Genomic DNA, 57671 nt, shown 5'->3' with positions numbered 1-57671 from the left:
TACCTTGACTATATTGTTCTTGTCACGTTGCCAATTAATAGGCAAGAAAACACACTTCTCCTTAGGCTTTTCGCCATACAGTCTGTCTTTTGCTGAAAGACAAACAAGACGACGATGGCCCTCTACGTCCAGTTCTGACTCAGTGACAATGTAAACCAAGGAAGACCTTAACCAAACGGGGAATTCAAACAGATACACCGTGTTGGTGATTTTGTTATGGCACGGCACACTCCGCTTAGATGGCTTTGTGAGGGTCTCTTTTTGCTCAGCGTTGGGAGTGTTTTTTTGTTGCCAGTACCAAGTCGATAAGGCGTCTAGAGCGAGACTTCGATAAGCATTACTTTCCACTTCGTCTGTCGTCAATGGTGGGCTCGGCATATCATTCGCTCTATCAGCACTTAGCTGTCTTAACGTCGCTAGGCGAGAGACGACTAGAGCCGTACGATTAAGCCCTAAAACGTCTATAGTGGTTTGGCCTCGGCTTAGCTGGACTGGTTGTGGTTGGTTATCTAACCAGGCTTGATAATCCTGCTCTACTTTGGGGTCCGTCAACAATTCGTCTTCGACATCAAATTGGTGAGGAATCGCATTCGGCTGTTGCCAAAGCCGCTTTTCAACTTGCTCTGGCGTTAAACCTTGTCTGTCTAAATAAAACGCACACACGGTGTCATAGGCGAACGCTTGGCCATTTTGTGGGTTAAAGCGAATGTAGTCCCTTGGCTGTTCTTGATAAGGATTGATCAACAAGGGTTGTTCCTGTACCAAGGGGATGTCTGGATAACGCTTTTCTTTGACAGGAAACAAACCTGCCTTATGTTTTTCATCACAGGCTGGGCAGACATAGAGGAGATTGTCCTGCTGATACGCCAAGGCATAGTAAGGCGAGCATTGACTTTTTATCTGTTCATTTGCAACGCTGTCTAAGAGCTGTACTGGCCGATAGTGGCTCATGTTGCCACAGGCGGTGTCCATCAAAAAACTCTCGCACAGGCTACAGCAGCCGAAACTCAGTTGCTCAAAGTGATTTTTTATTAGAGGACTGGCAAACAGGGCGGGGTCAAATGCCGCGTAGGTAAAACCAATCAGTAGTTCATCGTTATCAGAAGACGTGGGATTGCCTTGGCGTTGTGTCATCACAACCAGGTGATCGACTAGCTCAGAGGCATAACCTTCTTTTTTTAGTCGTACTCTGTCCTGCTGGGTCAAGGTATGATACTTAGGGGCAATTTGCAGTCGAGTAATGATTTCCGTCATTTGCTGTTGCGCTGTCATTTGCTTTATTTCAAGATCTGGGTCTACTTGTATTGCGGAATACATTAGTGATCGCATGATTTTTCTCCCCTCTCAGACACATCCATTTTGTCTATTTCATGATCAGGCGCGGTTTGGATAGCCGACTCGCTGATTTTCTTGTCGCTGTTTGCCATGTCATCCATGGTTAGGGGAACGCTGTCTGATAAATCCTCAATAATGTTAGCCGCCTCGGTTTGCTTTTCGTCTAATGTAAGTGCGGTTTGAGAGAGTATTTTGCTCTGATACGCTTTTTGTTGCGCGACGAGCTTTTGTTCTAGGTCAACAGCAGCCTGAGTCATGGCTTGATGTTTGCTAGCAATTCTGGCTTGAGCCTTTTCTTGCTGTGCTCGCATGTTTTGCTGATACTTGAGTTGATCTTGAATAAGATTGTCTTGAAATGCGTCTTCTAATTTACCCAACTCATCCTCTTGTGCGGACTCCGTTTCATAGGCCTGTTTGAGGCTTGGATGATCCTGTAAAAGGCGCTGCTTAGCTTCTTCTATTTTGGCCGACGATTGTTGTAGAGACTGGGAGATGGTTTGCATAGCATCGGTAAGCACATCATCAACCGTTGTCAATAATCTATTACTATCAACAGGCATAGAGAGCGTCGCTAATTCCTTCATAGACGACTTTAGCGAATGGCTCTTTTGCGACGGTACTGTTTTATTTTCATTGGGTAAATTCATAATGGCTCTCCAATACAATGTCGTTTGTCATGATGAAAACAGCCTTTAAGAGCGAGTGGCCGCTTTGTTTGTCAGGCGATTGGGGGTGTCGCTATACAGGCTCAAGCAGCCAATGTTATCTATATTCAGCATGGTGGTTTTGTCAGGTAAGGCAAATAGGTAATGCCGATAGCGACCCGCTTGATTGATAAAGCTATCCGTAGCAAGGTGATTACAAAGCTGTTGCTGAAGCTGTTTTATGTAATGGATCGCTTGCTCTTCGATGCTGTCTATGTTGCCCGGCTCTATGTTCAATGCAATGTTTTGTAAACCTGACGAGAGGCTGGTAAAGCCTAGATTATTACCGGCTTCATTCCATTGGACGATGGCGGACTGGAGGCTATGTTGATCCAGTTCTATGGTTGCCAAAGGACAATCTAGATTGTTCAGTACTAATGGCGTCAATTTATCTAATATCGCCTCTATTGGCGCACTAGGCTGATCCGCATGGCGATTCAAAGCCAAATAAAAGCAATAGTAATGGGCAAGCTCTGACAAGGTTTGCGCTTTATCATTGGCCCAATTCACTGCTTCTGTTTTCACATTTTGACCCATTTGAAACACGCGCTCGCAATACTTCAAGACATCGTGAAACACAATCATGTCATAAAAATTCGCGCTCCACATTAGTGGCAATTCAAGGTGACTTTGCAACTTAAAAAACGGATTGATAGCCCCAAAAGATTCATTGCTTATTAAATAGTATTTTTCTAATAATTGGCTATTAGCGACAGTCCGATCGGTAACTTGATCTGCAGCGGCTGACGGCTCCAAAGAAGATAAAGCCCGTAGATCATTAGTGGTGATTTCTAACAGTTTTTTAATATCAACTGTCAAGTTACCTTTGGCAATATTCAGTAGAGAGGTTCCTCTTAGGCCAATATTGAGCTGTTCAATAAATGCTTCCACAGAAGGAAAACTCACCGACTGCTCCTGATTCGCGATCATTACCTGCAAGCATTGAACGCCTTGCGGTATCATATGCATTAGAGCTTGAATATTGTCTGGCAGTTGTTCAACCTCCTGCAGCTCTGTTTGATTTATTAGTATCGTCATATGCGCCTCTTTTTGCCTTTTGTGTTTGCCTTTTTAATAGGCAAATGCTTAGCCAACAGGAAACTCTTCTATTAATTTGCTGGCTCCAGCACCTACACTGCTAAAGTTTACTGTGCTATCCAAGACCATTTTATTGGCCTGTTCAATAATTTTTCCATAGGTCTCGGTATTGCCTGTCGCCAGCATTTGCGCCAATGCCACCCCCATGGCAGTGGTTGCCATGGTATTGATATTGCGCAAATTATCGGTAGCATCTTGAACGGCTATTGCCGAAGACTGCGAGATAGATTGATAGGCTTTCCCCGCTCCGGATTGTTTAATGATGTTGCCATTGAGTGTTGCACTTTGTATCGCAGTAAGTGTGTTGACGACTTGGGAGTTAACATTGCCTTCGTCTGCCATGGTGGTTCTCCTTTTGCTTGTGCTAGATCGTATGCCTGTGAAATAACCCGTTTAACGTTTAACTGGTGGGAAAAAGATCTTTAATATTTTTGTCGAGCTTGCTGACGGCGTTATTAAATAATTCCTGCTCTGGCGCCTTCACTTTGTTACCTACTTCCTCTTTAGCAGACTCAAAAGCCTCCTTGGCTGATTGTTTGGTAATGACACTTTTTTTGTTAATTAGCTCTTTTAGGGTCATTAACAGCAGTGAGTTGGCAAGCATATCTTCTGCTAGGTTCACTTTAGACAACGCCAATTCCAGTGACGCCTTCGAGCTTAAATCAACTGGCTTTAAAGGAACTATTTCGGTTTTTAGCATTTTTGCGCAGCTTGCCGTGGCAGCGGCTGAAGCCGACGTTTGCGCATTTTGCTGAGCGGTAATCGCATTAAACATCGACATGCCGATAGTTTCTGTACTAGTAACATCCAACATCCCCATGGACTGTGCGGGGGCGCCTCCTGTTAATAAGGCGTTTATTTGACTAACTGAATCGGTTATTTGATCATTTACAGCACTCATGATGTTCTCCTTAGTTTCGTTATTTGCCCTTTGTTGCTCCAGCGGCTCCAGATGAAAGAATCAGCACATTACATTGACTCACACTGGCATTTTGGATCGCCTGGGAATGGGCTTCATTGTTGACCGCATTATCCATTAATAGACTAATGGAATTAGCCATCGCAACAGACGCAACGGAGACGGAGAAAGGCTGTGCTAAGGCAATATTGCTGTCATAGAATTCTATATTCGCCATAGAGACCTCTCTTTGTCTTTTACCTGATAAAAAAGGTGGTATCAGCAATACGCCCCACTAATACCACCTAAGTTCGCTCGCTTACTGGTAGATTCTGTTCGTCGCTACGGCAGAAGAAGCTGTATCGATGCTATATAGCGTCGATACCCCTTGGGTAAGTGCTGCTTGTGCTGTAATAGCATTATTTTGCTGTCCTGTTGTGGCATTGTGAGCCGCATTAGAAAGCGCTTGGCTCGTTGCAATCATAAAATTGCCTGTTGCCACTGCTGGAGCGTCACCAAGAACCTTGGTATTAACTTGAGAAACAGAATCGGTAATTTGACTGTTTACTGCTGTTGGAAATGCCATAGTATTTTTCCTTTTCAATTATGTTAATAGTGCAATCTAAGATCGCGATTGTGTCCGGTTATTGCGAGAGTTTTCTCTTACTTTAGAACGTTTTAAAAACGCGTTAGGCAAAGATCTTACTCGTCGAAACAGCCGTGGACGCGGTATCGACTGAGAAGAGTAAATTTACCCCCATAGTCGTAACAGCTTGTGCTGTAATATTTGTTTGCTGCTGTGCTGTCGTTGCATTATGTGCAGCATTTGCTAAAGCCTGCGAGGTCGCCTGGAACAGGTTCCCCATTGCTATCGCTGGTGCTGCACCTAAGACTTGCACATTAGCCTGTGTCACCGAATCGGTAATTTGGCTATTAACTGCGGTTGGAAATGCCATATTACTTTCCTCTCTTGTTTTTCATAAAACCCATTAAATGAAACCCCTTTTTACTGTGCTGTTAATGACATCCAGCTCAATTCAAAAGGAATGAATAGGTTTAGCTGCCAAGAATGGTCTTAGTTGAAACACCTGTTGTTGCTGTATCAATAGAATATAAAGTGGTCACCCCCATTGTTGTGGCCGCTTGAGCGGTAATGGCGGTTTGCTGCTGCGCCGTTGTCGCATTATGAGCGGCATTGGCTAATGCTTGAGATGTGGCTTGAAACAAATTCCCCATTGACATCGCTGGAGCATCACCCAATACCTTGACGTTTGCTTGGGTCACTGAATCGGTAATCTGATCGTTTACTGCGGTTGGAAATGCCATGTTGCTATCCTTTTAATTAAATTATTTGGTGTTACTTAAATTGGTTGGTGTTACTGTATGTTTTTGTCGTGTTTTATCAGCCTAAGCCTGCTACTTTCTGAGTGAGGATTGCTTTTGTCCCCATCCCTGTGCTGGCTGTATCGATAGAATACAACGTGCTCACGCCCATCGTGGTGGCTGCTTGAGCCGTCAGTGCTGTTTGTTGCTGGGCTGATGTGGCGTTGTGTGCTGCGTTGCCTAAAGCCTGTGATGTTGCTTGGAATAAATTCCCCATTGACACGGCGGGAGCATCACCCAGGACTTCGACGTTCGCTTGGGTAACAGAATCCGTGATTTGATTATTAACTGCTGTCGGAAATGCCATAATAAAACCTCTTTTCATTTAATAAGTTGAGTCGTATTTATTGCGCTATTGCTTAGCATCGGGGTTAAATCATCACCTCTATTGGGTAATCTCAAACCTTGTAAACAGTTTAAGAATAAAAATGTGTTTAGGATTGGTACGAACTCGCGCTCAGTTGGTAATAACTCGGCTAAAGTTGGTATAACCACCAAAATTCGCATTTTGGTGGTTCAATGTGACCCACGCTTTTAATTCCTAATGGGTAATCGAGACATAGTCTGCACCAATGCTTTTTCGACTATAAGTGATTCAGGACTTGCTTTTGTATGCCCATATTGATCACGATAGACGCCCGGACTCATACCAACCGTTGCTTTAAATTTTCGGACAAAAAAGCTCAAGTCAGAAAACCCTACATCATCACAGACCTGTGTCACATGCCGAGTCGGGTTTTCTGTTAGTAGCTCCATTGCTTTGACAATACGCAAACGTAATAAAGTTTGTTTAAATGACATACCTAAGTAATTTTTAAATAAGTAGGATAGATGAGAGGGGCTAATACAAGCTTGACGTGCAAGATCATCCATATTAAGCGGTTTTTTAAAATTGTTGTAAAGATAGACTATCGCTTTATCTAAAGCAGGATGATGTGCAAATTGCAGCGGTACTTTTTGATCATACTCATTAAGATCATTTTTATTACGTTGAATCACATGGGAAGATAAGCTGTTATCATCATTATCCTCTAAAGCTTCATATTGATAAATTGTTTTCCCCATCTCATTACTTAAGGTAGCTATAGATTCTTTTTTTTCTATTTCATCAACCATTGTTGGAAAGCATGCCAGTAATATTTTTTCATCAATAACATTAGAAGAGGCCTGTATCGCTAATTTATCAAGACAACGTTTGATTTGCTTAACATTTCCTGGCCAAGAGCATTTTTTTAATATATCCCACGCTCCCGGTTGAAAAGACAAACTTGCTATTTTTTTGTCTTTTGATTGGTAATATAGAACCAAATCTTCTATGTCTTCTACTCGATTAGCTAATGTAGGCAGTTCAACGGTCAGACAATGATAATCTAGCCAACTTAAAAACGGGCTATCTAATGAATCTATCGCTTGTGAATGGCAATAACTGGCAATTATACGAGTACTCTGCTCAGGCGTGTCGGAGGTTAACCAAAGGCTTTTCAGAGAATGGGCATCACTTTCTGCTAATAGATCTATATTTTTAATAAATAAGGTACCTCTATCTGCCTTTACCCACTCTCTATGAATTATATCTGATAAGTTTTCATTACTATTTCGCTTACAACAGACTGTCACAAATGGGTAGCTTTCTTCTTTGCAATAAGTATGTATCATTCTTGCCGCAATCTCTTTGCCAGTTCCCGTTTCACCTTTGATGAGAACTGGCAATGACGTATTTGCTATTGACATTAATTTATTTTTAACTAACTGAATCTCAGTACTATTACCTACCCATAACTCACTCTCTAAAAGATACGTTTCTTTAGTCTGTATGTTTGATTGGTTCATTTTTTTCCCCTTAGTTATAAATAACAAAATCATGTAAATAGACGCAATGCTGTACACACGATTGACACTAGGAAAACTAACCAATCACATAACTAAAAAACGGATCACTTACGGATCACTTACCATAAGATCACTAATAAAATTCTATTTTTAAATACTATTTCCTATTTACTATTTAAGAAACATCAATGATTTCCTTTACTATTTCTAGGATCACTGAATGACGAAAAGCATAACCATCTGCTCTAAGATAAAGTAAGCCTAGGCAAACTAAATCATTAAGTTGAGCCACACCGAACAGCTGCTTTGTGGATAAAAAAACATCAATTAGAGCAAAGCTAACGCTACTTCCAGTGTGGGCTAAAAATTTTAAGATCTGCCGTTGCTCTATGGGTAATGACTTCAATATCATAGAAATTTTTTCATAAACACTTTTTGGGAAATCATCATTAGGCTTATCAGTCAAGAGCAATTCTTCTAATATTCCTGGATGACCTTTTGAACGTTTAACTGATTGCAGCTTATGTTGATAGCTGGTTGCTAAAGAAAAAGGGGGAGTACTTACAAAAAAATTGGCTAACGATAATAATGAGCCCTCATCAAGCATTCTTAACTTTATTGAATGATGATTCTCTAGCCAATCAGGAAAGTGCGAGTATTGTTTAACATCAGAAAAACCTAACATCAAAAAAAAGGGAAATCCAAAATCATTTTTAATTAGTTTTTTTATAATTCTAGTGTTTGATTTATTAATACAATCTATATCATCTATCGCGATTATCAGAACCCCTCTACTAATACATTTATCGATCAGGAATGATAATACTAAACACTCAACTGCTTCTATTTTTTCATGAGTAATATTTTTTAAAACTTGACATTCATATTGATTAAGTTTGCAACCTAACAAAAGCAAAAAATAAAAATATTCTAATTCAAATGAAAATAAAAATGTAAAACTTGAACGCATAAATTCATCAGTAACACCTATTTCAAGACCTAACATCATTCTACATAAACGGTTAAGAGTATTCTCTTCCTCTTTGAAGCTAAAATACAAAGACTCATTATTTGTATTTTTAACTTTCGCAATAAATGACTGGATGAGGTTCGTTTTTCCTATTCCGTGCATACCCGCGTAATAGAAACGGTTTTTTGAGTGTTTTTGGATAAGACATAGAGATGTTGTAATTGCTGAAGCTCCCAATCTCGACCAATGCAAGGCTTTACATAGTTCGATTGCTCAGAGGCATACTGCAACAATGATAAAGGAACCTCTTCAATGAGATCCTCGAATGAAATACCAAAGAAGCATGCTAAGCTAGAAACTGTCCTATACAATATATTTTTTCCCGCTTCGGCTCGCTTAATAGAAGCAATTGAAACGGGTAATCTAAGGTTTGCGCAGCCATCCGCTAACTGTTCTTGACTTAAGCCTTTTTTTTCTCAGTAATTTCAAAGTGTTAGCATTTATTGAGATTCTACCATTCAATGTTTCGTTCATTTTAATTACCTTATATTGCAAGTGTAAATTTAACAGGAGGAAATGTTATACTTACGTCCTTACTCAAAGACAATTACACTCTGTTACACTAAATCATGCATTAATAAAAGCAAAACCATAAAATGAGCTTATGTTATACTTTTTAAAAACTATAATATCAAAATAAAAATATATGAAAAACTTGTTTTGTGTATGATTTTATAAAAAAAGAAGGTATTCATTATAAATACTATAATTAGGTAGGTAATACGTTTCTATATTAAAATCAGTACTCGGCTGATTTATTTTCTTTCCATTTAAAGAAGCATTAACTTCGACTCGAAGAGGCCAGTAACATACTCGCGAGTACGAATAAGCTTCCCATTCCCTTATTCAACCTAAGCATGCCTTTTTGGCTTTTTATCAAACGCCGAATCTGTTTACCACTTACCGCATAAATATAGGCAGCAATAAACTCACACAGAATAAATGTCATGCCAATTACAAAAAACTGAGGGGCAACTGGACTGTTCAAATCAAGAAGTTGTGGAAAAATCGCAGTAAAAATCAAAATGGCTTTGGGGTTACTGATCGCAATCATAAATTCTTGTCGAATTCTGGGAAAGTGCCCACGAGAAACGACACAGTTTTCTGACTCGTGTTCATCCAGCGTCATCGCAGCGCTACGCCATGTTTTAATGCCAATATAGAGTAGATAAACAACACCAGCCCACTTAACCATGTTAAACCAAAACATGGATGACACAATGACAGCGCCCAACCCCAAGGCGGACACTGTCATCAAAATCATAAAGGCAAGATTACGTCCAGATGCGGCAGCTACTGCTTTTCTCGGCCCTACCTGCATTCCGTTATACATGGCAGTAAAATTATTTGGCCCTGGAGACAAAGCCAACAATAATAAAAAGGGTGCAGTAACCAACCAAAGATGCCAGCTCATCATTTCTTTCCTTCTAAACCCAAAAAATTGATCAATAATCAAACAATAACGAAATTGTTATAGGAGTGCAATTTGCTATTACTCCGTGAAGGCATTACGACAAGGTTTATCCAACAAACTCGTATTTTGGACAAAAAAATCGGAGCCAATGCTCCGATTATTTAACTGTCTATAAGAAGAAAATTAAGCTCGCGTCGCCATGGCTAAAAAAGCGCTCGCCGTAACAAATATACCACCCATACCACGGTTGAGGTTTTTCATTCCCTTAGGGCTACGAATCAAACGTCGAATTTGTTTGCCACTCATAGCATAGACATAAGCCGCAATAAATTCTGTCATACAAAAAGTCAGTCCCATCCAAAAAAACTGCATAGGAACAGGCCGAGTTAAATCCAGCATTTGAGGGAAAATAGCAGTAAACAACAACACCGCTTTAGGGTTGCTAATCGCTACTAAAAACTCTTGGCGTATTCTTGCCCTATGGCCTCGTTTCGCCCTCGTACCATTTTCCATTTCATGTTCTTCAAGCACTACTGACGCACTGCGCCACGTTTTTACACCCACGTAAAATAGGTACAGCACCCCAACCCATTTCACAACGCTAAACCAAAATGCAGAAGAGACAATGATGGCCCCCAGACCCAGCGCCGAAATCAGCATCAAAATACTGAAGGCAACATTTCGCCCTACTACAGCAATTACCGCTTTCGTGGCCCCCACCTGGATACCATTGTGCATGGCGGTAAAATTATTTGGCCCTGGCCCTAAAGATAGCAACATCAACAATGGTGCCATAGCCAACCACATACTAAACGTCATAGAAATTTACACCCTAAAAAAAGACAAACCGCAGCAAGAAAACGGCGGTTAGAATGGTTTTTCACTTGAAGTCTAATAGCCGTTAAAACAACACATTAAAAACACCCATCAGACCTCTGAATTCGGGCGCAACTTTACCCTGTAATTCCACCTGTGTCAGCCCTCACGGGAGCCTTTTACGACAGAAAAAAGTGCAGTTATTAAGGTTATTGAATATCTCGACAATAACAGCTAATGAGACGATGGAAACAAACCAAAGGAAAGCGATGAATTTACTTTAAAATCGAAGGAAAGCGCCCAACAAAACTTTTCATTTTAACTTCTGGTGAGTCCTTCAAGCCTATAAAATAGGCTCTCCTATCCGCTCAAGAGCAACTTAACACTATAAGGATGATTCACCATTATGCTCATTTCACAGCTATTTTTATGGACAACCGCAGCGATTTGGGGCTTTGCTTTCGTTGCTCAAACAGTAGGGATGGACAGCTTAGGGCCATATAGTTTTAACGCCGCACGTTTTCTATTAGCCACCTTATCTTTACTGCCGCTACTGTTTATTTTTAAATCCAAGCAGCAACAGGATAAGAAGCATTTGTGGTTAGGCGGTATTTTAGGAGGAACCTGTCTGTTCTTTGGCTTTACGTTTCAGCAAGTTGGCTTGCAATATACAACGGCAGGTAACGCGGGTTTTATCACCAGTATGTATATTGTCTTTGTGCCTATCGTAGGCATATTACTTAAGCATAAGGTAGAGTCTCATACTTGGCTGGGTATTATTTTAGCGCTCATTGGCTTATATTGCTTAACGATTGGCCCGCACCTTAATATCAATAAAGGCGATGCAATTGAACTGATTGGTACCCTGTTTTGGACAGGACATGTCATCATTATCGGCTATTTTTCTCGCTATGTTTCGGCCGTTCCGTTGTCCATCATTCAGTTTCTCATAGCAACCATCTTGGGTACTGTAACCGCTTTTTTCACAGAGTCGCCTACGCTAGCCGACTTTGAAATGGCATGGTGGCCATTGGTGTACGCTGGTGTTGCTTCATCCGGCATTGCCTTCACCTTGCAAACCCTTGGTCAACGTAATGTATCGGCCAGTATTAGCGCCTTAATCTTATCGTCCGAAGCGGTGTTTGCCCTCATCGGCGGATGGCTTTTGATGAACGAAGTGTTATCAACACGCGCCTTAATCGGCTGCGGGTTCATTTTGTTGGGCATGATTATCAGTCAGTGGCCACGCCAAACTAAAGCCGCCGTTATTCCGGTTGCTTAAGCGGCCTCATTCTGCCACTTGATCAATACCAAGTGGCATTTTTCGATCAACGGGCGTTGATAAAATCATCATCGTATTGGTGTCACTCAAATCAATTAAGCGCTCTAGCAGTTCATCCAGCAAGGACATAGAGCGCACGGCCACCTTTAAAATAAAGGCATAAGGCCCGGTGACATTGTGGCATGAGATCACCTCATCCAGACTTAAAACCAGCGCTTTAAATTCACGCTCTTTGGTTCGGTAAACCTGACATTCAACCAAGGCCGTAATGGGAATACCAACTTTCTCCAAATTGATTTTTGCACCATAGCCCGTAATAACGCCCGATTCTTCCAGTTTGCGCACTCGCTCTGCAACCGCTGGCGCAGAGAGATGAACCAGTTTTCCTAACTCGGCATAGGTTAGGCGAGCATTTTCTTCCAATGCTTTGAGCAACTTCCAACTCGTTCTATCGATTTCCATCCACTTTACCTTTCTACATCAGTCAATTTCTACCCGCCGATTCCGACATGACACATAAAAAAACCGCGACCAAGCGCGGTTTTATGATAGCGGTTTTCTCTATCGTAACTATAGAGACAATGTCTTTTCACCACGAGCAACACCGGATACACCAGTACGCACCACTTCCAGTAAATGCGCACCACCCAATGCTTGTAGGAAACCATCTAGTTTGTCGGATTCGCCAACGACTTGAATCGTATAAATAGAGGGCGTCATGTCAACAATATTACCTCGGAAAATATCTACGGTACGTTTCACCTCCGCTCGTTGCGCGCCAGTGGCACGAACTTTTACTAACATCAACTCTCGCTCGATGTGCTGACCTTCCGTTAAATCCACCAGCTTAACCACATCAATTAGCTTGTTTAGCTGCTTGGTAATTTGCTCAACCACTTGATCTGAACCAAACGTTGTCAGTGTCAAACGAGATAGAGTGCCATCTTCCGTCGCGGCGACGTTCAAAGACTCAATGTTAAAGTTACGCTGAGAAAACAAACCAACCACGCGCGACAAAGCACCGGGCTCATTTTCCATCAATACAGAAATAATATGTCGCATGTTAGGTTCGCTCCGTCTTGCTCAAGAACATATCGCGCATAGAGCCACGAGGCACTTGCATTGGATAAACGTGTTCTTCTGGGTCCACATAGCAATTGATGAAAACCAACTGATCGGTCATGGCAAAAGCTTCTTCCATCTTACTGTCAAGCTCATCTTTACTACGAATTTCGACGTATTTATGACGATAAGCATCCATTAATACTTTAAAATCCGGTAATGAATCCAAGTAAGAATTAGAATAGCGCCCTTCATAGTTCATATCTTGCCATTGACGAACCATGCCAAGGTAGCCATTGTTCAGGCAGAGAATTTTCACAGGCAAACCGTACTGCAAGCAGGTAGAAAGCTCTTGAATATTCATTTGAATACTGCCTTCACCGGTGACACATACAACGGTTTCTTGCGGAAAACTCATTTTGATGCCCATCGCCGCAGGCAAACCAAAGCCCATCGTCCCCAGACCACCTGAATTCACCCAGCGATTTGGTTTATCAAATTTATAGTACTGAGCGGTAAACATCTGATGCTGACCAACATCTGAGGCAACATAAGCATCCCCTTTTGTTGCACGCCAACACGCTTCAACGGCCGCCTGAGGTTTGATTTTTTCACTGCTGGTATCATAGCGACCACCATGAACCGAGCGCCATTCAGTAATTTGTTTCCACCAATTAACCAGTGCCTCTGTATTCGAAGTTTGTCCTTCAATCAAAGACAACATTTCGTCAAGTACCTGCTGTACAGGACCAACAATAGGCACATCCGCACGGATGGTTTTTGAGATCGCGGCAGGATCAATATCAATATGAATGATTTTGGCGCTTGGACAAAACTTATCAGGATCATTAGTTACGCGGTCATCAAAACGAGCCCCCACAGCTAAAATAACATCGCTGTGATGCATGGTCATGTTGGCCTCATAGGCGCCATGCATACCTAACATCCCCACAAACTGACGATCCGTTGCTGGATAACAGCCTAGGCCCATTAAGGTATTGGTCACAGGGAAGTTCATGGCTTGGGCAAAAGTCGTCAGTAAATCGGACGCACCACCCATGATCACCCCACCACCTGCGTAGATAATAGGGCGTTTTGCTGCCAACAACAGGTCTACCGCTTTTTTAATTTGGCCACTGTGGCCTTTTGTGGGCGGCGTATAGGAACGAATAGAAACAGATTCAGGGTATTTGTACTCGTATTTGTCCCCTGGCATGGTCATGTCTTTTGGCACATCGATGACCACTGGACCTGGACGACCCGTGCTAGCAATGTGATATGCCTTTTTCATAATCATTGGAATTTCAGCAGGATGCTTTACGGTGAAACTGTGTTTCACAATAGGGCGAGACACCCCGACCATATCGGTTTCTTGGAAAGCGTCTTCACCGATCAAGTAACTCATTACTTGCCCGCAAATGACCACCATCGGAATGGAGTCCATATAAGCCGTTGCAATTCCTGTCACCGTATTGGTCGCACCGGGTCCAGAGGTCACAAGCACTGTACCAGGTTTGCCAGTTGCACGAGCATAGCCATCGGCCATGTGCGTTGCGGCCTGTTCATGTCTTACCAGAACGTGCTTTACATCGGATTGACGATGCAAGGCATCGTAAATATGAAGAGCGGCACCGCCCGGATAACCATAGATATACTCAACTCCCTCATCTTTAAGGAAGCGGGCGATCATTTCGCCACCAGATAATAACTCCACTTTGTTACCCTCTATAGTATTCATCTGTCTGCTAAATTCTAATCATTATGTTAGTGCGGCTATTGTAACCGCATACGACAAACAGATTAAAGTTGATAAAACGAAGTTTGCTAAACTAATGAGGCAACCAGAACAAAAGTAACACTCAAACGCAATAAATCGCAGTTTTTACACTGTCCGCGTCTTTTCGCGAGGGGAATAAAATACGGTATACTTAACCCTATTCTATTTTGTGCTAATCAGAGTATTCTGATTAAGATGGGCTGATTGGCCCATAGGAAGAAGTCTTCGACAGGGTGTTGTCGAATTAATTGAATCCCAATTTTCGCAACACAATCAGAGACTGTCAACTAGAATATCTCTATACTAAGAAAAAGAGTGTGGATAAGACTTGCCCTAAAAAACACTTCGTGGTGTGATAGCGTCATAATTTGACTAGGAGTTTTGAACATGGCTAATGAGCTGAGCCAACAACGAATTATTGATGAATTCTTACGTTGTTTCCGAAAAATGTTGATGGATCCAGAGCTTGCAGGAGAGCTGATTCGTATTGCGAAAGAAAATATTCGTGAGCCGAATGCCTACCAACGCATTGCCGAAGAAGTCTCTAATCAAACGACCATAAAAATACAAGAGAATCATACCGAAGCCGACCGCATGTTCATCAAGCTATTGATGGACGTGGTAAAAGGCGATTCACAGCTTTATTGATTGTTTAGTGATTTACTGCTTCTGGTTAGACGGCAAGATGGCCGTCTAACCCCATCGCTGTCTTACCTTACAAATACCGATTGGTTATTCTCTTGTTACCACCAGCACTTTCTCGTCCCGACGATCTGACCAACTTAGCAGACCAGATAAAACACTGGGCCATTGAGTTTGGTTTTGCCGATGCTCGTATTGTCGCCCCTGATCTTGAACAATATAAAGATGACTTTAACAAATGGTTAGACAACGGCTATCACGCGGGAATGGATTATTTAGCCAACCACGGTGATATGCGCTTCCATCCAGAGCAACTACACGCGGGCACACGTCGGGTTATTTCCCTACGCATGCATTATTTGCCACAGTCAGTCGAAACCGTTGAGCGACTCAAAACAAAAGAAAAAGCTTATATAGCGCGTTATGCACTGGGGCGTGACTATCACAAGCTCATCCGCAAACGTTTAACCCAGTTAGCAAAAAAGATTCAAGAAGCAATCGGCGACCATGGCTATCGTGCTTTTGTCGATAGTGCCCCTGTGCTAGAAAGGCAAATTGCTGAACAAGCAGGCATGGGCTGGATTGGCAAAAACACCCTCCTACTCACGCCCAAAGCGGGCAGCTGGTTTTTACTGGGAGAAATTTTCACCAATCTCCCCCTACCCGTCGACCAGCCCACCAGCACTCGACATTGTGGTAGTTGTACCGCGTGTTTGACTCAGTGCCCAACTGATGCATTTGTGGGGCCTTGGGTATTGGATGCTGGCAAATGTATTTCCTACTTGACCATTGAGCATAAAGGCCCCATTCCTGTTGAACTAAGAAGCAAAATGGGCAATCGAATTTTTGGTTGTGACGACTGCCAGTTAGTTTGTCCTTGGACAAAATTCGCCAAACACACCGAAGAAGACGACTTTCAACCCCGACATGATCTGGACTCAGAAGATCTGATCACTCTATTTGCCTGGGACGAAGAGACATTTTTGAAAAATACCGCGGGATCACCGATCAGGCGAACTGGCTATGAGAATTGGCGACGAAATATTGCGGTGGCATTAGGTAATGCCCCTACTAACAAAGAGACGATAGACGCTCTCAAGAAAGGATTACTAAGCGGGTCTGAATTGGTCAATGAACACGTTCATTGGGCCTTAAAACAACATCAACAATAAGATGATATATTGAACATTCATTACCATCTAGACCTAGTGCATCTAAGCTTAAGGCATTCCCTTTTCATCAGGCCCTGTGTCGACTATAACCTGATTTCGCCCCATATTTTTGGCTTGATACATGGCGGCATCAGTCCGCTTTAATAAACTTATACTGCTTTCTCCAGGCAATAACTGGGAGACCCCAACGCTCATCGTGACCTGGATATCGAGACCATCAAAAGACGCCTCTTCTAACTCTTCTCGCAGGGTTTCCGCGATATATTGCGCCTGATCAATGGCGATATGAGGCAGTAACACCGCAAACTCTTCCCCTCCCCAGCGGGCAACAATACCATCATCCATCACAACACTTTCAAGCAACTTAGCGGTAACATATAAGACATGGTCGCCCATTTGGTGACCAAACTGATCATTTACTCGTTTAAAATTATCCAAATCGATTAACAAAAGCGACAAAGACGTTTGTTTATGCTCGGCCATGGCAACATGCTCTCTAAACAGCAGGTCAAAACGCGTTCGATTATAGGTCTGTGTTAAAGAATCGGTATTGGCAAGCGTATATAATTTCTTGTTTAGCTGTACTAAAGTCGTATTTTTCTCTTCAAGGCTTTGTGTCTTTTCCGCGACTTTTGCCTCTAGCTGGCTGTTTAACTCAGATAACTCTCGACGCGAAGCCGCCAAACCATGGATAATTTTATTCATGCCATTAAGTATCCATTGATACTCTAAAAAATGCAGAAACTTTGTATTTCCGTATAACCTTTTAGGATCATCTAAATTCATCTGGCTAAGTTCCTGCTGTATTCCGCTGACCGCCCTTCCTAACCCTCTGACGACGAAACAATATAGCAGTAAATAGATAATAGCGGTCTGAATGGCAAGTAAACCCATATACCAAAGTAACCGATGAACAAACATTTGCCACACTTTATCGTTAGAGACATACACACAAAGTCGCATAGACTGGTCTCGCAACGAAAAAGGATACATCCAGGTTTCTAAAGCAGACGTTCCCTGATTAATATGATCTAAAATGGGAATGGAGTGATCCACGGATTGAAGAAAAACGCCCTTAACACCTTCGTGATTTAACTGGCGACTCACCTCAAAAAAAAGCCCATCGCCATCAAGAGACAAATCAGTGTTTCCTAATGACGTCACGGAAGAATCTTTAATCTGCTGGATCAACAGGGAAACCGTCTGATCAACGTGACGCTTCTGCGTTGTTTGTACTTCAACATGATAGGAGAACAGTAGAGCGCCATAGACAATAACACTGATACAGACATAGCACCCCAATATGTTACAGACAACAAAATGGGTAAAACGGGCACACCTAGTCACAGTGAGTCACCAACAACTTGCACCAGTATTAACATCTAGAAGTCTGTCCTCTTAATATTGACCCATCACCCTCTTCAAGCTGCGAAAAAGTCACTGCATTTGTTCATATAGAAACGTTTTTATTACCACATCCAAGCTTTAAGACAATCGTCAGATACAAATCTCGATACGGTTATTTACTCCCCGTTATATCTTATTAACCCTTCTTGAGCGGTCGAGGCAACTAATTGCCCATTGCGATTAAAAATCTGCCCTCTCGCAAACCCTCTAGAATGACTGGCGGATGGTGAGTCTGCCACATATAAGAGCCAATCATCTAAGCAAAAATCACGGTGAAACCAAATAGCGTGATCCAAACTGGCAACATTTAAGTTAGGATTATTGATCGAAATCCCGTGCGGCAAGAGCGCGGTTTGAATAAAGCCATAATCGGTTGTGTATGCCAACATAGACTGATGTATTAATGGGTCATCAGGGAGCGCCTCAACGCTACGGATCCACATATGCCGACGCGGCATATCAGGGCGTGGCCGAAACGGATTTTGATTTTCCACTACTCGGTACTCTATTGGTCGATCAGCAGTAAACAATCCTCTGACCTTTTCAGGAATTTCATTGGCGTGAGCGCGATACAAACTCAGCTCTGATTGAAAACACTCAGGCCCTGGCACATTAGGCATCGACACCTGATGATCCAAGCCCTTTTCTTCAATATGAAACGACACTGTCATAACCAAGATGCATTTACCAAACTGATTGGCCATAACACGCCGCAAACTAAAGCTTCGTCCATCACGAACCACTTCGACATGATACTCTATGGGCTGGCTGGAATCCCCTGGACGTAAAAAATAGCAATGTAATGAATGGGGGCGACGATTTTCAACCGTCTGAGTCGCTGCACTCAACCCCTGACCTACCACTTGACCGCCGAATACTTTGGGAAATCCAATATCTTGACTACGCCCCACAAAATGATGTTCTGATACTCGCTCTAACTTTAATAAATCAATCAAATGATGAACGACATTATTCATATCACTTCCTCTTCCACCCCACATAGAATTTTAAGGGGATTTTACTACATTCTTATAGTGGTCATTATCGAATAGACTGACAACCCAGTTAAATCTGATACACTCAATGATAATTCAATTATAAAATGCATTGTATGACTTGGCAGCGTCAATGCTAGAATATTCGCAGATTTAAGAGAGGTAATTCTGTTGGCTACGTCATCGTTAATCGATCCATATGGTCGTCGAATTGACTACTTACGCATTTCTGTGACTGATCGCTGTGATTTCCGCTGCACATATTGTATGGATGAAGACGTCACCTTCATACCCAAACGCCATATCCTCTCTTTAGAAGAAGTGGTTCAAGTCGCTAAAACCTTTATCAAAATGGGCACCAAACGCATTCGTATTACGGGTGGCGAGCCACTGGTCCGTAAAAACCTTTTGTGGGCTTTAGAGCAAATTGCTAAAACCGATGGTCTTGACGAGCTGACTATTACGACCAATGGCTCGCAATTGGAAAAAATGTCACAAGGTTTATTAGATGCTGGCGTCTCGCGCATCAACATCAGTTTAGACACACTCAATGCAGAACGTTTTTTTAAGCTCACCCGACGTGATAAGTTTCAACAAGTCATTAATGGTATAGACAAAGCGACGTCATTGGCATTCAAAAGACTTAAATTGAACAGCGTTATTCTGAAAAACCATAATGATGATGAGATCCAAGCGCTTGGGACGTTTGCCCTTGAACGGGGAATGGACATTAGCTACATCGAAGAAATGCCCTTGGGTATGATACACGATCATGACCGTGCTGAGGCTTATCTGTCCAGCGATGATATTATCGACAGGCTGGGACAGCACTTTGACTTAACAGAATCCAACTTAACCACAGGTGGCCCGACACGCTACTACAATGTAGCAGGCTATCAAAATAAAATCGGCGTTATTTCGCCTCATAGTCATAATTTTTGCAGTGACTGTAACCGTGTCCGTCTGACTGCGGAAGGCCGCTTATTACTGTGTCTTGGCAACGAACACTCAAAAGATTTAAAGCCTTTTTTACGCACCCCATCCGTTACACAGGGCGCGTTAGAGGAAGGTATTATCAGCGCCCTTGCTTTAAAACCTTACCAACACCACTTTAACCTTGAAGATCCGCCACAAATCTTGCGCTTTATGAGCGCAACAGGAGGCTAACGAAGGAACTATTATGAGCAAACTACCAACCCCTTTTCGTCCCTTAAATATCTGTGTCCTTACCGTGTCAGATACACGAACTTTAGCAGAAGACACCTCAGGTGATGCTCTGATTACCATGCTTGAAGCGGCAGGTCATCACTTTATTGAGCGAGAACTCGTTCGAGACGATATTTATGATATGCGTGCTGTTGTTTCCCAGTGGATTGCCGACAAAAAAGTACAGGTTATCCTAATCACAGGAGGTACCGGCTTTTACTCTAGAGACAGCACTCCAGAAGCGATGATTCCTTTATTTGATAAGCAAGTTGAAGGCTTTGGAGAGCTGTTCCGTCAGATATCCTATGAAGAAATCGGCACCTCCACGATACAGTCAAGAGCCGTTGCTGGGCTGGCAAATAATACCTTAGTCTTTTGTCTGCCTGGGTCGACTGGCGCTTGTCGAACCGCTTGGAATGGCATTTTAAAAGAACAATTGGATTCGACACATCGTCCCTGTAATTTTGTTGAGCTTTTATTGGGGAAATTCAAGCCGAGTTTACATGAGGTCTAACAGGTATGTCTGAGCTTTTACCCTTTGAAGAGGCCTTACATGCCATCGAGCATGGTGTTAGCCAACAGGTAGCATGCGAATCCATTTCGTTAGCCAACTCTTTAAATCGCATTGCAGCGCAAGATATTTGCGCTCAACAAGCCGTTCCCGCTTTTGACAACAGTGCGATGGATGGCTACGCCTTACGTATTGAGGATTGGCAAAACGATAAACGCTTTCCCATTAGTCAGCGCATTCCCGCCGGTTACGCCCCAGAAAGATTAGCCCCTAATACTTGCGTACGGATTTTTACTGGTGCCAATATTCCTGCGGGTGCCAATATTGTTGTCATGCAAGAAGAAGCAGACGTTTCAGAAGAAGGTGTTCGCTTTCCTTTTTCCAATAACACATCCCCTAAACAGGGGGATAACATTCGTCCCAAAGGGCAAGACATCCAACTAGGACAAACCGTTCTAGCCAAAGGGACAAAAATCACGCCCATGCACATTGGCCTTTTGTCTAGCCTTGGCCTCACCGAACTCAAGGTTTTTACGCCGCTTCGAGTCGGCATATTAACCACGGGGGATGAATTAGTCCCAGCAGGCCATCCCCTCCAAAAAGGACAAATCTACAACTCTAATGGCCCTATGTTAAGCGCCCTTGTACAGCACTCTGGTTATGTGGTTGCCAAGTGTTTACATGCTGAAGACACACCTGAGGCAACGGAAAAAACCATTACAGAATTGCTGCAATGTAGTGATGTGATTTTATCCTCTGGCGGTGTCTCCGTTGGGGAAGAAGATCATGTAAAAAGCATTTTAGAAAAGCTGGGCTCAGTGCATCTTTGGAAAATTGCCATTAAACCTGGCAAACCATTGGTTCATGCAACCCTAAGTGGTATCCCATTTTTAGGATTACCCGGCAATCCCAGCTCGACATTGGTGACGTATCATTGGTTTGCTCGACGCTTATTGGCGAAAAGTGCAGGACACTCCCTTGATGGTGATAGGGCTTACCCTGTGATCGCAGGCTTTAGCCGAGAAAAAACCATCAAGCGAGATGAGTTTATCCGAGTCGCCATTGGTCACGATGGCCTCGCTTATGCTCACCCACAGCAAAGCTCTGGCGCGTTACTTGCCGCCTGCGAAAGCCAAGGCTATTTACATATCAAGGCGCATTCCAAAGTCGAATACGGCAATCACTACGACTTTTACCCTTTTACTGGCTTCTAAACGCCCCAGCAAAACGAAATAAGTGTAAATGTGCTTTAAAAGATAGTGCTTACGATAATTTAAACTAAACTAGAAGGAGCTCATTAGAGCTCTTTTTAGTGTCACTATCCACATCGGTGAGCGACCATGGAGAATGTACTTATGCGCGATATAGAATGGGAACAATCACTTTATCGTCATCAGCACGATATGATTGTCAGACTGGATAAATTTAGAAAGCGCGACAAAAGCCTCACGTTAACAAAAGACGAAAGCATGGCCATAGAACATGCCTTTCAGCTGCTTGTTGCGTCCATGTTAGATTTAGCGCGCTATGTATTAAAGCATCATTACCAAGTCAACATTTCTTCTCGCGATGACGTATTTGCTCAGCTCGTCTCGCATAATGACGTCACCTTGCAACAAGCAGAACAAATACGTTTTTTAATCGAATTAAGAGATAAAATTCTACACGACTATTTGTCTGAAAACTTTGACATGCTAGAAGACGCCATGAGCTTACGGCGCTATAGCTTGGTTGAAACGCTCACACAAGAGTGGCTAGCACAACTGGATAACAACCTAAAAGAAAAGGACTAAGAATAAGAAATAAACGTCAGAAGTTTATATTGCCTCATCAATAAATGCTTTTCTAAACAGACCACGAAACCACTGATGAGCAGGGTCATGCTGAAAACGCTCATGCCATATCATAGAATAATCAAATTCACGACTTTTAAACGGTAGTTGGTGCATCGTTAATCCCGGAATCGTCGCCATAATATCTTGAGCAAACAAACAGGGTACGGTTAACAATAAATCACTGTCTTTCACCACCCTGGCCGCTGGCACAAAGGTTGGTAACTGTAACGACACGTGACGCTTATGTCCTAACCGCTCCAACTCCCTATCCACAGCAAAATAGGCACGGCGCCCCAATACCACCTGCACATGGTCCGCTTGCAAATACCCTTCAAGCGTCAACTCAGTTTTGATATTAGGATGGTTTTCTCGAGCTAAACACACCATACGATCGCTTTTTAACCGCATGGCTCGCACACCAGCTGGAGGCTCTTTAGATAACACAGCCACGGCTAAGTCAATATCAACTTGATCCAGCTCTTGGGCAACATCCTCATCCCATGACTTCACATCCAACATCGCATTGGGAGCCGACTGCTGAAAAACGTCCAAAATTTTTGGCAAGACTGTCAAGGAGCCAAAATCGGTCGTCGAAAGAACGAAGCGGCGCTGGCTGGTTTGAGGAATAAAATTAACGGGCTGTAGCAATCGCTCTAAGCCCGCTAATGTTTCTTTCAGAACGGGTGCGAGCTCTAACGTCTTTGTGGTGGCGGACAATCCATGGGAAGTCCGAATAAACAAAGGATCGTCAAACACATCTCGTAAACGTGCTAACGAACGACTGACCGCTGGCTGTGAGACATCCAATCTTATCGCGGCCTTGGTCACATTTAGTTCTTCAATCAAAACCTGAAAAATATACAAAAGGTTTAAATCAACATCTGATAACCTGACTTCTGACAAAAGAATACTCCGATCGCAGAGACTCTGCTTACTGTACTGGGCAAGGCCCTATTATTATTTTTCTAAAATCGCTCTTATATCATCACTAGACAAACCTAGAAGATATAAAATGCCATCTAAACCCAGTGTATTCATTGGACAAGGTGCTTGCTTTCTGACAAGAGGCTTAGCATGTAAAGCGACGCCTAATGCGGCTTTCTTCAGCATTAACAAATCGTTTGCACCATCACCACAGGCAATCGTCTGAGACCATCCACACGCGGCTTCTTCCACCAGTGAGTCTAACAAATCCGCTTTACGCTGCGCATCGACAATAGGCCCCATGTGTTTGCCTGTTAACTTACCATCGATGATTTCCAGAACATTTGCATGAGCCTCCTGCATTTGATACTCAGCTCGGACACGATCTGCAAAGAAGGAGAAACCACCGGATAAAATCGCGGTATGCCAACCGAAGTGGTGTAGCACCTTCATTAAGGTAGCAATGCCCTCCATGTGGACGATACGCTGGTATACACCATCCATTACATCACAGCTTAAGCCTTCTAATAAAGAAAGGCGCTGAACAAAACTCTCGACAAAATCAATCTCGCCACGCATAGCACTTGCCGTCACCGCCGCAACCTGTTCGCCGATGCCCATCTCTGTCGCCAACTCATCCATGACTTCTGCTTTGATCAGGGTAGAATCCATATCAAATACGGCGACACCTGCCTGTCTAATATCCAGCGTGGAGGCTTGATAAATATGATCAATTTGTGTGTCATCAGATAGTTTAAGCAGCGCATTACGGAAGCTTTCGAGACGATCGTCCACTATGGAGTGTGTTAATGTCATACGCACAACAGATACGGCTTCGGACTCCCGAGTTAAAAAAGCAGCATGGCCTTCAACACCTTGTTCTTTTAGCCATGTCGTAAACTGAGTCAGATAACTCTCATCAAAGGTACCCATTAAGGTGATATTGGCAGACATAGTCACTCCTTACAAAGAATCCGACCACTATAACAAATCAGTTTGCAGAAACTAAGTACCTGACGAAATAACAGGCGAACATCAATGATTTATTTTTAGCATCGACGGATACATCTATACTAAAAGGAACTTTTTTTTGCGTTTTCCTTTACTCAAACAGTAAAGAAAAACAGAGTCACCAAGTGTATACTTGACTGATTGTTTTATAAGTCAATTTAAAGGGCATCAATGCAGACGCAAATGAAAAGCAACAAAGCCATCGCTTTCCTTCGAAAAAAGCTAACGGCGTCAGCAATTACCATCACAACGTTTATGTCTTTGATGATAATAACAGTGGGTCTTTTTTGGTTTACCATCACTCAAGCCTTGGAAAACTACCTGGACCAACAGACCGATGTGTTAGGTAACAGCCTAGCTACGCAAGCTGCTTTCAACGCGACTCAATCCATTTTAACGAATGACTTACTCAGCCTGAATGTCCTACTTAATCGTCTTGTATTGGATGATAATATCTTAAGTGCCCGCGTCTATAACAAAAAAGACGAACTGTTAGCCGAAGCCAGCAGTGGTAACGCTAAACAACCAACCAGTGCCGACTTTCGCCCATCTAAAACACACAGGTTATATACCTCAAGCATCCGCTTTCAAAATGATGTCGTTGGCCATGTCCTCATCACGTTAGACAAAACACCAGCACAAGAAACCCTTAAACATCTCACAAACTTATTGATCGGCGTCTCGATTTTTATATGCGCCATTGCATTGTTGCTTGTGGTCTTAGTCACTCGCTGGCTGTTTTCCCCCATCAATGATGCTACCGATGCCCTATACGCCCTAGCAAAGGGTCACCATGACGCAAAATTACCCAATGCGGCGTTCAAAGAAGGCAGAGCGTTATGTCATGCTGTTCATAACGCTCAAACACTTGAATGGCCGAAACCTGAACCAATAGACGAGCCCATTTCTCACGACATCACAGGGATACCGGCGAAAACACAACTAGAAATTGATTTTGAAACCATTTTAGCGGAATCAAGACGGCGCAGTTGTGTGCTTTTCATCGATATTCTTAATATTAATGAGTGGCACGAAAACATGACGCCACTACAAGTTGCCAACTTACTTACCCCCATTTACCGTGCGATTTTCCAAACAATCGAGCGGTTTCATGGGCAAGTGCACCAATACCAAGACGACTCCGTTCTCATCCTGTTTAATGCAGAAGATACGGGGGACCATTTGTATATGGAAGCCATTAGCGCTGCCCATGTCATAATCGGCTTAACGGAAGCCCTACTAGAAAACGAATTATACCATGATGCTCCCACCTTAAATCTTCACCTTGGATTACACAAGGGAACTTCTCACATTACTGACATGATGAAAAATGACACGTTTGATGCGGATGAGATAGGCGATCTAATGGATGACATCATGAAACTAAGCCGATCCACCAGTATTAATAAACTGGTCATCAGTGAACAAGTTTTCACCTTGAACGACATACAAAACCGCGTATTTACGGGGTTACCAGAAATCATCGAAGTAGACGAAAGCGAAGTATTAATTTACGAAGTGAAAGGACTGGCTGAAAAATATCAAAAACGTGTCCACCAATACATCAAAGAGATCAACCGTGCTGATGAAAACTTAGCGTTAGATACAAACGACTAATTCAGGCCAAACCTATACAAGCATATAGAAAAAGGTTTTAGCAATACCTATAAGCCGCAAATACGCCTCCCTAGCACGGCTAAAGAGGCGTTTAATGTTCATCTGCCCCGTCGTCCTGAAATGGGTTTACACTAGGACAGTACGCTGCCGCCGACTCGAGTCTGCGGTGGTCGACCCATTCAAACTAAAATCAATATCACCGGACAAGCTTGATGTTTGCGCCCACAGCTGCTCACATAAGGCCGCTAATCCCATGTCATTTTCTTTATGGAGCCACCCCACGACAGCTCTTGCCACATTGGGGTAATTTACCTGAACCACCCGACTGCTCTCTAACCAATTTTGAATAATCGACGAATTCAGTGTACTACTGGTGTGTGCAAGTTTTAGATATTCCAAAGCAATAGCATTCGAATGCTGCTCTATTTGCCCTTGTAGCGGCTTGGCTAAAATACGACGCCCCAATTGCAACGCTTCTGAATTCAGTTCGAACCCGGCATTACACAAAACGGATTCGCATTCACTTAAGTTTTTATGAAACTCAACGCGACTGAATGGAAAGACTTCAACATTGCCATAGATGCCAGGCTCAATGTCTTTACAGTGCATACGAAAATGGTAATTCGGAACCCCTTCCAGCCATTCCATGACCTCTTCACTGTCCTCAAAAGGCAAATAGACGAGCACATGGTCATCTTTGGGGTTGTTATATTTGTTATCCATCAGAATCAAAGGTGGCAAAATCGCATGACCAAAATGATGCCAGTGAGCACCCAGCTGTGTGGTAGCGGGCGCAAAATGCATCATAATCCATTGAGCGATACGACTCCCTTTAAATTGCGGAATATTATGATGAAATGCATATTGATGACCAAACCCGACACTAGGGGTTCCTTGGCGTTTCGCCGCCCAAGCAACAATAGGTTCAAAGTCCGTAATCACCAAATCGTAAGAACGAGTATTGATGGCTCGAATATCTTTCAGTAGCTTTATAATATTCGCTTTCCGGCAGGTAGAGACAATGTCCAGCTTGCCATTTCGCGCCACAAAACTCAGCCCCTGAAAAGTGTGATAATCCCCAAAGACATCCATATCGAAGTAATCTTTTGCGTCTCGTCCTGAAAAAATATAATCCACTTCAATACCCGCTCGGTGAAACTCAGCCGCCATTGAACGAGCACGAGTAATGTGGCCATTGCCAGTCCCTTGAACGCCGTACAAAATTTTCACACTAATGCTCCTACCATAATAGCCGCGCAAGCCGTGCCCAGTAATGCTCCCATTACCGTATCCGTTGGAAAGTGAACCCCTAAAAATATTCGAGACAGCCCCACATGACCGGCCCAGATATACAATAAAACACTGAATTCAGGAAAAAATTCGCTTAAACAATAGGCAATAAAAAATGCCCCAGAAGTATGGCCTGAAGGAAAAGAGAATTGGTCAGATGGGATAATAAAACTACTGAAATTTTCTAGGGCATCCGCCGGCCGATTGCGTTTAAAGCCGCGCTTTAAAAGAAAATACAAACAGCGCTCCAAAGCAAACCCCATCACTAATATCAACACTAAAGTATTAAATTCTAGCCACCACAAGGATAAAGCTAGCAGAGCATACAATGGGCCATCCGCACTAAAGGAAATAGCACGTCCTATTCGAGTAAATCCAACACGATGTTTGCGTGCCATAAACCAAGAAAAAGCATGCACATCTACTGTGTGGATATTTTGAAGGATATTCATACGCCACCCCGCTCATTATTTGTCTTTCTAACATAGAACAGAAAAATGTCAGTTTAGCGGCAGTTATATGACAGCTGTATGAAGCCCATACTCACTGTAAAATTATAATAGGATTCACAGACTAGAACGAAAAATGCCCCGAATGATACGAGGCATTGAAAATGACATTCACTCACACAAACGGCACCCGTTACCTCATAACCAGCTCGTTAGCATGATTCCCACACCTAACGTTTGTGAGCTGTGGTTATAATCGAGCAATGAATCACCGTAACCATTAAAGTACTGTATGTAACCTCTCGATTTCCCCCAAAGAGGGAAAGTAAAGCCTAATTGCACCGACCCTTTATTACCGGATGTACGAAGATTATTTCGTAGGGTCATATCAAATGTATAATCGTCAATGGTATGCACCATGGTCAATTCCCCATAACCCAAATATTTTTCAATATCAGGATTATCATCGTCGGCGGCATTTTCAGGAATACGATACCAAGGTTTGATGGAATAAACGGTATTTTCAGTCTGAAACAAAAAGTCGACGTATAAACGGTTCCAAGAACGAGATAAAGCCGTTGATTGTCCATTCGATTGATGCACAATACCGTAGCTTATATAAGTTGGCTTAATACCAAACAAAGCTTTTTTGGGCTCCGTCATTAGAAACATTTCTGGCTCATAGTTAGTGTCTCTAAAGGGCGCTGAAATACTACTATTGTATGCTTGCCAATAGGACAGCTGGGTGTAGGCCACCCATAAACTACTGTTTTTACCAACCACATCGTATAAAACAGGCACTTTAAAGCTGAATTGAAATTTAAATTCAACGTCATTTAAATCATCTGAGCTGTTTTTATCCCCTAAAAACGCCCGACTGACAGGGTGAGGGTTATAGTTAAACGGTAAAAAATAATTGGTTTTATAGGGTGTTAATACAAACGGATTATTAGCCGTTGCTTGCTCTTGTTCCATGCGTTGCTGTATAAGGCCATGGGCCTTTTTAGCACGCTCCGAGATAGGTTCAGGAACAGTGGGCTCTTCCGGCGTCGAATCATCAGAAGTATCGGGGTTAGCGTTAACAGACGATGGATCCGTCAGTGCTTTACTCTCTGTTGCCCACAACAAAGAAGGTGAACATAATATCAGTACTAGCAACCATTTCATGTTTTTGTCCTAGGGTCTCTCAGAGAAAGAGGTCAGTATTACAGTGACAGTACTCATTTTTTTGTGTAGGTTTCTTTGTCCATTTCACATATGTCGACAGTGAAACTCACATTCACCACCTTAAAGCCCTGTAGAGCATCAAGAACTAAAGAGGAGAGTGCTTTTCTGTTCTCAACTGAACGACCAGATAGCATCCGAATAGTGACATGCACAAAGGCATCATCCTTGCCCCCTGTCACAACGTTTTTGTAAGCAAGCGCCCTTAACTTAAGATCTTCCTCTTCAAAAAGGCCCGAAGCCAAGCAAGCCGACTTTACCGCGTCCAGCCAATCGACTGGCGGCACTTCTTGTTCTAAATTTTGGCTGTATTCGACAATACAATGAGGCATACACCACTTCCTTATAATATGTTCGCAAAATATTATCGTTAGTATACTACGGCCATATTGCAGGCCATTCAGAAAAGTGAAAACCTTTATTTATTTCATGATTAATAACCTAAAGAGGCATTAACACCTTCTGGGATAAAACCATTCGCACGATAGAGGCGAATCGCCTTCGCCACTATTTGACTAGCAGAAGTGGGATTCGTTGGTGCGGAAATATGAGGTAAGACAGTTACCTTCGGGTGAGACCAAAAAGAGTGTAAAACGGGTAACGGTTCTTGAGCAAACACGTCTAATACCGCATGATCTAGATGTCCATTATCCAAGTGTTCTAACAAAGCCATTTCATCCACTATGGGGCCTCGGGCAAAATTAATCACCATAGCACCACTTGGTAACAGAGCCAACCTTTCATAATTAAGTAGACCACGGGTACGATCAGTCAAAGGTAGCAAACAAATCAAAATATCACTGTCCCTCAACAATGCTTCTAATCCCTCGTCACCACAATAACACCTAATTCCCTCAAGAGTTTTGGCCGTTCTACTCCATCCCGACACACGAAAACCATTGTCCACTAGCCGGGCTGCACTAACCTGCCCTAGTTCCCCTAATCCTAACACCCCCACTCGTCGGTCCTGTGGCATCACCATTGCCCGTTGATACCATATTTTCTCTTGCTGCTGTTGCCTATAAAATGGCATACCGCGATGCAGATACATGGTCCACGCCAACACCGCTTCAGACATGGTCTTCGCCAACTCAGGGTCAACTAAACGGACAATGGTAAATGACATCATTGTCAATTCATCGACCATACGATCCACGCCAGCCCACACACTATGCGCCCACTTTAAATTTGGCAGTTGCATAAGTTCTTGAGGATCTGGGTTGGCGACAATTGCCACGTCACATTGCGACTTTTCCGCATCGGACAAAAGACTAAAAGCCACAATGGTTTCTTCAGGGAGCAAAGCCGATAATTGCTTAATCCAAACCGCCTGCTCGGCCTCTTCTATTCGACCAACAAATGGAATCATCCTAGGTAATCCTGCCTTCACTTTTTGATTGCTGATCATTGACGATCCCACTCGTCACCAAGATCCCCTAAACTAACGTCAACCTGACACACCAACACAAACGCGCTTATACCCTCAGTTGACCTTCCTTGGTACGTATCTATAGGATTTATGAACGGACGGTATTCTCTTCTTTTGACGTTGTTTCTGAGGTTTCAAACCCAACAAGGTTGATAAACTCTGGACGCACATTGGGCAAAGGATTAACTTCTGAAAAGAGTGAAGAATGACTCTGATTTTCGATAATCCGAACATGCTCACGAGTCAACTCCCTCGGCTCTTTAACACCGCAAGAATGAGCAATCAACCCAATGCCATGCAATAGGCCATCGGCATAGTTAGCAACCCGCTCAGATTTCTCCTGGGCTTGCAGACCTTTTTGTAGGTCAGCGTTATGTGTAGTAATACCTGTCGGACAAGTATTCTTATTACACTGTAACGCTTGAATACAACCCAAAGAAAATAAGAAACCACGCGCAGAAACAACAAAATCCGCTCCTGCACTTAAAGCCCATGCCGCTTTCCCGGGTACCACTAGTTTGCCGGAGGAAATGATTTTGATGTACTTTCGAAGCCCATACGCTGTCACTATATCCACCACTCTCGGTAAACTTTCGCGCAACTGCATCCCCACATAGTCCATCAATGGCTGAGGTGCAGCCCCTGTTCCACCGTCAGAACTGTCTATGGTAATAAAGTCAGGGCAATAGGTTAGGCCTTTTTTATGCACTAAGTCGCACAACTTCTCGAAGAAATGAAGATCCCCCACCACCATTTTAAAGCCAACGGGCTTACCCGTTAACGAACGGACGTGGTGTATCATTTCTAGCAGGTCTTCAATATTCTTAATATTCTTATGGCCATTGGGACTGATGGAGTCGCGCCCTTTAGGAATTCCCCGAATATAGGCTATCTCCTCCGTCACTTTGGCCCCTGGCAACATTCCGCCTTTGCCAGGTTTCGCTCCCTGTGACATCTTTATCTCTATCATGCGTACTTGCTCATGGGCCGCAACCTTGGCTAATTTCTCATCATCTAAATTGCCTTGCTCATCACGAACACCGTATTTTGCTGTCCCTATTTGAAAAACTAAGTCACATCCACCTTCTAAATGATAAGGTGATAACCCGCCCTCACCAGTATTCATCCAAATACCAGCTTTACGAGCCCCCTTCGATAAAGCCTGTACCGCTGGTTTAGACAAAGCGCCAAAGCTCATACCAGAAATATTCACAACAGAGCTAGTGCGATAGGGCTTTTTGGCAGTAAATTCACCAATACAAATTTCTTTCGGCAGAGAGGCATCTTCGTCCAACGTCGGAAAAGCACAGTTGACAAAGAAAATATCACCGGGCGTCTCTAAAGAACGTGTCGAACCAAACGCGATGGTTGTATCGACTTTTTTCGAAGCACGATAAGCCCAGGAGCGCTCTGCACGGTCAAATGGTCGCTCTTCTCGGTCCATCGCAAAAAAGTACTGTCGAAAAAATTCGCCTAAATGTTCGAGGAGATACCGGAAGCGCCCCACAACAGGGTAGTTTCGCCTTATGGTGTGTAAGGTTTGGTGAGTATCCACCCAATACATAACACCAATCACGATCACAAGAATAAGCAACCCAAAAAGAAACAGGATGGCTCCCCAATGTATTGTCTCGGTAGCAAGTGACGACAACGTATTCATCGATAATGACCCCTAATAGAGAAAAATGCCTTTAACCTATGCAAAGACGATAAATAGACTTCAAAACCCTCATTCATTGCCATCGAATAAGAGCGATCGTTTTTATTATTGAATGAACTTATTAACAACGCTCACTTCAATACTAAGAGTAAGGTATTCAGCCTATTAATTCATCTTCAAACCATGCACGCATTCGTTAACAAATTGTGAAGAAGAAACGGGGCGGCTAAATAAATACCCCTGATAGAAGTAGCAACCTATATTCTGTAGCCGCTCAAACTGTGCCACACTCTCAACCCCTTCAGCTAATACACTCACATTGAATGCTTTTGATAAAGCAATGATGGAGATCACAATGGCTTCGTCCCCTTTATCATCCAATAAATCTCTCACAAAAGATTGATCTATTTTCAAACGATTAATAGGCAATATTTTTAAATATTTCAATGACGAATAGCCTGTTCCAAAATCATCAACAGACAAATGAACCCCCATGTCACGAATCAGGTTCATTTTTTCTAAGGAGGAGTCAAGATCGGCCAACAACATGTTCTCGGTGATCTCTAAATCGACACAGCAAGTTGGCAATTGGTACTTGTCTATTTTTTCTTTGAGCATCGCTAAAAAACCATACTGCTGAAATTGTAAGGGGCTCACATTGATAGACATTCGCCAACTAGGAAGCCAAATACCGTCTTCAAGCCATTTTGATACTTGAGAAAAAGCCGTATCCATGACCCATGAACCGATATCAACAATCAACCCCAACTCCTCGGCCAGTGGAATAAATTCACTGGGGGAAATAAAGCCCCGCTCACCATCGTCCCAACGAATTAACGCTTCCGCACCGATTAGCTCCCCAAGATTATTCACCTGTGGTTGATAATATAACTCAAATAGGCCTAGCTCGATCGCTCTATGTAAAGACTTTTCTTTTTCCAATCGAAGGTCAGAAATAGCTTGCATGGTATTTTCGTATATCACATAAGTATTACGTCCCGCCTCTTTCGCTCGATAAAGCGCAGTATCGGCTTGCTTAACAATGGTTTCCACTTGCCAGTTTCGACCTGAAAACAACATTACACCAATACTGGCGGAGATATGCATAGAGTGCTGATCAATCTCCTGGGACGTTGCACAAAGCACTAATACTTTTTGTGCAAAGGCTTTAACAAATGCCTCAACCTCGGTTTGCTCATCCATCCCCGTCACAAAAAAAGCAAATTCATCGCCTCCCATACGCGCCAGAACAATCGACTCTCTCTCCAATAAAGACAACTCTTCAGCGACACGGACCAAGAGTTTATCACCTACGTTATGACCAAGCGCATCATTGATGGTACTAAAACGGTCAAGGTCGATTAGTATCAGAGCCCCGAATTGACCTTCATGGATGCTGTGCTTGAGATAGTCATCAATTTTGTCGATAAGTAGCTGTCGATTAGGTAACTTGGTAAGAGGATCATAATAGGCTAACTGGTGAATATGCTCTTGTGCTTCAATACGCTCCGTCACATCTCGGACCAGCAACAGAATTTCTACTTTTCCCTGCAAGTCAAATTGCGCTAAATGAATTTCAACAGGAATGGCTTGCTTTGCTCCTCTAAAGAGAGTTTCCAGTGTCAGGGGCGTATCTGGAGGCATCGTATCAATATGGTGTTTGATGGTATTAAAGGTCTCCTCATCTAACACCTTCTGTGCCGATTGATTCAGTGCAACGCTCGCTTGTTCGCCCAACATGGTTCGTGCCGCCGTGTTCAAAAACACGACATTAAACTCTTGATCAAGCAACAAAATACCATCCGCTGCGTGCTCTATCACCGCCACGGAGTGAATATAACTGCGTTCTAGCTCATCTTTCGTATGCTTAAGCTTTTGCCATAGTCGTGCGAAACTGACATAAAGACGTCCAAATTCATCAAAGCGATGGCGACGAGACAAAATATCAGGAAACGGCCGATCCAAGTCTTCTTCAATAGACGCGAATACTTGTGTTAAACGCTCTAGGGGATGAGTAATTAAAAAATAAAAAAACACCGAAATGATAAAAGCAAACAACAAATCTTTGACCAAGTTATACATCAGGATCGAAGTGTGTTTAATTAAAAAGTTTTCTGCTAATACCTGTTTTTCTGGCCAGATAATTAACTGACCTGCTTTAAAGTAAGGCTTTCGTAAAATAAGACTACGGCTATAGGAAGAGAGGTCAGGGAGTAAGAAATTAGCAACGGATTTAGAAAGAAGAAAGTGTGTCTGTGAGGACTGACCGGATACGAATACCTTACCCGCCTCATCTTTTACTTCGACGCGCGCCACATTAGGGTTCAGTAACAAGCTGTCTACTTGCTGCTTGATAAGTGTTTTGTCCAAACGAAAAGTCGCTTCAGCAATCGGGTTTTCAACAATTGTTAAAATATCATTAAAGAAATGATTGATATTCTGCTTTTCTGTAGAAACCCCTTCTAATACCTGAACAAAACTACTCAGCAAACTCAATACAACCGCTAAAGTAAACGTCAATACCGCCTGTTTTATAAACAAAGACCTAGACAGTCGTCCCATTCGATTCCTTCCGCAAAAAGATATGGTTAATGTGCTACTCTACCTATATTGCCCATCCTTGGGCAAAACATAAATATATTTTATAGGCGATTCAATGGATATAAGGATCAATTCCCATTGATACTAGGGAAAGTGCGAGTCAGTCGTCTAAGCCTCAGACTTTCAAAGAAATTGTCAATTAAGGCACGACGCTGCAGGAATGTAGGTACCTTTCAAAGCGTTGCAACGTAGAGTGACACTTTCGCAAGAAGCCCCGCTGGGCATGATCTCAAGGCTCATATTCTTTGTTAAGCATCTCGTCAATAGGGCCATCCACATGCTGATGCCTACATGGATGTCGCTCACTAGGGCAATGCAGGAGCAGTTGCCGAGACAAGAAGGCTTGTTCGTATCTTCCCCAACAATAAGACTAACACATCAAAATACTCTAAGCGGCTAGATTTTACATAATGGAACGCTTTTGTAACGCTATTTTGGCGCCGTATTAAATCCATTAACCTGATATAATCTAATTAGACTGATACCTGCTAAAACGACCATCCCCAACACAATCAACGAACCAATGATCACCCCTTGCCACTGGTCAGCACGCCAAAAAGGATCTAGATAGTAGCCCCCCATACTGCCGCCTAAATAATAGCAAACCAAATATAAAGAAGACGCACTGGCTTTGGCATACTTCGCGTTGCGACTCACAAAACTACTTGCCGTAGAATGGCATAGGAAAAAACCAAAACAATTTATTGCTAAACCACAGAGGATAACTTCTAAATGGGAGCTCAAAGTGATTACTGAGCCCAACATAAAAATAATCGTTCCAATGACCATAATATAAGGTTGTGCTAGCCGTTGAGCTAATCGACCAGATATTGCTGATCCAACTGTGCCGGCAAGATAGGTTAAAAATAACAAGCCAATGTATTGGGAGGACAAGTGATACGGCTCTGCTTCCAAGCGAAAGGTGATGTAGCTGTATTGATTAATGAAAACAAAGAAACTCAAGCCACCAATAAAGTAAGCGGTCAATAGACGACGATTACTTAAATGCCCCAACATATTAGAAATAATCGACGACCACTTCAAAGGCTTCGATTCGAACTGCTTTGAGGCAGGTAATAACATAATAAACGCAATTAAAAACACAAAACTGATGCCGGCCATGACAGTAAAAGCAGCGGATCGGCCCACCCATTCCCCCACAAAACCACCAATTAAACGACCGCCAATCCCTCCTAGCGTATTACCTCCAATATATAAACCAACCGCCACCATCATCGCTTCAGGACGGTATTCCTCCCCTAAATAAGCCACCGCAATAGCAGGCAACCCTGCCAAAAAAAAGCCCTGCAAACCTCGCAGCAATAAAAGCGTTTCAAAACTATGCACCACGGACAAAGCATAGGTGGTGCAAGTCACCCCCAGCAATGTAATCACCATCAGCCTTTTTCGCCCAAAAGCATCGGATATAGGGCCATAAAATAGTAAAGACACCCCCAACGTCAGCGTAGTTATGGTAAAGCTAGCAGAGGCCTGCAACGCACTCACTTGAAACTCATTGGCAATCATGGGCAACAAAGGCTGAGTCACATAGACATTCGCAAACACCATAAACGATCCAATCACCAAAGCAATCGTTCCACGCCAAAAAGTACGACTTCCCGTTTCAACCATACGGCCCCCTTACAACACCTTAAACCATTGATGAGCACTATACGCCTTCAGTATTTATCAATAAAATATATGTTTCTTATTCAATACATAAAGGTTGTTGATGGATATTAAACCGCTTCGCTATTTTCTCGCCATTGCACAAAATGCCAGCTTCACCAAAGCCGCTGAACAACTCAATGTGGCACAGCCCGCCGTCAGCATGGCAATGAAAAAACTAGAGCAGGAATTAGGGCTGACATTGATTCATCGCAGCGAGCGAACCATTACGCTAACAGATGAAGGGCAACGCTTGGCCTACCATGCCGAAAAAATTCTGCAAGCGACCGACGACGCTCTCTTGGAAATGTCCGAACTCAAAGGATTAAGTAAAGGTGAAGTACGCATTGGCATTCCCAGTATGCTTGGCTCCTATTACTTCCCACCTATATTGATGGCGTTTCGTCATCAACACCCCAATCTCTCACTCATCGTCATCGAAGGTGGTACGTGGCAGTTACAAAAAATGCTGGAAAATGGCGAATTGGATCTCAGCGTCATTGTTGCAGAAAATCTACCGGACAACATCAGCACCTATCAACTATTAAAAGAACAGATGTTGGTTACTACGGCCAAAGATCATCCCTTTAGCCAACAGCAGAGCGTAACCGCCAAGGCATTTTTCGAACAGGAGTTAGTCATGTTCAAGGAGGGCTATTTCCATCGCCGAATCGTCAACCGGCTAGCCCAAGAAACCAACAATAAGCCTAAAATAGGCTTTGAAACCAACCTAATTCCCTTGATTAAATCCATCACTCGACAAGGCTTTGGTATATCAACCTTGCTTAGCATGGTGATTGAACCAAAAGACGATCTCATTACTCGTCCTTTTGATCCCCCTATTTGGTTAAACTTAAAAATCGCCTGGCGCAAAAATGGCTATTTATCCCAAGCTAACCGCGCCTTTTTAGACTTTCTCTGCCAGCAAGCGGATCACGAGCAAGAGAGACATCCACACCTCTAGCTTCCATATCCCTAAACAATAAGTAAAAACGCCCAGCAAGCTGAGCGTTTTTACAGTACAACAATACTATCGCGCAGACGCACTATCCTTGATACAAACGTCGCTCGACAAAAGAAGAACCTTTTAGACGATCCATGCCTTTAGCGCCCCACAAGATCGCTAAATCCAACAAAGGCTCAACTAAAACCACGCTCATATAAGCAAGACCAAAACTCGCAACAGAAGACAGGTTGGCAGCAGAAAAGCCTTGTCCATAGAAAGCCCAAAAGGCGACCCAAAGCACAATACCGCCTTGATAAGTAACCGACAACTTCAACGCTTGAGCATAAGCTAAATCCACATAAGCGGTTTTTTCTGGAATAACACGACGCGCTACAGCCGCCATAACAAATAAAGGCACCAACAAAGTAGTGACATTCATACCATATTGCGGCAAATCAAAAGGAGCAAATAAAACACCCTGTATTAACAGCCCCATAAATAAGCCAATCGACGCAGCGGCAGGACCAAAGATTAAAAACAAAGTTGAGCCCAGAATTAAATGCACTTCCGAGACACCGACCGCATGATGAGGTAAAACTTCAAAAAAAACGAACACCAACAAACTTGTCATGACACTACGAGCTAATAAATTAATCGCACCATGTTCTTTAATCGCATTAATAGAATATTTTGCAGACCAACCTAACGCCCCTAACGCTGTCGCATAACTCAATACTATTTTGGCTCCAGTAACAACACCTGGTTCAATATGCATAACTCTTCTCCTTGAAACACCAAACACTCACCCGTGAATGACAATTTCACTCCTGATAATAGAAAGAGGCCTTTACACCTCTACCACCATAAAGGCCGGTCTCCGGACTCATAAGATAAAACTCAAATCCTTCCCATTTTCACAGTGGATTAAAGCAGATATTCCATCACTTATTTACCGTTGCGGGGGCAGTACAGGGGTTGTTTCTTCCTAAAAACGCACCTATTTCCCGTTTCACCAGCAAGCTGGCACCTTTATAAGAGGAATCGTACGTAAGAAACGAATAGTAGGCAATCAAAAACAAATCGCTAAAAGAAGAGAAATAGTCATACTGCGAAGTCTTTCGGTTATGCTTTATTACAATGCGTTATCTCGTCCCTGATAACGATGTGCGCTCATTCATGCGCGCTTCGATTTTTTTCAACAAAGACGTTCTATGGAAAATAGCACCTCCCATGCAACCAATAGCACTTCCGATACAAATATCGATTAAGCGATATTCGACCAATAAGCTAGCGGGGATATTATGGTTGGTTACTTCCGCCATAATCACCGTCAACGGCGTAATAAAAATCACAGCGAATCCATAATGCTTTACAATTAAAAACTCAGTGATAAATTGAAATACAAAAACACATATCGCCAACACCCAAAAATTCGGTTCAACGATAAAGACACACCACACAACCCCCATACCAATCGTCGTGCCAGCAATACGATGAATATTACGATGCCACACCATACGAAACGTTGCCCCTTGCAATATAGCAGCACAAGAGATAGGTACCCAGTAAGGATTATTTAAAGACAAAGACACAGCAAATGCGTAGGAACCACCGATCAATAAGGCCATCAAAGCGGCTTCTAAAATAATCGCATTTACCCGTAAATCCGTTTCGACTTGCGTAACCGCTAATCGATTCGCCCCAATGACCAGGCTGTAGAAAAACGCCAACATACACGACAACATTCCTCCCAATGCCACCATACCAACATGGGTAGGCAAACGATGTAAATCGAATGGTAGCGTAATCGCCACACAACTAATTAACACAAAAAAGAAACTACCAGGGGGAGGAAGCCTATAATAACGGGTAATCAATACCGCTAAAAAGACCAAACAAACCAAAGCCATAGAGGCAACATAAGGATTGAAACTGGCAATGGAACCCAACGTAAAACAGACCATAAAACCAAACGAGCATAATGTAATGGTCAACATACGATGTGCCGTTCTAGTGGGCGGCATATATAAAATCACCATAGCGCCCATACTGGCCAAAATAGCCGTCGCGAAATCATTACTTGCTGCACCAACAAAAGCGGGAATGGCAACACATAAAGCTGCGACCAAAGGCAAATGCCACGGCCGACGTCCTTCATTCCACGCCAACAACGCTTTAAGGTGAAAAAAGACACGGTTTTTCAAAAATTATGGCCTCTATATTTCTATATAAAAATCATCGAAATAGTTATAACCGACTGTAACTTGGGGAAGGTAGCCGTTGAAACCTCTCTTCTTATACTAACATGGTTTCCTTACCTTGCTTTATCGAGAATCGGAACCCTTTATTTAAAGATACGCTGAGCCCACACCGTTAATCCCGCCGCAACACTGCCAAAGTGATCACCATCTAAGACCGGAACATTCCCGATTCTGTCCTGAATGGCACTACGAATAATGGGAGATTTTGCCGACCCACCCGTCATATAAATAACGTCTGGTTTCACTCCAGCTTGTTGGATGGCTTCACTCATTAAAAGCAACATTTTTTCAAGCGGAGGTTGGATAGACAGCGCAAATTGCTCACGTGTCATCTGCGTGTGTAGCCCTGTTTCTATATAATCCAATTCCACTCGGTGTTCTAATGCATCGGATAATACAATTTTGGCATCCTCAGCGTTTCTCACCAAATGGTAGTTATGTTTTTCTTCCCGTAAATGTATAAACCGCTCAATCAAAGTGGGCTCAGTTGCATCCAGACGCAACTGTTCCATTTGTAACTTGGTTTCTAGACTATTAAATGTAGCCAATGCGGACACATTATTTGTCGTAATGGCATTCCAATACAATTGAGTCGGCATAGGCAACCCGGTTTTCAACGTCGACTCCATACCAAACAAGGGCATTAACTGCTTTCCTGCGATACGAATATCTAAATCATTCCCCCCGACTCGCTCCCCCGTATGGGCAAGGAAATCGGCAGATCGATCAGATTTGATGGCGTAATCAGGGCCCATACGAACCATGGCGCAGTCGGTTGTCCCACCGCCAATATCAACGACCAATACCGTTTTGTTTTCCGTCATACTCGCTTCAAAGTCCAACCCTGCCGCAATCGGCTCATATAGGAATTCAATCTCTTTAAAGCCAGCACGTTTTCCTGCTACCGTCAGAATATCCAAAGCTTGGCGATTACTTGCTTCAGCGTCAATCCCTTGAAAATTTACCGGGCGTCCAATGACAGTATGAGTCAGTTCTTTTCCCAAACTGAGCTCTGAGCGACGCTTAATATTCTGCATCATCGCCGTGACGACATCCTCAAAAAAGCTAATATGCTGCTCACGGAGCCCAGTTCCGCCCAAAAAAGATTTAGGAGACTTAACAAAATACCCTTCATCGGGCCACTGAAAATATTCAGCAAAGGCCGCACGCCCAAAAAACAAAGTTTGCTCATCGTCGTCTAAATCTTCTTCACGACGAGCACGCTGGGCCCGAGTCAAAATGTTACGACGTAAGGCCACAAAATCTTGACGTTCCTGTTCAGCACCAATATGACGCGCAACAAACTCCGTAATCAGATCCCGATCCAATGCATACAGCGTCGAGGGTAAAAAAGTGTTGGTGCCTTCAAGCGGCACTAATTGCACGCTCGCCTCGTGCTCGATGCCAATGGCACAATTTGATGTACCGTAATCAAACCCACAAATCATGACTCACCTAGAAATCAACAAGAACAAACAAATAAAAAGGGGTCGGAAGATAACATATAACGTCAAAAGCCGTCAGCTAATAAAACGAAAACATCAATTTCGAGTAACAGAAGGCAAAAGGTTTAGAAAGTTTAGAACGTTTAGAAAATGGTCGACTTTGATTACAATGCGGGCCTAATGCTATGTTCAAAATACGGCATTAAGGTCTATTATTCACTCTGTATAGGCTTGCAAAGCAACCACATACAGAAAAAAGGCACTCAAATAACAAAAAAAGCATTGTTTAAGGATTAAGAAAGGCTGAGCAGGGACTCTCAGTTCTTAGTGACACTTTTATGGAGACATCATCGAAAGATGGGACTCCTGCGTGTTTCTAGACTAGCGCTGTTTCTAGAACCCAATAGCGTCGTCTCTCTTAAGATACTCACACACCGATGTGGGTATTCATAAGTGCTTATTGAGTCACTATCAATTCGTTTATTAATGGAGTCATCATGAAGCTTTCTCTTCAGACTAAAATTGCATTACAGTCAATTATTGTCGCTATTGTCATCACTCTCGGTGTTGGGCTGCTCTCCTATTATGAATTTCAGACAGCGAGTCAGAATAAAGTTCGCAAAGAAGCCGCACTACAAGCCGACGCCATTTCCACTTATATAGACAGCTGGTCTACAGATAGGGCAAACGCTCTAAAAGCCATGCGCAACAAAGTAGAAGCCCTACTAAAAGCCCACCCACAGGCCGCGAAAGACAATAAAGCCATTTTAAATATTCTACAGCAGGCTCAAATCAGCTTGAATTTTGGTATGACTTTTTTAGGATTAGAAGACGGGGAAATGTTTCGTCATGACCCATCTTTAAACAGCGCGGGGTACGACCCACGAGTTCGCGCCTGGTATAAAGATGCGAAAAGCAAACAAAAAGCCTTTGTGACAGCCCCCTACATTTCAGCATCCACCAAAAAGCTATCGATGACATTTGTCGAGCCCGTCATTATTGATGGGGAATTTAAAGGTGCGCTTGGTGGCCTTGTATTCCTGAATGATGTCATGGACAGCGTACTCGCCCTAGATGTTCAGGGAGACGGTTACAGTACGCTATTTGATGCAAACGGAAAAATCATTGCAGCCCCTGATCAATCCTTGATTTTAAAAAATGCAACCGATATATCACCCACCTTGGATAGTAACTTCTTTAGCAGTATCAACCAAGGCCCTCAGTTTAAAGAGTTCTCCCTCAATGGGAAGCCAATGCTCATGTACGCCAGTAAAATCAAAGGAAGTCCTTGGGTTTTAGGCATGATCATGCATGAAAACGTATTGAATGCCCCCATTAAAAGCCTCGGCTATAAAACGATCATTATTTCATTAATTATCATCTTGATCGCCGCTCTCGTCGTGACACAAGTGACTCGTTTATTGCTGAAAGATTTACGCCGAGTATCCGACAGTATGGGGCAAATAGCGAATGGTGATGGGGACTTAACACAGCGCCTAACGGCCAGCTCTAAGGATGAAATTGCCGTATTGGTCGATAACTTTAACCAGTTTGTCGAGCTATTGCATGGCACCATCACGCACTTAAAAAACATTGGTCAACAACTCGCGCTACAAGCCAATCAAGCCCATGAGTCCTCTAGCAACAGTGCGCTTAAACTTGAGGAGCAACAGCACAACATTACCATGGTCGCGACTGCGGTTCATCAAATGGCTCAAGCCACTCAAGAAATTGCCAATAACGCGACCGACACAGCAAATAACGCGGATGAAACGGTCAATGCCAGCCGCCTAGGACAAGATCAAGTCATCAAGAGCCAAAACAGCATCCTAGCGCTCGCCACGGAAATCCAAGAAGTGGCCGAGGTCATTAACAATGTCAGTGACAATGCCAATGGCATTAGCTCGATCCTAACGACCATTTCAGGCATTGCAGAACAGACCAACTTGCTGGCACTCAATGCAGCCATTGAAGCGGCTCGAGCTGGCGAGCAAGGTCGGGGGTTTGCCGTCGTCGCCGATGAGGTGCGCGAACTCTCTCAACGTACCTACAGTTCTATTGAAGAAATTCAAAGAATGATCGAATCATTGCAAAGTACCACACAAAATGCCGTTAGCAAGATTCAGACAAGCCATGGACAAGCCGAAGGCAGCGTCAATGATGTGAATGAGGCCAAGCAAAGCTTAGACAGTATTCAAAAGTCCATCAATTTGATTAATGATCGTGCCGCTCAAATCGCCACAGCCACGGAAGAGCAAACGAGTGTTACGTCTGAAATTAACCAAAACACTAACGATATTCAGCAGGGTTCAGTTGAGCTGGTTGAGTTATCAACACAAAGTGCGAAACGAGCCGAAGAGCTCAAAGCCTTAGCGGACGATCTCACGAAAAACATTAATAGATTCCGCACCTAAAATCATACCGTTAAGAAATAGCCCCTTAAAAACAAAAATCCCCACAGGCAAGTGCCAATGGGGATTTTTTTATTATCCTTATGGCAACCATTAAACCAATGGCGCAACACCAAACAACAATTTATGAAAATAAAACACCATACCAAACCAAGCAATCATGGTGATGGTAAACGCTGCTAAGTCCATATGAATGCCGATATACTCATGCTTTACACCTTCAGCTCTATCACGACGTCGAAGTACCGCATAAGCCACGATCGACCACACCAAAAAGCTACCAAAAATAATAATATCTTCTAATTTTCCATTACTGATCAAATGGGCGAATGCCCACAACTTCACAGCCAGTAGGAAGGGACGTCCCGTCATGGCTTTCAATTTGGTACCAGGTATCAAAGCACTCGCAGCGAAATAAAAAGAAACCAACATGAGCAATGAGGAGACTTGGCGAATCCAATTAGGTGGCAGCCAGACCCATGTCGGATCCAAGCGCACTTGTGTGAACCCCATCCAAATGAATGCAACGGAAATCAAGGCCCCCATACCAAATCGCATTTGCCAGCGCATTTTGCCATGACGCAATATACCCTCTTCCCGCCATTTAGGAGCCATGATTTGTACTGAATGCAACACAAAAAATATGACCAGACCCATCACTAAAATCAACATAGAACACAATTCCTAACTGATAAACAAAAATCCGCACAGAGTTTCATTAAGAAAACGCGAATAACAAGCCTTTATCCACCTGCTAAAACAAGAGAACTTGTTCGCATCTTTTTTAAAGGGAAACAAACACATTATAGGGGGAGCACAAGAGTAACTAGTTTTCACTTATTTAAAAGTCCTTTTCTCGTTTCAAACAGCGACGACATACAATCACTTTTATGGAGGTAAGCGCCGCTGCATTGTAGAGTAGCAATGACAGATCTCAAACCTAAAGACCCACTTTCTGCCTTATTCGAAGCGGTTAAACAGCAAATAGTCTCTCTAGAACGTTCTCAACCACCACCACTTTAGGGTACATTAAACAATGACACTCAGACAGAACATGTCTAATAGAAGCGTCTGTATGAAAATATGCTCTATACTAATAGAGATCTATTTAAACGAATAGTGGTCTATTAGAGCTGAGCACAATTTATGTGTGGTGGTGGCTTTTTTCTCAATGACAATCAAAACAGGCAACTTAAATAAGCTTGTAGACAGAGAAGTAACAAGCCTTGGAAACGACATACTCGCCGCTATTTTATATAGCACAGAGGAACTCGTGACAGGAAAAGGTTGGTTAGAAGGCATTAATAAACTGCTGGCCGAACTTGGCAAAGCCACCTTAGTGAGCCGAGTATGGGTTTTTCAAACCTTAGAGGTTCAACACGATTACATTCTTCAAGACTATGCTTTTGAATGGCATGTTCATAAAAAATATAAGCAAATCGGTTTACCTCACTTCAACCGCTTTCAATCCCCTCTTATCGAGCCAGAATACATCGCATTAATTGAAAGCCGAAAACGAGGCGAGTATCAAAGCGTCATCACCCATACGCTCCCAGAGGGTCGGCTAAAAAATTATTTAAATAGTCAAGGGGTCAAATCTATGCTCACGATTCCTATCATCGTAGAAAACCAGTGGTGGGGAACAATAGGTCTGGATGACTGCGATAGAGCGTATGAGTGGACCGCTAACGAGATCACGCTACTGCGCACAGCCAGTTATTTTATTTCCAGCGCGATTGTTCGAGATCACTATCGGGCGAAACAGCATCAACTCGATATACTAAAAGAAAATATTGCCTGCAGTAGTTGGGAGCTGGACTGGAGGCGAGGACACCTCTGGTGCACTTCTGAAGTGCTCAACCCAAGTGCCAAACAGGCTACTCGCCAACTCTTTTCCCTTCGCCAGTGGCTAAGACGCATCCATCCACAACATAGAAAAACCTTTATTAAAACCACGCTGCAGTTTCTTAAATCGGATACATCGACCTTACGTTGCGACCTAAAGATTCTACGCTTAGATGGTCAATACTGTTGGGTCGAAATTTCCAGCAACGTTACAAAAAATAATGCCCATATCAACAATGTTATTGCGGGCATTTGTTGGGACATTACCGATCGAAAAAACGACGAAGAACGACTTCAATATGAAGCCACTACTGACCCTCTGACGGGACTGATGAATAGACGTAAATTCGAGCTACTGATGAAAAGCCATTTTATGGCATGCTCTCAAACACCACAGCCTTTTTCCTTCGCGATTCTCGATATTGATTTTTTCAAAAGTATAAATGATCGATACGGACATTCTGTGGGGGATTATGTACTAAAGCAGTTTGCTAAAACTATTTGTCAAATGATTCGTCCCGGTGATCATTTCGCCCGTATTGGCGGGGAAGAATTTGCCATTCTGCTGCCAGACACACTCCCAAATGACGCGACCACCTTATTAAAAAAGGTGTGTCGGTATATCTTTACGCACCCGATTACTCACCAAAATGATACCATTCACTACTCCGTTTCTATTGGTATTGCGGTTATTGAAGATCCTAGAACAACCGCCGACGAAGCATTTAAAACCGCCGACCGCGCCTTATACCAAGCCAAGCAAACAGGGCGCAACAAAGTTATGACGGTTTTTTTATAAACAGCCATATCATTTACATCAAAGACTTATCAATTCCTTTAAAAACGCCCCTCTCAAAGCACTTCACGTTAGGTTGAATACGACCTTAAAGCCAGCATAAAAAGCAAAAGAGACAAGGAAATAACTAAGATTGCAAAATTGCTCCAAAAAAGACTTCTTGTACGGTGGCAAACCGTCCCATATTTGCACTAAAATACGCCCTTTTGCGGACAGGCAAGCAGCTATGATCAAGACACCTTATTATCTGATTGATAAAGCCAAACTTCTAAACAACTTAGAAAAAATGGCTTATGTGCGAAAACAATCTGGTGCCAAGTCATTACTGGCACTGAAGTGCTTTGCCACATGGTCTGTCTTTGACTTGATGCAAGAATACATGGATGGCACGACTTCCTCTTCTTTGTACGAGGTCAAACTCGGCAAAGAGAAGTTTCAAGGTGAAACACACGCTTACAGTGTCGCTTACGCCGATGATGAAATATCGGAAGTGCTCGACAACAGTGACAAGATCATTTTCAACTCTATTGGTCAGTTCTCTCGCTTTAAAGAGGTAAGCAAGGGTAAGACGCGTGGATTGCGAGTGAATCCACAAGTCAGCACATCAGAATTTATCATTGCAGATCCCGCACGCCCTTTTAGCCGCCTTGGCGAATGGGACCCTGAAAAAATTGCCACTATCATCGACGATATCTCAGGGTTTATGTTCCATAACAACTGTGAAAACAGCGACTTTGCGCGTTTTGATGAAATGCTCACACTGATTGAAGAGCGCTTTGGCCACTTAATCGCCAAAATGCAATGGATCAGCCTAGGTGGTGGTATTCATTTTACAGGTGAAGGCTACCCGTTAGAGCAATTTTGCCAACGGCTCAAAACCTTTTCTGAAAAATATGGGGTTCAAGTCTATCTTGAGCCTGGCGAAGCAGCGATTACTAACAGTACGACACTCGAAGTGACGGTGTTAGACACCTTGTTTAACGGTAAACATCTTGCTGTAGTCGATAGTTCCATCGAAGCACATATGCTTGATCTGTTAATTTATCGTGAAAATGCAAAAATGTCCCCCTGTGAAGGTGACTATGAGTACATGATTTGTGGTAAATCTTGCCTAGCTGGCGACATTTTTGGCGAATTCAAGTTTAACAAAGCGCTGGAAGTGGGAGACCGTTTGTCTTTTCAAGATGCGGCAGGTTATACCATGGTGAAAAAGAACTGGTTCAACGGTGTAAAAATGCCGTCTATTGCCGTACGCCAATTGGATGGCAGCATTGAGGTCGTTAAGGAGTTTGATTACAACGACTTTATGCAAAATTTATCTTAATGCCCGTTTATGATAACGGTAAAAACACTGCGACACTAAACCTTAAAGAGATTGTTATTATGAAAAAAAATGTCTTAATCATCGGTGGCGGAGGCGTGGCTCGTGTAGTAGCCCATAAATGCGCCCAACACAATGACACACTGGGCAATATCGCAATTGCTTCACGTAGCGTTTCGAAATGCGACGATATTGTAGCCAGTGTCCTAGACAAAGGCAGTATGAAAGTTGAGGGTCGTATTCAAGCATTCGCCCTAGACGCTCTGGATGTGCCAGCCACAGTAAAACTCATTCAAGAAACAGGGTCACAAATCGTTATTAACGTGGGGTCAGCCTTCATCAATATGTCTGTACTCGAAGCCTGTATGGAAACAGGAGCCGCCTACTTAGACACAGCGATCCACGAAGATCCAACAAAAATTTGTGAAACTCCACCTTGGTACGCCAACTACGAATGGCAACGTCGCGATGCCTGCAAAGAAAAAGGTATTACAGCCATTCTCGGTGTAGGCTTTGATCCAGGCGTAGTAAATGCTTACGCCGCGCTTGCCTATAACGACTACTTTGATTCCGTAAGTGATATCGACATCATCGATATCAACGCGGGCAGCCATGGTAAGTATTTTGCCACGAACTTTGATCCTGAGATTAACTTCCGAGAATTCACTGGGCGTGTCTATTCTTGGCAAAATAATGCCTGGCAAGAAAACAAAATGTTCGAAATCAGCCGTACAGACGATTTACCCGTTGTAGGTAAACAGACGGCTTACATGACAGGCCACGACGAGGTTCATTCTCTTTCCCAAAACCTAGATGTACCAAACGTACGTTTTTGGATGGGCTTTGGCGAGCATTACATCAATGTATTTACTGTCTTGAAAAGCCTCGGGTTATTATCAGAGCAACCAGTCAAAACAGCAGAAGGTTTGGAAGTCGTTCCCCTGAAAGTGGTGAAAGCCGTTTTACCAGATCCCTCTTCCCTTGCTCCTGATTACACTGGCAAAACCTGTATCGGCGATGTTGTAAAAGGCATTAAAGACGGACAAGAAAAAGAAGTCTTTATCTACAACGTAGCGGACCATGAAGATGCTTACAACGAAGTCGGTAGCCAAGGGATTTCTTACACCGCAGGCGTACCACCAGTGGCCGCTGCGATTCTCGTAGCCAATGGCACATGGGATGCAAAAGAAATGCGTAATGTTGAGCAGCTTGATCCTAAACCTTTCCTAGGTTTGTTGAATACCATGGGACTACCGACTCGTATTAAAGATGAAAATGGCGATCATCCTTTTACTTTTTAATCCAGTCTACTCCTAACTAGCAAGCAAAGCAGATGCACCAGAAAGACTAGAAAACAGACTCAAAAACGATTTTCTAGGCAAACAAGATGGCAATGAACGCTCTATCTATCTTGCTGCTTTGTTAATGGATTTAAAACCACTTTAGTGAAAAGCTAAGGTGGTTTTTTTGTACCTTCCCCCAACAAACACGTCCTTCCCTTCTTCTAACGAATTATTCCACCACACAAAAAAGCATATTGACTTACAAAAACACACAACTACCGCCAAAAAAACACAAAAAGCGCATAAAAAGTTCATGAAATTTTCATCTATCTAGGTGTATGCTTAATAATAATTTAAAATATTCCTACTTTTCATGGAGTTGTCGGTTTGTTTCACATACCTAAATTTTTTCGGTGTCATTTGCTATCAAACACAGAGTCAGGCAAGACTAGTACGATTCCCTTATGTTTTATCTTAATGTTAAGTGGTTTATTGTTTATTGCCGCTTTAGGACTCTGGCTGATGGGAGGCTACCATTCCAGTTTCCTCGTGCTTAACTCATTAGGCAGTGTTATCCCTGATAATATATGGTCTTCCATCACGCTATTAGGCGATACTCAAGTGGCTATCGCTCTGTTGCTTTTTGTGATTTATATTCACCCCAAATTGCTATCAGCCACCATTATTGCCATCATCCCAACCACCTTGATTACCCATGGTATGAAGGCCTTTTTTGCTATGGAGAGACCTGGCAGCGTATTACCAGAAGGAAGCTACCACCTAGTTGGCAAACTGCTACATACCAACAGTTTTCCTTCGGGACATTCGGCGACGGCTGGTGTTGTTGCTACTTTTTTCCTCGTGATAGCAAAAAATACGCAACAGCGCATTGCCATTGTCTGTGTATTACTACTCATTATGTTCAGTCGCGTGATGGTAGGAGCTCACTGGCCAATTGATGTTCTAGTCGGAGGCGCTATTGGCTTATTGTGTGGATTGGCTTGTTATAAGGTTGCAAAGCACTATCATTTTTGCAAATCAGTACTGTCCCAATGGATTGCCATGATTATCCCTCTATATTGTGTTGTTACCTTACCATTTCACAATGGCGGCTATCCACAAGGACATTTTGAAGTGACCTTAATTATCGCTATTGCTTTACTCTTTTATTTGAATCAACTTCGTAATCAATGGGTTCTCAGCAAAAAATCATAACGTTTATAGAAGTGTTACGATTCACCAATAGTATCCACGCTGGCAGAGGTCCTTGCAGCCCTCATCTATTTGGACCGTAATCAGGCAATCAACATCTAATGGACGAAAAGCAAGCATTCAAATAAAAAGGCTCAGAAAATATTGTTTATTTAAAACAACTTAGAGCCATTTTTATGCTTTAATTTGCATATATTGTAAAAGTGATCATGACAATATGCTCATATGATCACTTTTCATAGATCGGATTTTATTCAAATAGGCTTTTCTAACGGAGTACACATGAGACACGAGCTCAAAATTGCCGCCCTCGTCACAACACTCACTCTTACTTTAGCAGGCTGTGCTTCTAATCCAGATTCAACGGCGAGCCTAGCAACAGATGCAGCTCAATCAAAAACGACTTCTGAGATTAACGCTGTAAAAAACGATCTTGATCAAGCTAAGACAGCCTTAGAATCCACCAAAAGGGATGAACTTGACTGGTTCGCAACGGAACCAATGAAAGAGGCCAGAAAAGCGCTTGCAGAGGCAAAAGATTACTATGACGAGTTTGCCTTAGACCCATCCAAAGCAAACAGTAGCAGTGGTTTTTTCAGCTCAAAAACCAACCTTGAGGCAGCTCAATCCGCTATCACCCAGTTCAACGTATACTTAACAAAAGCCCAAAGCATCCGCAGCAATGCCATAAGCACACTCGAAAGCGCATTCGACTACAAAACACAACTGATAAAAATTGGGGCCGATAAGTACTACCCGAATACAATTAAACAGCTGGACAATGAATTGAAAAAGCTGGTCGACGACATCGCGGACGACAAAGTCAATGCCGCCATTAGCGCCCAGCCTGATTTGCTTGTTAAACAACGCGCTCTAGAGGTGAAAACCATCACTAAAATCTACTTAGCCGATGCAAAACAGCAACTTAACCAGTTAAAGCAAGAACAAATCGGTGATTATGCGCCAAAAACCTTAGCGCAAGCGGCTGCGTCCGTGACGGCCGCGGAAGCTTTTATTAGCGCTGAGCCACGAGCCATAAATAAGATCAAAGAAAAAGCGGAAGAAGCCATCTTTGCCATCAATCATGCAAAGCAAGTTGCTATTGCGGTCAAACAATTAAAAGCCTTACCAAGCAGCGCCTATGAAAACTACATTTTGAATATCGAAGATATTCTCTTAACTATTTCAAATAAACTGGGAGCCGCAGACAGACGTGACGAACCGATTCGTCAACAAGGTAAGGCAATTGCAGCGTTTATTGATGGGAATATGAAAAACGAACAAGCCTTAGAACAACAAACAAATGCACTACATGACCAAGTAAAACGGCAAAAAGATCAGCTTGAAGAGCAGGCGACACAAATCGAGTCGTTAAACACCAAGCTGTTAAACAAAACCGACTATGCAAATTCACTAGAAAAAAGACTGTCCGAACTGTTGGCGAAAATAGAGCCTAACAAAGAGACGACAGACACACCACAAACAGCGACAACATCGGTGAAGCAAAGCGAAGCGCCAAAAACAGAACCGACACCACCTAAAAGTAGCGGTAATTAATCCCCACTCAGTAAAAAGGTCTACTCTAGGCCTTTTTACTGAAAGACCTCAATGCTTTTTAGCGCTTAGATGATCTGTAACTCAACACCTTCTAATTTTGCCAAGGAAGCCTCTAGGTTATGCTTTTACAATATACTGTGTAATGCACATATTTTATTGCCAGCTGGATCACGTAAATACGCAATATAGTACTGCCTATCTTCAAAATCACGTACTCCTGGTGGATCCTCGCAAGGAACACCGCCATGAGCTACCCCAACCTCATACCAAGTATCAACCAGCTTTGTAGATTTAGCTAAAAAGCCAATGGTGGTGCCATTACCATGGGTTGCAGGTTGACCGTTGATCGGTATTGTTAATGCCAACACATTATTATCCGCAAAGTAAAAACATTGACCTTCAGGATTAATCGATCCAGGTGAGTGCCCTAATACTTGAAGAACAGCATCGTAGAATGTTTTTGACTCTTCAATATCATTCGCGCCAATCATCACATGACTAAACATTCATTTTTCCTCTTTAAAGATTGGACATACCACTAAAAACACTTTATTGAGTGTTATTCAGTTCTTAGTACAGAGAAAATAGCATGTCTAAGCGCATTAAGAGAAACGCATTATCACCTATTTTGGTGAATCAAAAGTGACTTTGCGCAGAAATTGACGTAACAGATGCTCGTTTGATATAACGAGTGTGTAAAAATATGTTATAAATGGAATTGGCAAGCTTACAGATCCTTCTACCCCGTTTGGCAATAGGGTAAAAATGCTAACGTCAGAGAGTCGTATGTCGGACATAACTCAGGTTGACTTTACAGCAACCAGCACCATAACAGCGGACGCACCTAAAAATAGCATTACAGACAAGCGTGTCCTTATTATTGAAGACATCGCGGAAATGCGCTTAATGCTTAAGTCTTTAATGGCCTCTCTGGGCTATGAAAAGATTGATGTGGAGCCATCTGGACAAGGTGGTCTAAAGCGCATCTTGAACTTTAAATACGACATTGTTTTATCGGATTACAACCTGGGCGGTAATATTGATGGCCAACACATTCTTGAGACAACACGCAAAAATTACTCCTTAGATCATTCCGCTATTTTTATGATGATTACCGCTGACACAACTTACGAAAGTGTTGTCAGTGCCGTAGAATATGAACCCGATAGCTACTTGGTTAAGCCCTTCCCTCCTTCGTCATTTCATCGTCGCTTTAACAAAATTATTGGTCAAAAAAAGATCTTTTCCGTTGTCGATAAGGCAAGAAAAAAAGATGATTATGAGGCCATGGAAAAACATGCTAGAGACATCCTAAAATTATATCCACAATATGCCAGTATGTGTTTGAAAGTCATAGGAGAATCCCTCTATAAGCGAAAGCAGTACAAGTCTGCCAAACAGCACTACGCCATGGTGGTCGAAGGCAATAACACACTGGCTTGGGCCTATTATGGGATGGCACAATGCGATGTTCAATTTGATGAATTCCTGTCGGCCATTAATCATCTTGAAAAGACAGTTGCTCTCAGCAAGCATTTTCTCTCTGCTTACGATCTACTTGCTGATGTGCATAGTAAAATGGGAAACCTCGAAAAAGCCCAGTCTGCGATACTTAGGGCCTTGGAAAACTCACCAAGATCCGTTGAGCGCTCACAGCGACTAGGACGCATTAGTGTCGAGATAAAAGACTGGACCATAGCAGAACAATCACTTTCCCGAGCCATTCGCCTCGCAAAAGATACAAACTCAGAAAATGTTGAATTATATTACGATTATTTAAAGACACTCACGACCATGCTCGAACAAGGTATAGAATGCACAAGATTGCAGGATAAATTTAGACGTGCGTTATCTCGACTAAGAAGCTTAGGTCAATCTAATCCTAGTGTTTTATCCAATTCTTTTCGTCTTGAAATTCAACAATTGCTGCAACGAAACCATCTTGGCGAAGCCATTCGCTCCTGGCAGCTATGGAGCAAACTAATTGAAAAGGGAGAAGCGTCCGCGCTAACCCTTGCACAAGAGTTAACGTTAAAAAAGCGACTTGGCTTACTTTAAAAAAGCGTTTATCCCCCCCCCCTAACAAGAACCGAATGAGAGCAAAAGGTAGGATAGAAATATAAATTGTCTTCTAGGCAATATTTTCTTCTAGACTATATAGATGTCTAAGCTAACCTCATCCATACCAAGGTTGACCATGGAAGTGATTACAAAATCTGATACGGCATCAGAGCAACGCGTTCTCATCATCGAAAGCATCGCTGAGATGCGCTTTTTACTGAAGTCCTTAATGGTATCTTTAGGCTATGAGAAAATAGATTTTGAAATATCTGATCAATCCGCCATTAAACGCATTCAAGCCATCCAATACGATATTATTCTCTCTGATTTTAACGCTGACAATAAAATCAATGGTCAGCAGATACTTGAAGCCACACGAAAACATTACAATCTTGATCATCCCGTGATTTTTATGATGATTACTGCAGATCGTGCCTATGAAAGCGTGGTCAGCATTTTAGAATACCAGCCTGATTGCTATTTAGTGAAACCTTTTACACCAGCGGCCTTCCATCGCCGTCTTAAACGTGTCGTTAAACAAAGAACCGTCTTTGACCTTGCCCATCAAGCCAGAAAACAAAAGGATTACATTACGCTCGAACGTGTGGCAAAAGCTATCATTAAACACCACCCTCAATATGCCAGCCAGTGTCTTCGAGTGATTGGGGAAAGCATATATCAACGAGGAGAATACCAATCCGCCAGCGCCCACTACGCTAAGGTTTTGCAACGTAATCGCGAATTGGCATGGGCCCATTTTGGCATGGCACAATGCCATATTAAGCTCAACCAACTCAAGCAAGCGATTGGAACCCTGGAACAAACGATTGAATTAAACCAGTACTTTTTTTCTGCTTATGACCTATTAGTCGACCTATATCTAGAGCTTAATCAACCCAAAGAGGCTCAAGAAATCATTATTAAAGCACTGCTTGTCTCCCCTCGTTCCTATGAACGCTCTTTACGGTTAGGACGAATTAGTATCGATTTAGAAGACTGGCTCACAGCAGAGCAAGCTCTATCAAAAGCCATCCGCAGTTCCAAAGACAATAATAGTGATACACCAGCACTTTATTACGATTATCTAAAAACCATTACTGAGCTAATCGAAAACGACATAGAAGCCCCAAGACTGATCGAAAAATTTCATCGAGCACTGACGCGATTACGAAAAATTGGACAGAATAGCCCGGAGGTTGTCACCAACTCTTTCCGCCTAGAAGTTCAGAATCTACTAGCAAGGGGGCTGCAAAAAGATGCGATCAAAGCATGGCACACTTGGGGAAGACGCATCAGTATGGAAGAAGCGGAACCATTAACACCGCATCAAGAAATAACGCTAAAGAAAATGTTGGGCTTAAGGTTTTAATCGGACACGGTAAGCTTGCCATTGGAGACTGTCCCCGTTATCGTCCCCTATTTATTGCTGGCATGACACGACAGCGAGTCTTTTTTTATTTCACCAGAGAGTTAACTATGTCTGCTTCACACGCTTTTTCCTGTCTTGTTCCTGACGTGATTCTCGATGCCGTCGAGTCTACTGGTTTATGGAGCGACTCGCGAATTTACCCATTAAACAGCTACGAAAACCGAGTTTATCAAATCGGGATAGAAGATGGTCCAACAGTGATCGCCAAGTTTTACCGACCAGAACGCTGGAGTGAAGCCCAGATCAAAGAGGAACATCTCACTCTATTAAGGTTACAAGAGGAAGGCGTGCCCGTTGTCGCTCCCATGGTATTTAACGGTGAAAGCCTGTTTAGCCATAACGGCATACACTTTTGCCTGTCCCCAAAACTCATTGGACAACACCCAGAAGCAGACAACCTTGATCAGCTGTATCAACTGGGTGAATTAATTGGCCAAGTCCATCAAAAAATGAACGCCCCCTTTACCAAACGCATCAGTGTGTCGCCTCTTGAACAAATGTCTCAGGCGGCTAAGCAAATCTTAGCAGCGGACTATCTACCACAAAAGCTCAAACCCATTTATCAAGCTCAAATAACCAAGCTGATTGACTTGAGTGCCACTCGCATTCAAGCCTATTGGCCCAGTCAACTGAGAGCCATTCATGGGGACAGCCATCGAAGCAACTTGATGTTGCATAACGGTCAGTTTCATTTATTGGATTTTGACGATTGTCAAAACGGTGTGGCCGTTCAAGATATCTGGCTACACCTGACACAAACCGAAAACCCAAGACAGCAATTGAGTGAAATGATTGAAGGATACGAAGCATATTTGCCTTTTGAAACCCGCGAATTAGACCTGATCGATGTCTTCAAAAGCGCTCGCGTTATCCAGTATGCGGCCTGGTTACAGCAACGTTGGAGCGACCCTGCGTTTGTTAAAGCCTTTCCTTGGTTTGCCAGTGAAGAATATTGGCTTAATCATTTGAGTGAATTACACAGCTGTGAACAAGAATGGGGACAGATTTCTCGATGAAAACAAGCACACCGTTAACCATCACTCCAGCCTTTCAAGCGCGCGATTTACAAGGGGCATTACACACCATATTTGGTTTCGAGCATTTTCGTGAAGGCCAAGGCCAAACCATTACTCAGCTGTTATCAGGGCATTCCTCCCTTGCCGTTTTCCCAACGGGTTCAGGAAAGTCCCTTTGCTATCAATTTACCGCCACACAGTTACCCAACCTGACCTTAGTCATTTCGCCGCTAATCTCACTAATGCATGACCAATTAGCTTTTTTACAAAGTAAAGGCATTCCCGCTGCCTGCTTGGATTCCAGCCAATCCAAAGAAGACAGTCAGGAGGTCATGAGACAAGCCCAAAGTGGTGCCATTAAAATTCTCATGATCTCGGTCGAGCGTTTTAAGAACGAGCGTTTTCGTCGCTTTATTAAGCAAGTGCCAATTTCTATGCTAGTGGTGGATGAAGCCCACTGTATTTCTGAGTGGGGACACAATTTTCGCCCTGACTACTTGAAACTCCCGCAATATAAGCAAGAGCTAAACATCCCGCTTGTGCTGCTATTAACCGCTACGGCTACTCGTCGAGTGCAAAGAGACATGGCTCAAAAGTTTGGTATTTTCCCTGAACATATTGTGCAAACAGGCTTTTATCGCCACAACTTAGACATAGACCTTATTCCAGCACAAGGCCATGAAAAACTCGACAAGTTAACCGCGATTTTAGACAACACCCAAGGAGCCAGCATTGTCTATGTAACTCAGCAAAAAACTGCAGATGATATCGCTCAAGCACTAAGATCAAAAGGCTACTCAGCGACCTCCTACCATGCCGGGCTCGGCAACGACCTTCGTAGCCAAATTCAAGCAGATTTTATGGCAAGTCGCACACGCATCATCGTCGCCACCATCGCTTTCGGCATGGGCATAGACAAAGCGGACATTCGACTCGTCGTACATTATGATTTACCAAAATCCATTGAGAATTACAGCCAAGAAATCGGCCGAGCGGGACGTGATAACCAAGCCAGCCGTTGTGTACTGCTAGCCAGTCTAGAAGGTCTACATACGTTAGAAAACTTCGTTTATGGCGATACACCGGAACGTCAAGACATTGCCTCCCTGCTCGCTACCATTGAAGAACAAGCTGAGATCAATGACAACCAACAGACACTTTGGGAAACTCAGCTATACGGCTTATCCAACAAAACCAACATTCGCTCACTGCCGTTAAAAACCCTCTTGGTTCAACTCGAAATCCTCGGGGCTATCACTCCTAAATACAGTTATTACGCAGATGTACGTTTAAAGTGGGAAGGTGATCGCTATGCCTTTGCGGCACAAGTTCCTGACAACATGCGCGCCGCTTACGACGCTATTCTTAAAGGCATTCAATATAAGAAAATCTGGGGCACACCAAATTTTGATCTAATTTATCAGCAATCAGGGCTCTCTCGCAGCGATGTTCTACAACTATTAGAATACGCTGAGTCTCACCATGTGCTCACACTAGAAAGCAAGCAACTAACCGAGGTCTATCAAGTCAATCTAGAACGCTTTCATCTAGATACCTTACTGAACGCCTTAGATCAATACGTTATAGAAAAACAAACTGCAGAAATCGAACGCATTGCTACCATGATTCGCTTCTTTGAACTCAATCGCTGCTTGAACCACAACCTAGCCCGCTATTTTGGTGATAAAAATGCCCCAGAACATTGTGGACATTGCTCTGTATGCCGTGGAAAAGTGCTTGTTTTCCCTGAACCAATAGCGCAAAAAGAATCGCAGGAAAAACAGCGTCAACAAATGGCTCACTATGTCACTGAATTCG

The 57671-nt window shown here is 43.0% G+C and carries 53 protein-coding genes and 1 riboswitch (2 of these 54 cut by a window edge); of the genes, 19 read left to right on the top strand and 34 right to left on the bottom strand.

The annotated features are described in order from the left end of the window. From AC0VYG_RS06355 to AC0VYG_RS06290, 14 genes are all read right to left on the bottom strand, one after another. A protein-coding gene (locus AC0VYG_RS06355) for a hypothetical protein (RefSeq protein WP_475431478.1) crosses the window boundary here: on the bottom strand, positions 1 to 1329 show its 5' portion. The gene continues 144 nt to the left of window position 1, outside the view; the window shows 1329 of its 1473 coding nt (coding positions 1–1329); its start codon is at positions 1327 to 1329; its stop codon lies off the left edge, out of view. Further along, complete coding sequence (locus tag AC0VYG_RS06350; protein WP_475431477.1) at positions 1317 to 1982, bottom strand: hypothetical protein; 666 nt, start codon at positions 1980 to 1982, stop codon at positions 1317 to 1319. The genes AC0VYG_RS06355 and AC0VYG_RS06350 overlap by 13 nt, the downstream gene beginning before the upstream one ends. A gap of 45 nt (positions 1983 to 2027) precedes the next feature. After that, the gene (locus AC0VYG_RS06345; protein ID WP_475431476.1) at positions 2028 to 3077 is read right to left on the bottom strand and encodes a hypothetical protein; all 1050 of its coding nucleotides are present in this window, start codon (positions 3075 to 3077) and stop codon (positions 2028 to 2030) included. A 48-nt stretch (positions 3078 to 3125) separates the two neighbouring features. Further along, entirely contained in the window at positions 3126 to 3479 is a 354-nt protein-coding gene (locus tag AC0VYG_RS06340) for a hypothetical protein (protein ID WP_475431475.1), read from the bottom strand. A 58-nt stretch (positions 3480 to 3537) separates the two neighbouring features. After that, positions 3538 to 4038: a RebB family R body protein gene (locus tag AC0VYG_RS06335; RefSeq protein ID WP_475431474.1), complete on the bottom strand. Its 501-nt coding sequence runs from the start codon at positions 4036 to 4038 to the stop codon at positions 3538 to 3540. A gap of 19 nt (positions 4039 to 4057) precedes the next feature. After that, positions 4058 to 4273 carry a RebB family R body protein gene (locus AC0VYG_RS06330; RefSeq protein ID WP_475431473.1) on the bottom strand — a complete coding sequence of 72 codons (216 nt, stop codon included), beginning with the start codon at positions 4271 to 4273 and terminating at the stop codon, positions 4058 to 4060. 81 nt (positions 4274 to 4354) lie between these two features. Next, positions 4355 to 4621: a RebB family R body protein gene (locus tag AC0VYG_RS06325; RefSeq protein WP_475431472.1), complete on the bottom strand. Its 267-nt coding sequence runs from the start codon at positions 4619 to 4621 to the stop codon at positions 4355 to 4357. A 103-nt stretch (positions 4622 to 4724) separates the two neighbouring features. Further along, positions 4725 to 4991, bottom strand: coding sequence for a RebB family R body protein (locus tag AC0VYG_RS06320; protein ID WP_475431471.1), 267 nt, complete (start codon positions 4989 to 4991; stop codon positions 4725 to 4727). Between the two features lie 100 nt (positions 4992 to 5091). Beyond that, positions 5092 to 5361 (bottom strand): RebB family R body protein, encoded by a 270-nt coding sequence (locus tag AC0VYG_RS06315; protein WP_475431470.1) that lies wholly within the window; start codon positions 5359 to 5361, stop codon positions 5092 to 5094. A 76-nt stretch (positions 5362 to 5437) separates the two neighbouring features. Further along, positions 5438 to 5725, bottom strand: a complete 288-nt coding sequence (locus tag AC0VYG_RS06310) for a RebB family R body protein (protein ID WP_475431469.1) — start codon at positions 5723 to 5725, stop codon at positions 5438 to 5440. A 227-nt stretch (positions 5726 to 5952) separates the two neighbouring features. After that, on the bottom strand, positions 5953 to 7248 hold the full coding sequence (locus tag AC0VYG_RS06305; RefSeq protein WP_475431468.1) for a helix-turn-helix domain-containing protein: 1296 nt from the start codon (positions 7246 to 7248) through the stop codon (positions 5953 to 5955). A 175-nt stretch (positions 7249 to 7423) separates the two neighbouring features. Continuing rightward, a complete protein-coding gene (locus AC0VYG_RS06300) occupies positions 7424 to 8455 on the bottom strand; it encodes a P-loop NTPase fold protein (protein WP_475431467.1) in 1032 nt (343 codons plus the stop codon). A gap of 604 nt (positions 8456 to 9059) precedes the next feature. Continuing rightward, positions 9060 to 9695 carry a LysE family translocator gene (locus AC0VYG_RS06295; RefSeq protein WP_475431466.1) on the bottom strand — a complete coding sequence of 212 codons (636 nt, stop codon included), beginning with the start codon at positions 9693 to 9695 and terminating at the stop codon, positions 9060 to 9062. 180 nt (positions 9696 to 9875) lie between these two features. Next, positions 9876 to 10511, bottom strand: coding sequence for a LysE family translocator (locus AC0VYG_RS06290; RefSeq protein ID WP_475431465.1), 636 nt, complete (start codon positions 10509 to 10511; stop codon positions 9876 to 9878). A gap of 403 nt (positions 10512 to 10914) precedes the next feature. Between AC0VYG_RS06290 and AC0VYG_RS06285 the strand changes: the two genes are divergently transcribed. Continuing rightward, entirely contained in the window at positions 10915 to 11790 is an 876-nt protein-coding gene (locus AC0VYG_RS06285; protein ID WP_475431464.1) for a DMT family transporter, read from the top strand. A 6-nt stretch (positions 11791 to 11796) separates the two neighbouring features. On the opposite strand, the gene AC0VYG_RS06280 is transcribed toward AC0VYG_RS06285, so the two are convergent. The 3 genes from AC0VYG_RS06280 to AC0VYG_RS06270 all read right to left on the bottom strand — a co-directional run bounded on the left by AC0VYG_RS06280 (position 11797) and on the right by AC0VYG_RS06270 (position 14566). Continuing rightward, positions 11797 to 12252, bottom strand: a complete 456-nt coding sequence (locus tag AC0VYG_RS06280; RefSeq protein ID WP_475431463.1) for an Lrp/AsnC family transcriptional regulator — start codon at positions 12250 to 12252, stop codon at positions 11797 to 11799. A 108-nt stretch (positions 12253 to 12360) separates the two neighbouring features. Further along, complete coding sequence (gene ilvN / locus AC0VYG_RS06275) at positions 12361 to 12852, bottom strand: acetolactate synthase small subunit (protein ID WP_067018597.1); 492 nt, start codon at positions 12850 to 12852, stop codon at positions 12361 to 12363. 1 nt (position 12853) lies between these two features. Continuing rightward, positions 12854 to 14566, bottom strand: a complete 1713-nt coding sequence (locus AC0VYG_RS06270; RefSeq protein ID WP_475432525.1) for an acetolactate synthase 3 large subunit — start codon at positions 14564 to 14566, stop codon at positions 12854 to 12856. A gap of 450 nt (positions 14567 to 15016) precedes the next feature. Between AC0VYG_RS06270 and AC0VYG_RS06265 the strand changes: the two genes are divergently transcribed. Together AC0VYG_RS06265 and queG are read left to right on the top strand one after the other, a co-directional pair. Continuing rightward, a complete protein-coding gene (locus AC0VYG_RS06265) occupies positions 15017 to 15277 on the top strand; it encodes a hypothetical protein (RefSeq protein ID WP_475431462.1) in 261 nt (86 codons plus the stop codon). A 92-nt stretch (positions 15278 to 15369) separates the two neighbouring features. Continuing rightward, positions 15370 to 16443, top strand: coding sequence for a tRNA epoxyqueuosine(34) reductase QueG (gene queG / locus AC0VYG_RS06260; RefSeq protein ID WP_475431461.1), 1074 nt, complete (start codon positions 15370 to 15372; stop codon positions 16441 to 16443). A gap of 48 nt (positions 16444 to 16491) precedes the next feature. Here queG and AC0VYG_RS06255 read toward each other — a convergent pair whose 3' ends face one another. Beyond that, positions 16492 to 17790, bottom strand: coding sequence for a GGDEF domain-containing protein (locus AC0VYG_RS06255; RefSeq protein ID WP_475431460.1), 1299 nt, complete (start codon positions 17788 to 17790; stop codon positions 16492 to 16494). Positions 17791 to 17966: 176 nt separating this feature from the next. Beyond that, on the bottom strand, positions 17967 to 18827 hold the full coding sequence (locus AC0VYG_RS06250; protein ID WP_475431459.1) for an acyl-CoA thioesterase: 861 nt from the start codon (positions 18825 to 18827) through the stop codon (positions 17967 to 17969). Between the two features lie 189 nt (positions 18828 to 19016). Between AC0VYG_RS06250 and moaA the strand changes: the two genes are divergently transcribed. The 4 genes from moaA (at position 19017) to AC0VYG_RS06230 (ending at position 22355) form a co-directional block, all read left to right on the top strand. Then, a complete protein-coding gene (moaA, locus tag AC0VYG_RS06245) occupies positions 19017 to 20012 on the top strand; it encodes a GTP 3',8-cyclase MoaA (RefSeq protein WP_475431458.1) in 996 nt (331 codons plus the stop codon). 13 nt (positions 20013 to 20025) lie between these two features. After that, complete coding sequence (moaB, locus tag AC0VYG_RS06240; RefSeq protein ID WP_475431457.1) at positions 20026 to 20565, top strand: molybdenum cofactor biosynthesis protein B; 540 nt, start codon at positions 20026 to 20028, stop codon at positions 20563 to 20565. 5 nt (positions 20566 to 20570) lie between these two features. After that, positions 20571 to 21776, top strand: a complete 1206-nt coding sequence (locus AC0VYG_RS06235; RefSeq protein ID WP_475431456.1) for a molybdopterin molybdotransferase MoeA — start codon at positions 20571 to 20573, stop codon at positions 21774 to 21776. A gap of 141 nt (positions 21777 to 21917) precedes the next feature. Beyond that, positions 21918 to 22355, top strand: coding sequence for a HepT-like ribonuclease domain-containing protein (locus AC0VYG_RS06230; protein ID WP_475431455.1), 438 nt, complete (start codon positions 21918 to 21920; stop codon positions 22353 to 22355). Between the two features lie 24 nt (positions 22356 to 22379). On the opposite strand, the gene AC0VYG_RS06225 is transcribed toward AC0VYG_RS06230, so the two are convergent. Together AC0VYG_RS06225 and serB are read right to left on the bottom strand one after the other, a co-directional pair. Then, entirely contained in the window at positions 22380 to 23300 is a 921-nt protein-coding gene (locus AC0VYG_RS06225) for a LysR family transcriptional regulator (RefSeq protein ID WP_475431454.1), read from the bottom strand. A gap of 54 nt (positions 23301 to 23354) precedes the next feature. Further along, positions 23355 to 24275: a phosphoserine phosphatase SerB gene (serB, locus tag AC0VYG_RS06220; protein ID WP_475431453.1), complete on the bottom strand. Its 921-nt coding sequence runs from the start codon at positions 24273 to 24275 to the stop codon at positions 23355 to 23357. 228 nt (positions 24276 to 24503) lie between these two features. On the opposite strand from serB, the gene AC0VYG_RS06215 reads away from it, so the two are divergent. Then, positions 24504 to 25949: an AhpA/YtjB family protein gene (locus AC0VYG_RS06215; RefSeq protein ID WP_475449900.1), complete on the top strand. Its 1446-nt coding sequence runs from the start codon at positions 24504 to 24506 to the stop codon at positions 25947 to 25949. A gap of 126 nt (positions 25950 to 26075) precedes the next feature. Here the strand turns inward: AC0VYG_RS06215 and AC0VYG_RS06210 are convergent, their stop codons facing one another. The 8 genes from AC0VYG_RS06210 to AC0VYG_RS06175 all read right to left on the bottom strand — a co-directional run bounded on the left by AC0VYG_RS06210 (position 26076) and on the right by AC0VYG_RS06175 (position 36234). After that, positions 26076 to 27179 (bottom strand): MJ1255/VC2487 family glycosyltransferase, encoded by a 1104-nt coding sequence (locus AC0VYG_RS06210; protein ID WP_475431451.1) that lies wholly within the window; start codon positions 27177 to 27179, stop codon positions 26076 to 26078. After that, the gene (locus AC0VYG_RS06205; protein WP_475431450.1) at positions 27176 to 27691 is read right to left on the bottom strand and encodes a phosphatase PAP2 family protein; all 516 of its coding nucleotides are present in this window, start codon (positions 27689 to 27691) and stop codon (positions 27176 to 27178) included. The genes AC0VYG_RS06210 and AC0VYG_RS06205 overlap by 4 nt, the downstream gene beginning before the upstream one ends. A 195-nt stretch (positions 27692 to 27886) precedes the next feature. Further along, positions 27887 to 28855, bottom strand: a complete 969-nt coding sequence (locus AC0VYG_RS06200; RefSeq protein WP_475431449.1) for a phospholipase A — start codon at positions 28853 to 28855, stop codon at positions 27887 to 27889. Positions 28856 to 28908: 53 nt separating this feature from the next. After that, on the bottom strand, positions 28909 to 29244 hold the full coding sequence (locus AC0VYG_RS06195) for a 5-carboxymethyl-2-hydroxymuconate Delta-isomerase (RefSeq protein WP_475431448.1): 336 nt from the start codon (positions 29242 to 29244) through the stop codon (positions 28909 to 28911). A 101-nt stretch (positions 29245 to 29345) separates the two neighbouring features. Continuing rightward, positions 29346 to 30320, bottom strand: coding sequence for a 2-hydroxyacid dehydrogenase (locus AC0VYG_RS06190; protein WP_475431447.1), 975 nt, complete (start codon positions 30318 to 30320; stop codon positions 29346 to 29348). A 109-nt stretch (positions 30321 to 30429) separates the two neighbouring features. Next, positions 30430 to 32001, bottom strand: coding sequence for an FMN-binding glutamate synthase family protein (locus AC0VYG_RS06185; RefSeq protein ID WP_475431446.1), 1572 nt, complete (start codon positions 31999 to 32001; stop codon positions 30430 to 30432). A gap of 165 nt (positions 32002 to 32166) precedes the next feature. Further along, the gene (locus tag AC0VYG_RS06180; RefSeq protein ID WP_475431445.1) at positions 32167 to 34563 is read right to left on the bottom strand and encodes a bifunctional diguanylate cyclase/phosphodiesterase; all 2397 of its coding nucleotides are present in this window, start codon (positions 34561 to 34563) and stop codon (positions 32167 to 32169) included. Between the two features lie 468 nt (positions 34564 to 35031). After that, positions 35032 to 36234, bottom strand: coding sequence for an MFS transporter (locus AC0VYG_RS06175; protein WP_475431444.1), 1203 nt, complete (start codon positions 36232 to 36234; stop codon positions 35032 to 35034). 100 nt (positions 36235 to 36334) lie between these two features. Between AC0VYG_RS06175 and AC0VYG_RS06170 the strand changes: the two genes are divergently transcribed. After that, positions 36335 to 37234 (top strand): LysR family transcriptional regulator, encoded by a 900-nt coding sequence (locus AC0VYG_RS06170; RefSeq protein ID WP_475431443.1) that lies wholly within the window; start codon positions 36335 to 36337, stop codon positions 37232 to 37234. An 82-nt stretch (positions 37235 to 37316) separates the two neighbouring features. Here the strand turns inward: AC0VYG_RS06170 and AC0VYG_RS06165 are convergent, their stop codons facing one another. The 3 genes from AC0VYG_RS06165 to yegD form a co-directional block, all read right to left on the bottom strand. Further along, positions 37317 to 37991 (bottom strand): energy-coupling factor ABC transporter permease, encoded by a 675-nt coding sequence (locus AC0VYG_RS06165; RefSeq protein WP_475431442.1) that lies wholly within the window; start codon positions 37989 to 37991, stop codon positions 37317 to 37319. A 76-nt stretch (positions 37992 to 38067) separates the two neighbouring features. Further along, positions 38068 to 38262, bottom strand: a riboswitch (cobalamin riboswitch). Positions 38263 to 38358: 96 nt separating this feature from the next. Then, complete coding sequence (locus AC0VYG_RS06160) at positions 38359 to 39420, bottom strand: FUSC family protein (protein WP_475431441.1); 1062 nt, start codon at positions 39418 to 39420, stop codon at positions 38359 to 38361. Positions 39421 to 39560: 140 nt separating this feature from the next. Next, positions 39561 to 40925 carry a molecular chaperone gene (yegD, locus tag AC0VYG_RS06155; RefSeq protein WP_475431440.1) on the bottom strand — a complete coding sequence of 455 codons (1365 nt, stop codon included), beginning with the start codon at positions 40923 to 40925 and terminating at the stop codon, positions 39561 to 39563. Between the two features lie 494 nt (positions 40926 to 41419). Between yegD and AC0VYG_RS06150 the strand changes: the two genes are divergently transcribed. Beyond that, on the top strand, positions 41420 to 43336 hold the full coding sequence (locus tag AC0VYG_RS06150) for a methyl-accepting chemotaxis protein (protein WP_475431439.1): 1917 nt from the start codon (positions 41420 to 41422) through the stop codon (positions 43334 to 43336). A 90-nt stretch (positions 43337 to 43426) separates the two neighbouring features. Here the strand turns inward: AC0VYG_RS06150 and AC0VYG_RS06145 are convergent, their stop codons facing one another. Continuing rightward, complete coding sequence (locus tag AC0VYG_RS06145) at positions 43427 to 44005, bottom strand: NnrU family protein (protein ID WP_475431438.1); 579 nt, start codon at positions 44003 to 44005, stop codon at positions 43427 to 43429. Positions 44006 to 44504: 499 nt separating this feature from the next. Here AC0VYG_RS06145 and AC0VYG_RS06140 point away from each other — a divergent pair, with 499 nt between their 5' ends. From AC0VYG_RS06140 to AC0VYG_RS06120, 5 genes are all read left to right on the top strand, one after another. After that, complete coding sequence (locus AC0VYG_RS06140) at positions 44505 to 45977, top strand: sensor domain-containing diguanylate cyclase (protein WP_475431437.1); 1473 nt, start codon at positions 44505 to 44507, stop codon at positions 45975 to 45977. 223 nt (positions 45978 to 46200) lie between these two features. Beyond that, on the top strand, positions 46201 to 47298 hold the full coding sequence (gene nspC, locus AC0VYG_RS06135; protein WP_475431436.1) for a carboxynorspermidine decarboxylase: 1098 nt from the start codon (positions 46201 to 46203) through the stop codon (positions 47296 to 47298). A gap of 59 nt (positions 47299 to 47357) precedes the next feature. Continuing rightward, a complete protein-coding gene (locus AC0VYG_RS06130; protein WP_475431435.1) occupies positions 47358 to 48596 on the top strand; it encodes a saccharopine dehydrogenase family protein in 1239 nt (412 codons plus the stop codon). Positions 48597 to 49055: 459 nt separating this feature from the next. Then, positions 49056 to 49793, top strand: a complete 738-nt coding sequence (locus tag AC0VYG_RS06125; protein ID WP_475431434.1) for a phosphatase PAP2 family protein — start codon at positions 49056 to 49058, stop codon at positions 49791 to 49793. 279 nt (positions 49794 to 50072) lie between these two features. Further along, entirely contained in the window at positions 50073 to 51347 is a 1275-nt protein-coding gene (locus AC0VYG_RS06120) for a hypothetical protein (protein WP_475431433.1), read from the top strand. Positions 51348 to 51472: 125 nt separating this feature from the next. On the opposite strand, the gene AC0VYG_RS06115 is transcribed toward AC0VYG_RS06120, so the two are convergent. Next, positions 51473 to 51853: a VOC family protein gene (locus AC0VYG_RS06115; protein ID WP_475431432.1), complete on the bottom strand. Its 381-nt coding sequence runs from the start codon at positions 51851 to 51853 to the stop codon at positions 51473 to 51475. Between the two features lie 280 nt (positions 51854 to 52133). On the opposite strand from AC0VYG_RS06115, the gene AC0VYG_RS06110 reads away from it, so the two are divergent. The 4 genes from AC0VYG_RS06110 to AC0VYG_RS06095 form a co-directional block, all read left to right on the top strand. Then, entirely contained in the window at positions 52134 to 53405 is a 1272-nt protein-coding gene (locus AC0VYG_RS06110) for a response regulator (RefSeq protein WP_475431431.1), read from the top strand. A gap of 103 nt (positions 53406 to 53508) precedes the next feature. Beyond that, positions 53509 to 54777 carry a tetratricopeptide repeat protein gene (locus AC0VYG_RS06105; protein ID WP_475431430.1) on the top strand — a complete coding sequence of 423 codons (1269 nt, stop codon included), beginning with the start codon at positions 53509 to 53511 and terminating at the stop codon, positions 54775 to 54777. Between the two features lie 107 nt (positions 54778 to 54884). Next, positions 54885 to 55853 carry a serine/threonine protein kinase gene (locus AC0VYG_RS06100; protein WP_475431429.1) on the top strand — a complete coding sequence of 323 codons (969 nt, stop codon included), beginning with the start codon at positions 54885 to 54887 and terminating at the stop codon, positions 55851 to 55853. Continuing rightward, a protein-coding gene (locus tag AC0VYG_RS06095; protein WP_475431428.1) for a RecQ family ATP-dependent DNA helicase crosses the window boundary here: on the top strand, positions 55850 to 57671 show its 5' portion. 188 nt of this gene lie beyond the right edge of the window; only the first 1822 of its 2010 coding nucleotides appear in the window; the start codon lies at positions 55850 to 55852; its stop codon lies beyond the right edge, outside the window. Before AC0VYG_RS06100 ends, AC0VYG_RS06095 begins: the two co-directional genes overlap by 4 nt.

This window comes from Marinomonas sp. 63XJN7_7_ISO-PGPR-S23-202, assembly GCF_056173505.1.
The sequence above is the reverse complement of the archived record's forward strand: the minus strand, read 5'-3'. Positions and strand labels throughout refer to the sequence as shown.

Bases quoted from the DNA above. Each gene is read 5' to 3' on its own strand.
- nspC (WP_475431436.1), top strand. From the start codon at position 46,201: ATGATCAAGACACCTTATTATCTGATTGATAAAGCCAAACTTCTAAAC.
- serB (WP_475431453.1), bottom strand. From the start codon at position 24,275: ATGTCTGCCAATATCACCTTAATGGGTACCTTTGATGAGAGTTATCTG.
- AC0VYG_RS06340 (WP_475431475.1), bottom strand. From the start codon at position 3,479: ATGGCAGACGAAGGCAATGTTAACTCCCAAGTCGTCAACACACTTACT.
- AC0VYG_RS06205 (WP_475431450.1), bottom strand. From the start codon at position 27,691: ATGAATATCCTTCAAAATATCCACACAGTAGATGTGCATGCTTTTTCT.
- AC0VYG_RS06175 (WP_475431444.1), bottom strand. From the start codon at position 36,234: ATGGTTGAAACGGGAAGTCGTACTTTTTGGCGTGGAACGATTGCTTTG.
- yegD (WP_475431440.1), bottom strand. From the start codon at position 40,925: ATGATTTGTGGGTTTGATTACGGTACATCAAATTGTGCCATTGGCATC.
- AC0VYG_RS06125 (WP_475431434.1), top strand. From the start codon at position 49,056: ATGTTAAGTGGTTTATTGTTTATTGCCGCTTTAGGACTCTGGCTGATG.
- AC0VYG_RS06305 (WP_475431468.1), bottom strand. From the start codon at position 7,248: ATGAACCAATCAAACATACAGACTAAAGAAACGTATCTTTTAGAGAGT.
- AC0VYG_RS06180 (WP_475431445.1), bottom strand. From the start codon at position 34,563: ATGGGACGACTGTCTAGGTCTTTGTTTATAAAACAGGCGGTATTGACG.
- AC0VYG_RS06215 (WP_475449900.1), top strand. From the start codon at position 24,504: ATGCAGACGCAAATGAAAAGCAACAAAGCCATCGCTTTCCTTCGAAAA.
- AC0VYG_RS06195 (WP_475431448.1), bottom strand. From the start codon at position 29,244: ATGCCTCATTGTATTGTCGAATACAGCCAAAATTTAGAACAAGAAGTG.
- AC0VYG_RS06230 (WP_475431455.1), top strand. From the start codon at position 21,918: ATGCGCGATATAGAATGGGAACAATCACTTTATCGTCATCAGCACGAT.
- AC0VYG_RS06185 (WP_475431446.1), bottom strand. From the start codon at position 32,001: ATGAATACGTTGTCGTCACTTGCTACCGAGACAATACATTGGGGAGCC.
- AC0VYG_RS06345 (WP_475431476.1), bottom strand. From the start codon at position 3,077: ATGACGATACTAATAAATCAAACAGAGCTGCAGGAGGTTGAACAACTG.
- AC0VYG_RS06165 (WP_475431442.1), bottom strand. From the start codon at position 37,991: ATGCATATTGAACCAGGTGTTGTTACTGGAGCCAAAATAGTATTGAGT.
- AC0VYG_RS06330 (WP_475431473.1), bottom strand. From the start codon at position 4,273: ATGGCGAATATAGAATTCTATGACAGCAATATTGCCTTAGCACAGCCT.
- AC0VYG_RS06170 (WP_475431443.1), top strand. From the start codon at position 36,335: ATGGATATTAAACCGCTTCGCTATTTTCTCGCCATTGCACAAAATGCC.
- AC0VYG_RS06335 (WP_475431474.1), bottom strand. From the start codon at position 4,038: ATGAGTGCTGTAAATGATCAAATAACCGATTCAGTTAGTCAAATAAAC.
- AC0VYG_RS06115 (WP_475431432.1), bottom strand. From the start codon at position 51,853: ATGTTTAGTCATGTGATGATTGGCGCGAATGATATTGAAGAGTCAAAA.
- AC0VYG_RS06140 (WP_475431437.1), top strand. From the start codon at position 44,505: ATGACAATCAAAACAGGCAACTTAAATAAGCTTGTAGACAGAGAAGTA.
- AC0VYG_RS06130 (WP_475431435.1), top strand. From the start codon at position 47,358: ATGAAAAAAAATGTCTTAATCATCGGTGGCGGAGGCGTGGCTCGTGTA.
- AC0VYG_RS06150 (WP_475431439.1), top strand. From the start codon at position 41,420: ATGAAGCTTTCTCTTCAGACTAAAATTGCATTACAGTCAATTATTGTC.
- AC0VYG_RS06105 (WP_475431430.1), top strand. From the start codon at position 53,509: ATGTCTAAGCTAACCTCATCCATACCAAGGTTGACCATGGAAGTGATT.
- AC0VYG_RS06100 (WP_475431429.1), top strand. From the start codon at position 54,885: ATGTCTGCTTCACACGCTTTTTCCTGTCTTGTTCCTGACGTGATTCTC.
- AC0VYG_RS06200 (WP_475431449.1), bottom strand. From the start codon at position 28,855: ATGAAATGGTTGCTAGTACTGATATTATGTTCACCTTCTTTGTTGTGG.
- AC0VYG_RS06285 (WP_475431464.1), top strand. From the start codon at position 10,915: ATGCTCATTTCACAGCTATTTTTATGGACAACCGCAGCGATTTGGGGC.
- AC0VYG_RS06320 (WP_475431471.1), bottom strand. From the start codon at position 4,991: ATGGCATTTCCAACCGCAGTTAATAGCCAAATTACCGATTCGGTGACA.
- AC0VYG_RS06190 (WP_475431447.1), bottom strand. From the start codon at position 30,320: ATGATCAGCAATCAAAAAGTGAAGGCAGGATTACCTAGGATGATTCCA.
- AC0VYG_RS06350 (WP_475431477.1), bottom strand. From the start codon at position 1,982: ATGAATTTACCCAATGAAAATAAAACAGTACCGTCGCAAAAGAGCCAT.
- AC0VYG_RS06235 (WP_475431456.1), top strand. From the start codon at position 20,571: ATGTCTGAGCTTTTACCCTTTGAAGAGGCCTTACATGCCATCGAGCAT.
- ilvN (WP_067018597.1), bottom strand. From the start codon at position 12,852: ATGCGACATATTATTTCTGTATTGATGGAAAATGAGCCCGGTGCTTTG.
- AC0VYG_RS06265 (WP_475431462.1), top strand. From the start codon at position 15,017: ATGGCTAATGAGCTGAGCCAACAACGAATTATTGATGAATTCTTACGT.
- AC0VYG_RS06325 (WP_475431472.1), bottom strand. From the start codon at position 4,621: ATGGCATTTCCAACAGCAGTAAACAGTCAAATTACCGATTCTGTTTCT.
- AC0VYG_RS06120 (WP_475431433.1), top strand. From the start codon at position 50,073: ATGAGACACGAGCTCAAAATTGCCGCCCTCGTCACAACACTCACTCTT.
- AC0VYG_RS06315 (WP_475431470.1), bottom strand. From the start codon at position 5,361: ATGGCATTTCCAACCGCAGTAAACGATCAGATTACCGATTCAGTGACC.
- AC0VYG_RS06280 (WP_475431463.1), bottom strand. From the start codon at position 12,252: ATGGAAATCGATAGAACGAGTTGGAAGTTGCTCAAAGCATTGGAAGAA.
- AC0VYG_RS06310 (WP_475431469.1), bottom strand. From the start codon at position 5,725: ATGGCATTTCCGACAGCAGTTAATAATCAAATCACGGATTCTGTTACC.
- AC0VYG_RS06295 (WP_475431466.1), bottom strand. From the start codon at position 9,695: ATGATGAGCTGGCATCTTTGGTTGGTTACTGCACCCTTTTTATTATTG.
- moaB (WP_475431457.1), top strand. From the start codon at position 20,026: ATGAGCAAACTACCAACCCCTTTTCGTCCCTTAAATATCTGTGTCCTT.
- AC0VYG_RS06250 (WP_475431459.1), bottom strand. From the start codon at position 18,827: ATGAATAATGTCGTTCATCATTTGATTGATTTATTAAAGTTAGAGCGA.
- AC0VYG_RS06145 (WP_475431438.1), bottom strand. From the start codon at position 44,005: ATGTTGATTTTAGTGATGGGTCTGGTCATATTTTTTGTGTTGCATTCA.
- AC0VYG_RS06110 (WP_475431431.1), top strand. From the start codon at position 52,134: ATGTCGGACATAACTCAGGTTGACTTTACAGCAACCAGCACCATAACA.
- AC0VYG_RS06290 (WP_475431465.1), bottom strand. From the start codon at position 10,511: ATGACGTTTAGTATGTGGTTGGCTATGGCACCATTGTTGATGTTGCTA.